At 61.0% G+C, this 51109-nt stretch carries 51 protein-coding genes; 22 read left to right on the top strand and 29 right to left on the bottom strand.

Going from position 1 to position 51109, the window contains the following annotated elements; genetic code table 11:
• Nucleotides 1–121: 121 nt before the first annotated feature.
• Both yghX and AC1Q6I_RS29480 read right to left on the bottom strand, forming a co-directional pair.
• The gene (yghX, locus tag AC1Q6I_RS29475) at nt 122–1009 is read right to left on the bottom strand and encodes a YghX family hydrolase (RefSeq protein WP_102625354.1); all 888 of its coding nucleotides are present in this window, start codon (nt 1007–1009) and stop codon (nt 122–124) included.
• A gap of 44 nt (nt 1010–1053) precedes the next feature.
• Nucleotides 1054–1548, bottom strand: coding sequence for a PaaI family thioesterase (locus AC1Q6I_RS29480; RefSeq protein ID WP_102625353.1), 495 nt, complete (start codon nt 1546–1548; stop codon nt 1054–1056).
• An 87-nt stretch (nt 1549–1635) separates the two neighbouring features.
• Here AC1Q6I_RS29480 and AC1Q6I_RS29485 point away from each other — a divergent pair, with 87 nt between their 5' ends.
• On the top strand, nt 1636–2193 hold the full coding sequence (locus AC1Q6I_RS29485; RefSeq protein WP_102625352.1) for a YceI family protein: 558 nt from the start codon (nt 1636–1638) through the stop codon (nt 2191–2193).
• Here the strand turns inward: AC1Q6I_RS29485 and AC1Q6I_RS29490 are convergent.
• A complete protein-coding gene (locus tag AC1Q6I_RS29490) occupies nt 2190–3080 on the bottom strand; it encodes a DMT family transporter (RefSeq protein WP_102625351.1) in 891 nt (296 codons plus the stop codon). The two genes, AC1Q6I_RS29485 and AC1Q6I_RS29490, sit on opposite strands and share 4 nt — an antisense overlap.
• An 89-nt stretch (nt 3081–3169) precedes the next feature.
• Here AC1Q6I_RS29490 and AC1Q6I_RS29495 point away from each other — a divergent pair, with 89 nt between their 5' ends.
• Nucleotides 3170–4495, top strand: a complete 1326-nt coding sequence (locus AC1Q6I_RS29495; RefSeq protein ID WP_102625350.1) for an aminotransferase-like domain-containing protein — start codon at nt 3170–3172, stop codon at nt 4493–4495.
• A gap of 23 nt (nt 4496–4518) precedes the next feature.
• Here AC1Q6I_RS29495 and AC1Q6I_RS29500 read toward each other — a convergent pair whose 3' ends face one another.
• Nucleotides 4519–4947 carry a nuclear transport factor 2 family protein gene (locus AC1Q6I_RS29500; RefSeq protein WP_024075865.1) on the bottom strand — a complete coding sequence of 143 codons (429 nt, stop codon included), beginning with the start codon at nt 4945–4947 and terminating at the stop codon, nt 4519–4521.
• A gap of 221 nt (nt 4948–5168) precedes the next feature.
• On the opposite strand from AC1Q6I_RS29500, the gene AC1Q6I_RS29505 reads away from it, so the two are divergent.
• From AC1Q6I_RS29505 to AC1Q6I_RS29515, 3 genes are all read left to right on the top strand, one after another.
• Nucleotides 5169–6263: an SMP-30/gluconolactonase/LRE family protein gene (locus AC1Q6I_RS29505; RefSeq protein ID WP_069076289.1), complete on the top strand. Its 1095-nt coding sequence runs from the start codon at nt 5169–5171 to the stop codon at nt 6261–6263.
• A 101-nt stretch (nt 6264–6364) separates the two neighbouring features.
• Entirely contained in the window at nt 6365–6577 is a 213-nt protein-coding gene (locus AC1Q6I_RS29510) for a DUF6434 domain-containing protein (RefSeq protein WP_024075863.1), read from the top strand.
• A gap of 43 nt (nt 6578–6620) precedes the next feature.
• Nucleotides 6621–7358, top strand: a complete 738-nt coding sequence (locus AC1Q6I_RS29515; RefSeq protein WP_102625349.1) for a CPBP family intramembrane glutamic endopeptidase — start codon at nt 6621–6623, stop codon at nt 7356–7358.
• A gap of 314 nt (nt 7359–7672) precedes the next feature.
• Here AC1Q6I_RS29515 and AC1Q6I_RS29520 read toward each other — a convergent pair whose 3' ends face one another.
• Both AC1Q6I_RS29520 and AC1Q6I_RS29525 read right to left on the bottom strand, forming a co-directional pair.
• Nucleotides 7673–9379: an amidase gene (locus tag AC1Q6I_RS29520; protein ID WP_024075861.1), complete on the bottom strand. Its 1707-nt coding sequence runs from the start codon at nt 9377–9379 to the stop codon at nt 7673–7675.
• Nucleotides 9380–9435: 56 nt separating this feature from the next.
• Complete coding sequence (locus tag AC1Q6I_RS29525) at nt 9436–10221, bottom strand: helix-turn-helix domain-containing protein (protein WP_102625348.1); 786 nt, start codon at nt 10219–10221, stop codon at nt 9436–9438.
• 83 nt (nt 10222–10304) lie between these two features.
• Between AC1Q6I_RS29525 and AC1Q6I_RS29530 the strand changes: the two genes are divergently transcribed.
• A complete protein-coding gene (locus AC1Q6I_RS29530) occupies nt 10305–10610 on the top strand; it encodes a DUF2834 domain-containing protein (RefSeq protein WP_024075859.1) in 306 nt (101 codons plus the stop codon).
• Nucleotides 10611–10622: 12 nt separating this feature from the next.
• On the opposite strand, the gene AC1Q6I_RS29535 is transcribed toward AC1Q6I_RS29530, so the two are convergent.
• Both AC1Q6I_RS29535 and AC1Q6I_RS29540 read right to left on the bottom strand, forming a co-directional pair.
• The gene (locus AC1Q6I_RS29535) at nt 10623–11789 is read right to left on the bottom strand and encodes a GGDEF domain-containing protein (protein WP_102625347.1); all 1167 of its coding nucleotides are present in this window, start codon (nt 11787–11789) and stop codon (nt 10623–10625) included.
• 109 nt (nt 11790–11898) lie between these two features.
• Nucleotides 11899–13125: an MFS transporter gene (locus AC1Q6I_RS29540; RefSeq protein ID WP_102625346.1), complete on the bottom strand. Its 1227-nt coding sequence runs from the start codon at nt 13123–13125 to the stop codon at nt 11899–11901.
• 102 nt (nt 13126–13227) lie between these two features.
• Here AC1Q6I_RS29540 and AC1Q6I_RS29545 point away from each other — a divergent pair, with 102 nt between their 5' ends.
• On the top strand, nt 13228–14049 hold the full coding sequence (locus AC1Q6I_RS29545) for an AraC family transcriptional regulator (RefSeq protein WP_024075856.1): 822 nt from the start codon (nt 13228–13230) through the stop codon (nt 14047–14049).
• Here the strand turns inward: AC1Q6I_RS29545 and AC1Q6I_RS29550 are convergent.
• Together AC1Q6I_RS29550 and AC1Q6I_RS29555 are read right to left on the bottom strand one after the other, a co-directional pair.
• The gene (locus tag AC1Q6I_RS29550; protein ID WP_102625345.1) at nt 14006–16609 is read right to left on the bottom strand and encodes a bifunctional diguanylate cyclase/phosphodiesterase; all 2604 of its coding nucleotides are present in this window, start codon (nt 16607–16609) and stop codon (nt 14006–14008) included. The two genes, AC1Q6I_RS29545 and AC1Q6I_RS29550, sit on opposite strands and share 44 nt — an antisense overlap.
• 67 nt (nt 16610–16676) lie before the next feature.
• Nucleotides 16677–17078 carry a winged helix-turn-helix transcriptional regulator gene (locus tag AC1Q6I_RS29555; RefSeq protein WP_102625344.1) on the bottom strand — a complete coding sequence of 134 codons (402 nt, stop codon included), beginning with the start codon at nt 17076–17078 and terminating at the stop codon, nt 16677–16679.
• Between the two features lie 100 nt (nt 17079–17178).
• Between AC1Q6I_RS29555 and AC1Q6I_RS29560 the strand changes: the two genes are divergently transcribed.
• Entirely contained in the window at nt 17179–17922 is a 744-nt protein-coding gene (locus AC1Q6I_RS29560; RefSeq protein WP_069081332.1) for an SDR family NAD(P)-dependent oxidoreductase, read from the top strand.
• On the opposite strand, the gene AC1Q6I_RS29565 is transcribed toward AC1Q6I_RS29560, so the two are convergent.
• Together AC1Q6I_RS29565 and AC1Q6I_RS29570 are read right to left on the bottom strand one after the other, a co-directional pair.
• Complete coding sequence (locus AC1Q6I_RS29565; RefSeq protein WP_102625343.1) at nt 17874–19079, bottom strand: MFS transporter; 1206 nt, start codon at nt 19077–19079, stop codon at nt 17874–17876. The genes AC1Q6I_RS29560 and AC1Q6I_RS29565 overlap by 49 nt on opposite strands.
• Before the next feature lie 57 nt (nt 19080–19136).
• Complete coding sequence (locus AC1Q6I_RS29570; protein WP_102625342.1) at nt 19137–20159, bottom strand: alpha/beta hydrolase; 1023 nt, start codon at nt 20157–20159, stop codon at nt 19137–19139.
• A gap of 166 nt (nt 20160–20325) precedes the next feature.
• Between AC1Q6I_RS29570 and AC1Q6I_RS29575 the strand changes: the two genes are divergently transcribed.
• Complete coding sequence (locus AC1Q6I_RS29575; RefSeq protein ID WP_102625341.1) at nt 20326–21249, top strand: AraC family transcriptional regulator; 924 nt, start codon at nt 20326–20328, stop codon at nt 21247–21249.
• On the opposite strand, the gene AC1Q6I_RS29580 is transcribed toward AC1Q6I_RS29575, so the two are convergent.
• Together AC1Q6I_RS29580 and proP are read right to left on the bottom strand one after the other, a co-directional pair.
• Entirely contained in the window at nt 21224–21730 is a 507-nt protein-coding gene (locus AC1Q6I_RS29580; protein ID WP_024075849.1) for a GAF domain-containing protein, read from the bottom strand. The genes AC1Q6I_RS29575 and AC1Q6I_RS29580 overlap by 26 nt on opposite strands.
• Before the next feature lie 56 nt (nt 21731–21786).
• Entirely contained in the window at nt 21787–23289 is a 1503-nt protein-coding gene (proP, locus tag AC1Q6I_RS29585; RefSeq protein WP_024075848.1) for a glycine betaine/L-proline transporter ProP, read from the bottom strand.
• 376 nt (nt 23290–23665) lie between these two features.
• Between proP and AC1Q6I_RS29590 the strand changes: the two genes are divergently transcribed.
• Both AC1Q6I_RS29590 and AC1Q6I_RS29595 read left to right on the top strand, forming a co-directional pair.
• Nucleotides 23666–24187, top strand: a complete 522-nt coding sequence (locus AC1Q6I_RS29590) for a GNAT family N-acetyltransferase (protein ID WP_024075847.1) — start codon at nt 23666–23668, stop codon at nt 24185–24187.
• A gap of 153 nt (nt 24188–24340) precedes the next feature.
• A complete protein-coding gene (locus AC1Q6I_RS29595; RefSeq protein ID WP_024075846.1) occupies nt 24341–25744 on the top strand; it encodes an MFS transporter in 1404 nt (467 codons plus the stop codon).
• A 35-nt stretch (nt 25745–25779) separates the two neighbouring features.
• Here the strand turns inward: AC1Q6I_RS29595 and AC1Q6I_RS29600 are convergent, their stop codons facing one another.
• Nucleotides 25780–26700 carry a bifunctional helix-turn-helix transcriptional regulator/GNAT family N-acetyltransferase gene (locus tag AC1Q6I_RS29600; RefSeq protein WP_069075823.1) on the bottom strand — a complete coding sequence of 307 codons (921 nt, stop codon included), beginning with the start codon at nt 26698–26700 and terminating at the stop codon, nt 25780–25782.
• A 209-nt stretch (nt 26701–26909) separates the two neighbouring features.
• Here AC1Q6I_RS29600 and AC1Q6I_RS29605 point away from each other — a divergent pair, with 209 nt between their 5' ends.
• The 4 genes from AC1Q6I_RS29605 to AC1Q6I_RS29620 all read left to right on the top strand — a co-directional run bounded on the left by AC1Q6I_RS29605 (nt 26910) and on the right by AC1Q6I_RS29620 (nt 29806).
• Complete coding sequence (locus AC1Q6I_RS29605; protein ID WP_024075844.1) at nt 26910–27626, top strand: helix-turn-helix transcriptional regulator; 717 nt, start codon at nt 26910–26912, stop codon at nt 27624–27626.
• A gap of 50 nt (nt 27627–27676) precedes the next feature.
• Nucleotides 27677–28018 carry a nuclear transport factor 2 family protein gene (locus tag AC1Q6I_RS29610; RefSeq protein WP_024075843.1) on the top strand — a complete coding sequence of 114 codons (342 nt, stop codon included), beginning with the start codon at nt 27677–27679 and terminating at the stop codon, nt 28016–28018.
• Between the two features lie 15 nt (nt 28019–28033).
• Entirely contained in the window at nt 28034–29140 is a 1107-nt protein-coding gene (zapE, locus tag AC1Q6I_RS29615; protein WP_102625355.1) for a cell division protein ZapE, read from the top strand.
• Between the two features lie 174 nt (nt 29141–29314).
• The gene (locus tag AC1Q6I_RS29620; protein WP_024075841.1) at nt 29315–29806 is read left to right on the top strand and encodes a GNAT family N-acetyltransferase; all 492 of its coding nucleotides are present in this window, start codon (nt 29315–29317) and stop codon (nt 29804–29806) included.
• Between the two features lie 102 nt (nt 29807–29908).
• Here AC1Q6I_RS29620 and AC1Q6I_RS29625 read toward each other — a convergent pair whose 3' ends face one another.
• The 4 genes from AC1Q6I_RS29625 to AC1Q6I_RS29640 form a co-directional block, all read right to left on the bottom strand.
• Entirely contained in the window at nt 29909–30130 is a 222-nt protein-coding gene (locus tag AC1Q6I_RS29625) for a hypothetical protein (protein ID WP_024075840.1), read from the bottom strand.
• Between the two features lie 145 nt (nt 30131–30275).
• Nucleotides 30276–32513, bottom strand: coding sequence for a TonB-dependent siderophore receptor (locus tag AC1Q6I_RS29630; protein ID WP_102625356.1), 2238 nt, complete (start codon nt 32511–32513; stop codon nt 30276–30278).
• Between the two features lie 130 nt (nt 32514–32643).
• Nucleotides 32644–34386, bottom strand: a complete 1743-nt coding sequence (locus AC1Q6I_RS29635) for a phosphoethanolamine transferase CptA (RefSeq protein WP_102625357.1) — start codon at nt 34384–34386, stop codon at nt 32644–32646.
• 471 nt (nt 34387–34857) lie between these two features.
• On the bottom strand, nt 34858–35031 hold the full coding sequence (locus tag AC1Q6I_RS29640; RefSeq protein ID WP_024075837.1) for a DUF6026 family protein: 174 nt from the start codon (nt 35029–35031) through the stop codon (nt 34858–34860).
• 269 nt (nt 35032–35300) lie between these two features.
• On the opposite strand from AC1Q6I_RS29640, the gene gnd reads away from it, so the two are divergent.
• Genes gnd through AC1Q6I_RS29655 form a run of 3 tightly spaced genes read left to right on the top strand, consistent with a single transcriptional unit; the run spans nt 35301 to nt 38655 of the window.
• On the top strand, nt 35301–36284 hold the full coding sequence (gene gnd, locus AC1Q6I_RS29645; RefSeq protein WP_024075836.1) for a phosphogluconate dehydrogenase (NAD(+)-dependent, decarboxylating): 984 nt from the start codon (nt 35301–35303) through the stop codon (nt 36282–36284).
• The gene (gene zwf, locus AC1Q6I_RS29650; RefSeq protein ID WP_024075835.1) at nt 36281–37804 is read left to right on the top strand and encodes a glucose-6-phosphate dehydrogenase; all 1524 of its coding nucleotides are present in this window, start codon (nt 36281–36283) and stop codon (nt 37802–37804) included. Before gnd ends, zwf begins: the two co-directional genes overlap by 4 nt.
• Complete coding sequence (locus AC1Q6I_RS29655) at nt 37801–38655, top strand: HAD family hydrolase (protein WP_102625358.1); 855 nt, start codon at nt 37801–37803, stop codon at nt 38653–38655. The genes zwf and AC1Q6I_RS29655 overlap by 4 nt, the downstream gene beginning before the upstream one ends.
• Before the next feature lie 59 nt (nt 38656–38714).
• Here AC1Q6I_RS29655 and AC1Q6I_RS29660 read toward each other — a convergent pair whose 3' ends face one another.
• Nucleotides 38715–38975: a hypothetical protein gene (locus AC1Q6I_RS29660; RefSeq protein WP_024075833.1), complete on the bottom strand. Its 261-nt coding sequence runs from the start codon at nt 38973–38975 to the stop codon at nt 38715–38717.
• A 343-nt stretch (nt 38976–39318) separates the two neighbouring features.
• On the opposite strand from AC1Q6I_RS29660, the gene AC1Q6I_RS29665 reads away from it, so the two are divergent.
• The gene (locus AC1Q6I_RS29665; protein WP_102625359.1) at nt 39319–40644 is read left to right on the top strand and encodes a sigma-54 dependent transcriptional regulator; all 1326 of its coding nucleotides are present in this window, start codon (nt 39319–39321) and stop codon (nt 40642–40644) included.
• A 117-nt stretch (nt 40645–40761) separates the two neighbouring features.
• On the opposite strand, the gene fapF is transcribed toward AC1Q6I_RS29665, so the two are convergent.
• From fapF to AC1Q6I_RS29700, 7 genes are all read right to left on the bottom strand, one after another.
• A complete protein-coding gene (gene fapF / locus AC1Q6I_RS29670) occupies nt 40762–42063 on the bottom strand; it encodes a fibril amyloid transporter FapF (protein ID WP_102625360.1) in 1302 nt (433 codons plus the stop codon).
• A gap of 50 nt (nt 42064–42113) precedes the next feature.
• A complete protein-coding gene (gene fapE / locus AC1Q6I_RS29675) occupies nt 42114–42860 on the bottom strand; it encodes a fibril amyloid subunit FapE (RefSeq protein WP_069075829.1) in 747 nt (248 codons plus the stop codon).
• A 38-nt stretch (nt 42861–42898) separates the two neighbouring features.
• Nucleotides 42899–43579, bottom strand: coding sequence for a fibril amyloid maturation endopeptidase FapD (gene fapD / locus AC1Q6I_RS29680; protein ID WP_069075830.1), 681 nt, complete (start codon nt 43577–43579; stop codon nt 42899–42901).
• Between the two features lie 60 nt (nt 43580–43639).
• Nucleotides 43640–44389, bottom strand: coding sequence for an amyloid-like fimbrin subunit FapC (fapC, locus tag AC1Q6I_RS29685; RefSeq protein ID WP_069075831.1), 750 nt, complete (start codon nt 44387–44389; stop codon nt 43640–43642).
• Nucleotides 44390–44455: 66 nt separating this feature from the next.
• On the bottom strand, nt 44456–45007 hold the full coding sequence (fapB, locus tag AC1Q6I_RS29690; protein WP_069075832.1) for a fibril amyloid subunit FapB: 552 nt from the start codon (nt 45005–45007) through the stop codon (nt 44456–44458).
• Nucleotides 45007–45459 carry a fibril amyloid chaperone protein FapA gene (fapA, locus tag AC1Q6I_RS29695; RefSeq protein WP_069075833.1) on the bottom strand — a complete coding sequence of 151 codons (453 nt, stop codon included), beginning with the start codon at nt 45457–45459 and terminating at the stop codon, nt 45007–45009. Before fapA ends, fapB begins: the two co-directional genes overlap by 1 nt.
• Nucleotides 45460–45790: 331 nt before the next feature.
• On the bottom strand, nt 45791–46786 hold the full coding sequence (locus AC1Q6I_RS29700; protein ID WP_102625361.1) for a FecR family protein: 996 nt from the start codon (nt 46784–46786) through the stop codon (nt 45791–45793).
• A gap of 509 nt (nt 46787–47295) precedes the next feature.
• Between AC1Q6I_RS29700 and AC1Q6I_RS29705 the strand changes: the two genes are divergently transcribed.
• Nucleotides 47296–48333, top strand: coding sequence for an Ldh family oxidoreductase (locus AC1Q6I_RS29705; RefSeq protein WP_024075824.1), 1038 nt, complete (start codon nt 47296–47298; stop codon nt 48331–48333).
• A 34-nt stretch (nt 48334–48367) separates the two neighbouring features.
• Here AC1Q6I_RS29705 and AC1Q6I_RS29710 read toward each other — a convergent pair whose 3' ends face one another.
• The gene (locus AC1Q6I_RS29710) at nt 48368–48688 is read right to left on the bottom strand and encodes an ElaB/YgaM/YqjD family protein (RefSeq protein WP_016979401.1); all 321 of its coding nucleotides are present in this window, start codon (nt 48686–48688) and stop codon (nt 48368–48370) included.
• Nucleotides 48689–48851: 163 nt separating this feature from the next.
• Between AC1Q6I_RS29710 and AC1Q6I_RS29715 the strand changes: the two genes are divergently transcribed.
• A complete protein-coding gene (locus AC1Q6I_RS29715) occupies nt 48852–49103 on the top strand; it encodes a hypothetical protein (RefSeq protein ID WP_024075823.1) in 252 nt (83 codons plus the stop codon).
• On the opposite strand, the gene AC1Q6I_RS29720 is transcribed toward AC1Q6I_RS29715, so the two are convergent.
• Nucleotides 49078–49995, bottom strand: coding sequence for a LysR family transcriptional regulator (locus AC1Q6I_RS29720; protein WP_102624564.1), 918 nt, complete (start codon nt 49993–49995; stop codon nt 49078–49080). The genes AC1Q6I_RS29715 and AC1Q6I_RS29720 overlap by 26 nt on opposite strands.
• A 92-nt stretch (nt 49996–50087) precedes the next feature.
• Here AC1Q6I_RS29720 and AC1Q6I_RS29725 point away from each other — a divergent pair, with 92 nt between their 5' ends.
• The gene (locus AC1Q6I_RS29725) at nt 50088–51014 is read left to right on the top strand and encodes a carbon-nitrogen hydrolase family protein (protein ID WP_024075821.1); all 927 of its coding nucleotides are present in this window, start codon (nt 50088–50090) and stop codon (nt 51012–51014) included.
• Nucleotides 51015–51109 lie beyond the last annotated feature (95 nt).

Below are 51109 nucleotides of genomic sequence, written 5' to 3' on the forward strand. Positions count from 1 at the left end.
CTTGAACTGCGTGGTGTACTTGCTCATGAAAACGCCCCAGAAATTGGATGGGTGTCCAACTTCTGGGGCGCACTTCACCACCGCCATCGGGGGCGAGCCCCCTCCCACATTTGGATTGCGATCAGGCCAGGTATTTACGGAACCAGCCCAGCGTCCTTTCCCACGCCAGATTCGCCGCTGCCTCGTCATAACGCGGTGTCGAATCGTTATGGAAACCATGGTTGGCGCCCTTGTAGATATACGCTTCATAGGTGGTGCCGGCGGCCTTCAGGGCCTTTTCATACGCCGGCCAACCCTCGTTGATCCGCGTATCCAGCTCGCCGTAATGCAGCATGATCGGCGCCTTGATGCGCGGCACATCCTTGGCTTCCGGTTGGCGGCCGTAGAACGACACCGCCGCGCCCAGCTCCGGGTAGGCCACCGCTGCGGCATTGGCCACGCCGCCGCCATAGCAGAAGCCGGTGATGCCGACCTTGCCGGTGCTGCTGTCGTGGTGCATCAGCCATTCGATGGCGGCGAAGAAGTCGTTCATCAGCTTGGTCGGGTCAACTTTCTGTTGCAGTTCCACGCCTTTTTCATCGTTGCCGGGATAGCCGCCCACCGAGGTCAGGCCGTCTGGCGCGAGGGCGATAAACCCGGCTTTGGCCAGGCGTCGGGCGACGTCTTCGATGTAGGGATTGAGGCCACGGTTTTCGTGGACCACCACCACCGCTGGCAGCTTGCCGGCGACCTTGGCCGGGCGCACCAGGTAGCCACGCACCGTGCCGTTGCCCTTGGGCGAGGGGTAGGTGATGTAGTCGGCGACGATGTCCGGGTCGGTGAATTTCACCTGTTCGGCCAGGGCATAGTTGGGGCTCAGGGCGGCCAGCAGGGCCGAGGCGGTGAGGCCGCCCAAGGTGAACAGCGCGGCGCGGTCGAGAAATTCGCGGCGGTTGATCTTGCCGTGCGCATAGCCGTCGTAGAGTTCCAGCAATTCGGGGGCAAAGTCTTTCGCGGTGAGACGAGTCATCGGTTCGGTCCTCGATTAGCGGTGCCAGTCAATGTAGACCAGGATCAGCTTTCACGGCCATGGGCGGCGGCGGCCAGTTGGCGTGTATCGACGCGCACGAACAGCGAATCACCGATGGCCGTGAGCACCTCGCCGGCGTACACCTCGCAGACCACGCGGCTTTTGCGCCCCACCTCACCCTCGACCCGAGCGCGCAGGATAAGGGGCACGCCCATCGGCGTGGGCTTGATAAATTTGATGCCCAGGTTGCCGGTGACGCAGTCGATGCGCGGCAGGCTGCCGGGTTCGCGCTGTTCGGCACGGTAGTGGTAAGCCATGGCGGTCCAGTTGGAATGGCAGTCCACCAACATGGCGATCAAGCCGCCGTAGACCAGGTCGGGCCAGCCGCTGTATTTTGCCTCGGGGTGATGTTCGGCGACGACATGGACACCATCGGCATCCCAGCGGCTCTTGATGTGCAAGCCATGGGGGTTACTGCCGCCGCAGCCGTAGCAGATGCCTTCCGGCGCGGTGGTGTCCTGTAGCGAAGGGGCGTGCATGCGGCGTCCTTATTGTTGTGGGTGACTATTCTGTTTAGCAGGACATGCACCTGATGGGAATACATCCATTTTTTTGCGGAGCGTGGCATGAAGCGTCGAATGCTGTCGTTGGCCGTTGTCCTTGGATTTATCGGCTGTGTCCAGGCGGCGGAGTACACGGGCGTCAACCGCACCGCCAGCCAGATCAGTTTTACCTATACGCAGTTGGGGCAGCGGGTGTATGGCACCTTCGGCGACTTTGAAGGCACGCTGAGCTTTGACACGCAAAAGCCCGAGACCGGACATGCCTTGCTCAAGATCCAACTGGCGAGTATCGATGCTGGCAGCGCCGATGCGAACAACGAGCTGCAACGGGTCTCGTGGTTCGATACCGCGGCCTATCCGGTGGGCGTGTATGAGTCCACCGGTATCACGGCCCTGGGCGATAACCGCTTCAAAATCAGTGGCAACCTGACGATCAAGGGCACTACGCGTCCGGTGCTGCTCAGCGTGGTGCTCAAGGAGCTGGATGGCATCGGCGTGTTCGACGGGGAGTTCATTCTCAAGCGCGGCGACTTCAAGATCGGCGAAGGTGAGTGGGCCGGGAACAGCGTGGTGTCCGACGATATCAACATCAAGTTCAAGATGGTCGCGCCGCAGCGTTAGCGCGCGAACCGCTTGGCCCCAGCTACGCAGCCGATCACCGCGACCGTCACCAGCAGCATGCCCAGGCTGACCTGTTCATGCAGCACGCCCGCGGCCAGCGCCAGGCCGAAGAACGGTTGCAACAGCTGCAACTGGCCGACCGCGGCAATGCCGCCCTGGGCCAAGCCGCGATACCAGAATACGAAGCCGATCAACATGCTGAACAGCGACACATAGCCCAGGCTCAACCAGGCCGGCAGGCTGATGCCGCTGAAGCCAGGCGGCGCCATGACCAGGCTCAACGGCACCACCACCGGCAACGACACCACCAGCGCCCAGCAGATCACCTGCCAGCCGCCCAGGCTGCGCGACAATGTGGCGCCTTCGGCATACCCCAGGCCGCACACCAGCACCGCCAACAGCATCAGCACATCACCCGCAGGTGCGGCGCTCAAGCCTTGGGCAAAGGCATAACCCATCACCAGCACACTGCCGAGGATCGAAAACAGCCAGAACACCGGGCGCGGGCGCTCGCCGCCGCGCAGTACGCCAAACACCGCGGTCGCCAGCGGCAGCAGGCCGATGAAGACGATGGAGTGCGCGGAGGTGACGTATTGCAGCGCCAGCGCAGTGAGCAGGGGAAAGCCGATGACCACGCCGAGGGCGACGATGACCAGGGGCCTCCATTGATGGCGCGCGGGGCGTTTCTCCTTGAACAGCCATAGCAAGGCCAGCCCCAATAGAGCGGCGATGGCGGCGCGGATCATGGTGAGGAACACCGGGTCGAATTCCATCACCGCCAGGCGCGTGGCCGGCAACGAGCCGCTGAAGATCACCACGCCGATAAAGCCGTTGATCCAGCCTTGGGTGCTGGTATCCAGGGGGCGCAGGGGAGATGTACGTTCCATGAGGGGCGTCCGAAAAGGATGAGTTGCGTGGAAGGCATCCTAGGGTCGAAGATAAAGACAATCAAAAAATTGTCATGGATACATCACTTATGCCGCGCGCGCGTTACAAGTCGTTGGTCGATCGCTTCGCCGAGGCCATTCGCTCGGGCAGCATGCCACCCGGCACGCGGCTGCCGACCCACCGCCAACTGGCCGCCGAGCATGGCCTGGCGCTGGTCACCGCCAGCCGGGTATATGCCGAGCTGGAGGCCATGGGCCTGGTCAGTGGCGAGACCGGCCGGGGCACCTTTGTGCGCGAAATTGCGCTGCCGCCGGGGCAGGGCAGCGGGCAGATGAGCGTGGCGGCGGGCATACTCGATCTGAATTTCAACTACCCGTCCTTGCCGGGCCAGGCCGACTTGCTGCGCACCGCATTGCGCCAGTTGGCGCTGTCCGGCGACCTCGAAGCGCTGCTGCGTTACCAGCCCCACGCCGGTCGCCTGCATGAGCGCGCCGCCGTCGCGCGGCATCTGTTGAACCGAGGGCTGACGGTCGAGGCCGAACAGGTGTTGGTGGTCAGCGGTGCCCAGCACGGGTTGGCCGTGACGATGATGGCCTTGCTCAAGCCCGGTGATGTGATCGCTGTCGACGCCTTGACGTATTCGGGGTTCAAAGTACTGGCCGAGACCCTGCATCTGGAGATCGTCGCCATCCCGGTCACGGCCCACGGCCCGGACCTGGACCACCTGCAAGGTTTGTGTCGTAAACGCCCGGTGCGCGCGGTTTACAGCATGCCGACCCTGCATAACCCGTTGGGCTGGGTGATGAGCCTGGCGCAGCGCGAGCAGTTGGTGGCGATTGCCCGTCAGTACAACCTGATGATCATCGAGGACGCGGCCTACGCGTTCCTCGCCGAGGACGTGCCGCTGCCCTTGGCGAGGTTGGCGCCGGAGCGCACGGTCTACGTGGGCGGGTTGTCGAAAAGTGTCGCGACCGGCCTGCGCGTGGGGTTTATCGCCGCCCCTCTGGATTGGGTGAAGGCACTGGAGCGCACCATCATGGCCACCACTTGGAACGTGCCGGGGGTGATGAGTGCGATTGCGGTTGCCTGGCTCGAGGATGGCACGGTGGCGCAACTTGAAGCACAAAAGCGCGAGGATGCGCGGGCGCGGCAAGCCTTGGCGGCGCAGGTACTGAAGGGGGTGGCCTACACCAGCCACCCGTCATCGTATTTCCTGTGGTTGCCCCTGGCGGAAGAGGCCCGCGCCGATCAAGTGGCCATGACCTTGCAGCGCGACGGCATTTCCGTCTCCACCGCCGAGCCCTTCGCCGTCTCGGTCCACGTGCCCCATGCATTGCGCCTGGCCTTGGGTTCGGTGGACATGCCGGCGCTGCGCGAGGCGTTGGTGAAGGTGCGCAAGGTGGTGCAGTGGTGAGCCCGATGGCTCACCGCTAGCCATCAGAATTTAAACGCCTGGCGACCGATCAGCAGCCAGTGGCCTTTTTGCTTCTGCCAGATCTGGAAGTTCTCGATTTCGGTCGGCACTTCCTTACCGCTGTTCACCGCCAGGGCCGAGAAGTGGTTGCGCACCAGGGCGGTATCGCCGCTCAAGGTGATGGTCTGCTTCTGCATTTCCAAGGTCTTGAAGCCACTGCGACCGGTCTCGATATCGGCGATGAACTCCTGCTTGTTCTGGATCTTGCCGCTGGAGTGGCCGTAGGTGAGGTTCTCGGCGGTCAGGCTCTGGAGCTGCTTGAGGTCTTTATGCAGCATGGCCTGGGTCAGGTGGTCGACCGCTTGGGCGACGTCTTTGTCGGCGGCAGGGGCAGCGGCCACATACCCGCTGAACAGGCAGAGAAAACCGATCAGCACTTTGACGTTTTGCATGGGTGTTTCCTTATTGTTGTGGGGAGGTGTACGGGCAACATGTCGCTAGTCATGTTGTCGTACAACATTGCAATAGTCGCAGGGCTTTTGGAAAGTAAAATTTAGACAATTTGCACATTGGCTTGGGTTGTGGAAGGTTTGCGAGGTTTTCTATCTTGTACGATGTCTCATCACAGGTTAAAACTAGTGTCCCGTCTAACAATAAAATAACGGAGATACCCATGGATTTTCCCCCTTTGCCTGCCCGCACCGACCACAGCCGCCGCGTATTTCTCAAGCGCTCCCTGGCGGTTTCGGCGTCGGTGGCGGTGTTGGGCAATCTGCCCGAGTTGGCGCAAGCGGCGGAGCCGTTGAGCCAGCGTTACCCCGACCCACTGATCAAGGTGCTCGACGACAGTTTCCTCGAGTTGCGCCTGTTCAACGCCAGCGTCGAACGGCTTGCCAGCGGTTTGCGCTGGGCCGAGGGGCCCGTTTGGATCGGCGATGGCCGCTACCTGCTGCTCAGCGATATTCCCAACAACCGCATCGTGCGCTGGGACGAAGTGACCGATAGCCTGTCGGTGTACCGCGACAATGCCAACTTCTCCAACGGCATGTGCCGGGATCGCCAGGGCCGGCTGCTGGTGTGCGAAGGCTCGACCACCTCCCGCGAGGGGCGGCGTATCACCCGCACCGAGCACAACGGCAGCATTACCGTGCTGGCGGACAGTTATGACGGCAAACCTTTCAACTCACCCAACGATATCGTGTGCAAGCGCGATGGCTCGGTGTGGTTCAGCGACCCGCCATTCCAGACCGGCAACAACTACGAAGGGCACAAGATCACACCCACCCAGCCCCATGGGGTCTATCGTATCGACGGCGAAAGCGGCAAGGTCACACGGGTGATCGAGGACCTCAATGGGCCAAACGGGCTGTGCTTTTCGCCGGATGAAAAGACCCTGTACGTGGTGGAGGGGCGGGCCAAGCCCAACCGGCTGATCTGGGCGATCGACGTCAACGCCGACGGCACCCTCGGCGCACGCCGCAAACACATCGAGGGCCTGGATTACGCCGCGCTGGACGGCATCAAGTGCGACGAGAGCGGCAACCTCTGGTGTGGCTGGGGTGGGAATGGCGACCCCAAGGCTGACCTGGAAAAGCTCGATGGCGTGCGCGTATTCAACCCGCAGGGCAAGGCGATCGGGCACATCTCGTTGCCGGAGCGTTGCCCCAACCTGTGCTTTGGCGGCCGCGAAGGCAACCGCCTGTTCATGGCCGGCAGCCATTCGATCTATGCGCTATTCGTCAACACGCGAGACGCCAGTTTCGCCTGACCGGGCGCTGAAAAAACCACTGTGGGCGTCGGTTGAGCGGCGCCCGCAGTGGCATTTTGGCGCTATGCTGCGTGCTCCCGAGGGATCAGAGGCACAGGCAAATGGATTTCAATTGGCACAGCGACCCCATCACCCGTAGCACCCCCGTCACCCCACGCTATAAAAACACTCAGAACGTGCGCCGTTTCATGCTCGAACACTGCGGCCCTGGGTTCAGGTTCGATCGGCCGTTCATGGCCTGGATCCGCAACGAGCAGCCTAAGACCCTGGGCGACGTCGTGGATGAATGGCAGCGTCGCCACAAGGGGGCATGACCATGGATCGAACTGACGGCCGTCACCCACGATTGAACCGCCGATGATCGCCCAAGGCATGGCGGTATTGCTCCACTACACCACTTACGTGGCGCCGGGCGTGCTGCTGCTCGGCCTGTGGTTCGTGCTGACGCCCAGGTCATTGCCGGCGATGCGTATCCTGATTCTGCTGGTGGCCTTTGTGCTGATGCGCGATGTCATGACGCCGCTGGGGCTGTGGGCGCTCAGTGACGCCGTGCAGATTGCGTTCACGGCCAATACGTTTGTGCTGGCGGCGCTGGGTGGTCTGTCGCTGCTGCTGATTGCGCTGCTTGCCCAAATGGCGCCGGAATGGTCGCGGTGGGTTGTCTGGTCCAGGGGGCATCGGGCGCTGGGCCTTGCGGTGGGGCTTGTCGTGGGCTGCCTGATCGGAGTGCCGTTGCGGCTGTATCAGGGCATCGAGGCGCATGGGATCCCTGGCTACTGGGTATGGCTGCCGGGCATGGTGGTGTTGGCTTATGGCGCCAACGCCTTGGAAGAAGTGCTGTTTCGCGGTTATTTGCAGGGGTATCTCGAGCAGCAACTGACGCCATTACGGGCGGCCTTGATCAGTGGCGTGGCCTTTGCGGCCTGCCATGCATTCCTGGCCCTGAGCGTCACTCAGTTGGGCTGGCCGGTGTTGCTGTTTACTCTGATCGAAGGGCTGGCCTGTGCGCTGGTGCGCATGCGTTACGGCGTGTTGGCGGCAATATTGACCCATGGCACGGCGATCCTGTTGATTGCAGTGCCGCTCACCGTGTGATGTGAGCGGTGATCAAGCTTGTGTGGGGCGCTAAATCTGTGATTTAGCGTGCAAAGCGAGTGGACTTTTGTGGCGAGCGGTCTTGCTCTAATGACATTCAGTTAAGCGTACATTGCCTTCTGTAGGAGCGAGCTTGCTCGCGAAAAACGTCAACGATAACGCGTGTTGCCTGAATGAACGCGGCGCCTGTGAGTTCTTCGCGAGCAAGCTCGCTCCTACAAAAAAGCCTTAACTGAACGGCATTAGGGCAAGCCCGGTCGTTTGAGAAGGGATGTTAATCCTTGATGATCAATGGGTTGAGTGCATTGTCTGCGTCAGTTCGTTGCCAGCGCCGGGGTGCGCGGGGGGATCAGGCGTTTGCTGCCGGTCGCTTCATACGCTGAAGCGAACCGCAGCAGCGCCGAGTCATCGTAGGCGCGGCCAGCAAACGTCAGCCCGACCGGCATGCCGATATCGGCCATCACCCCCATTGGCACCGTCACCGTGGGCACGCCCAGGTGACGAATGGCGAGGTTGCCGTTGGCCACCCACACGCCGTTGCTCCAGGCAATATCCGCCGACACCTCGTTCACATCGGCATCCGCCGGTCCCACGTCGGCCACGGTCGGAAAGATCACCGCGTCGAGCCCGAGCGTTTCCATCCACTCTTCCAGGTCGATCCGGCGTGTCTGTTCAAGGCCGCGCAGGCCATCGGGCAGGCTGCTGATCTGGTCCCAGGGCGTGATGCCGCGCTGGGCCATGCGCACATACTCGTCCATGCCGGCGGCCAGGTCGTCTTCGCGGTTGGGCAAGGTGCCGGGGTCATGGGGGAAAATCTTCGGCCCATCGACGTCCGCCAGGCGGTTCAGGTGCGGGTCGTTGTTGGCGCGGAGAAAGTCATCGAAAGCCCATGCAGAAAGCTCCCACAACTCATCGTGCAGGAACTCCTTGGACACCAGGCCGCGGGTAAACACCGTCGGCGCGCCGGGGCGATCGCCTTCACAGTTGGATACCAGCGGGAAATCCACTTCGAGCACTTCGGCACCGGCGGCTTCGAGGGCCTGGCGGGCGGCTTGCCACAACGCGATGACGCTGGCACGGGTGTGGATCTTTTGCCCGGTCGGGCCGCCGATTCCGGGCTTTTCGCTGGTGCCGGCGTCAGGGTCGGCGTTGATGTACATGCGGGGTACGCCGAAACGTTTGCCGGCGAGGGTGGCGGGCGACGCGGCCAGTGCCGAGTAGGACGCCGGGCGCACCGAGGCGACGCTGGGGATCGGCACCCAGGGTTGCAGGCGCCATAAGTCGCCACGGGTGTCGGGGTCTTCGGCGACCACCACGTCGAGCACTTCCAGCAGGTCGGCCATGGTGCGTGCGTAGGGCACCACCACGTCCATGGTCGGGGTCAGCGGCCAGTTGCCGCGCACCGAAATCACGCCACGGGAGGGTGTGTAGGCACACAAGCCATTGTTGGATGCCGGCCCGCGTCCGCTTGACCAGGTTTCTTCGGCCATACCGAAAGCCGCGAAGCTGGCGGCGGTTGCAGTACCGGCGCCGTTGGAGGAGCCGGAGGCGAACGGTGCGGTGAGGTAGGCGGCGTTATACGGGCTTTCCGCGCGGCCATACACGCCGCGTTGCATGCCGCCATTGGCCATCGGCGGCATGTTGGTCTTGCCCAGGCAGATGGCGCCACTGGCCCGCAGGCGCTCGATGGTGAAGGCGTCGCGGTGGGCGACCAGTTGGGCGAACGCCGGGCTGCCGGACGCGGCCGTCAGGCCCTTGACCAGGTAGCTGTCCTTGGCGGTGTAGGGGATGCCATCCAGTGGCCCCAACGTTTCGCCCCGTGCCCGGCGCGCATCGGACGCGGCGGCTTCCTGCAAGGCTTCGGGGTTGCGCACCACCACCGCGTTCAGCGCGGTCGGCGTCTGCGGGCCGTCATAGGCATCGATCCGTGCCAGGTAAGCCTGGACCAGTTCAACGGCCGTGGTCTGGCCGGTTTCAAGCGCCGCGCGCAATTGGGCAATGGAGACTTCGGTAACTTGCATGAGTTTTTTTCGCCGCCTTCAGGTGGGGGTATGGCGGCAGTCTACGTACAGATATTTCACAAAACCAGCGCCGAATACGCTTCATAGGCGGCACGCATGACCTGCCAGGTGGCGGCGTCTGCAGGAATCAGATGTTCGATACGCAGCGAGGCCAGGGTGATGTCCTGGGGCATGCCAAAGGTGGTGAAGATCGACAGGAAATTCAGCTCGCCCTGGGGTGAGTGGATGCGGGTCAGCACCAGGGGTGGCAGTGCCTTGGGCAGATCGGCGTTGCCTGGTTTCGGCAGGTTCGCCAGCAACGCCGCCAACGTGGGATCGCCCAGCGCTTCACGGGTTGCCCGCTGCCAGGCGAGGCTGCGGATTTCTTCGGCGTTGACCAGGTGATCGCCGAGGCCGCCGGGTTGCAGCAGGGTGGTCAGCAGGTTCAAGCCGTCTGCGCGTGGCTCGATCCCCAGCAGTTCAAACAGCACGCCGGTACTGGCATTGGCCGCCAACACGTCCCAGTGGCTGCCCAGCAGGATTGCGGGGGCCGGATTGTTGGCGTGCAGTACATGCTCGACCGCTTCACGAATCGCCGCCATGGCCGGCGAGGTGAGCGGGGTGGCGGTGTAGCGGGGCGCGAAACCAGCGGCGAGGAACACGCGGTTGCACTGCTCCAGCGGCGTCTCCAGGGCACTCAGCAAGGTGTGCAGGGTGGCCGGGCTTGGCTTGGCGCGGCCGGTTTCGAGACAGCTGAGGTGGCGCTGGGAAATGCCGGTGATCAGGGCCAGATCGAGCTGGCTCAAGCGTGCCTGTCGGCGTAGCTGGCGCAGGTGCTCGCCGGCGGTAGCGGGAGTATCCATGGCGGGTTCATGACCTCCGAGGTCATTGCGAGGGGGCCAACCCTATCACTAACCTGGGCCTCGATCACACCAAGGACGCGACCATGCATAGACCTTATATTGCCCTGGCGGGTTTGCTGGGTTTTTCGCTGTATACCCTGGCCACGATGCTGACCGCCGAACAGTCGTTGATCGCGTTCGGACGCGAATTGCTGTCACGACCGGACACGGCGCAAGTGGTGATCGACCTGTACCTGATGGCGCTGCTGGCCTGTGTGTGGATGTATAAGGATGGGCGGAGGCGAGGGCGCTCGACAGCGTCGCTGTTGCCGTATTTTTTGCTGACGGCGGTGTTCGTTTCGCTTGGGCCGTTGCTTTATCTCGTGGTGAAGGGGTTTAAGGATGAATGATCTGCTCCACCTCTAGCGGTAGGCGCCGACGCCCGTACGATCCACCAGCCGGATGCTGTCACGCCCACCCCGCTTGGATTCATACAGCGTGGTGTCGCCTTGTTCGATCAAGGCGGCCAGGCTCGGGGGCGGTTGGTCGAACAGGTTGGCGCCGATGCTCAAGGTGACGCGTTCGGGGGTGGCAAAGGTCTGTGCGGCAAGTTGCTGAAACTGCTCGCGCAGGTCGCTGCCCAGTTCGATCACCTGCTCCTTGGAGACCGGGTTCAGCAGGATGACGAATTCGTCCCCGCCCAGTCGCGCCGCCAGTGCGCCCTGGGGCACCAGGCTGCGGATCATTTCACTCAAGGCGATCAGCAAGCGGTCGCCGGAAGTATGGCCGTGGTGGTCGTTGACCCCTTTGAAGTTGTCGATATCGATCAGCAGCAACGCCCCCGGCTGCGACGGTGACACCTGGGCCAGCAGCCGTGGTGCGCGCAGGTCGAGGGCGCGGCGGTTGTAGAGGGCGGTGAGTGGGTCGCGGGCGGCCAGGCGGGCGATCTGCTGTTCGCGGCGATAGCGTTCGGAGCCGGTCATGGACAGGGCGATCAGCATGATCGCCATAGCGCCTTCCACCAGGGAGATCTGGATGATCTCGCCCTTGAACGCCGCCAGGTCGATCAACGTGCCGGGGATCAGCACAGACAGCGCCTTGGCCACGTAGAACACGCCGTGGACCAGTAGCACATAACGCAGTTGCACCGCGCCGATGCTTAACGATTTGCCATGGGGCCGCAGCAGGAAACTGGCGCGCAAGGTCGGCAGTGCCACCAGTAGCGACTGCACCCCCAGCATGGCTTTGGACCAGGGCAGGTCGGCCGGCAACATCAGCATGCCGAACCAGGCGAACAGCATCAGCAGCCATAACCGCGACAGCCGCACGTGGGTGAACCGCGCCACACCGAGCAAAAACAGAAAGTGTGCGCTCACCAGCAAGCCGTTGGCGAACCAGATACCGATCATCAGAAAGCCACTGCTGCGCAGCAGCGCCAGGGTGGAGCCGATCGTGATGATGGCGAAACCGGCGCTCCAGTACAGCAGCGATGGTTCGCGTACGCTGCGCCATTCAATGGCCAGGTACAAGGCGGCAGCGGCTGCCAGGGCAACGGTGAGTGCCAAAATCGTGGGAGGGTCGAGCGTCATTTCGTGCCGGGTCTGCCTGGGTGTGCGTTTGAACCGGGATTGTAAGCGCACACGCAGGTTTTTTCAGAGCCCTCATCGTATGGCATACAGCCATCTGATGATCGGCCAGTCAGACGCCTTTGGTCGAGGGCAGCAGTATCGTGAGGATGCCCACCAGCGGCAGGAACGAGCACAGTGTGTAGACGTACTCGATGCCATGGCTATCGGCGAGCAGGCCCAGTAGCGCCGCGCCAATCCCGCTGAAGCCGAACATCAGGCCGAAGAATATCCCGGCGATCATGCCGACATTGCCTGGCACCAGTTCCTGGGCAAACACCACGATGGCCGAGAATGCCGAGGCGAGGACAAAGCCGATGATCACGCTGAGGACAGCGGTCCAGAACAGGTCGACGTAAGGCAGGGCCAGGGTGAACGGCGCAGCGCCGAGAATCGAGAACCAGATGACTTTCTTGCGGCCGATCCTGTCGCCGATCGGGCCGCCGGCGAAGGTGCCGACGGCAACCGCGCCGAGGAACAGGAACAGGTACATCTGGGAGCTGGAGACCGACAGCTGGAATTTTTCAATCAAGTAGAACGTGAAGTAGCTGGTCAGGCTGGTCATGTAGAAGTATTTGGAGAAGACCAGGACGGCCAGCACCACCAGGGCAAAGGCCACGCGGCCTTTTGACAGGCCGTGGCTGGCCTGGCCACCTTGCTTGAGCTTGAACAGGCTGAGGTGGTTGCGGTACCAGCGGCTCAAGCCGTAGAGCACCAGGATGGCGAAGACCGCGAACAGCCCGAACCAGGCGATATGACCCTGGCCGTAGGGAATGATGATCGCCGCCGCCAGCAATGGGCCCAGGGCGCTGCCCGTATTGCCGCCCACCTGGAAGGTCGATTGCGCCAGGCCGTAGCGTCCGCCGGAGGCCAGGCGGGCGACGCGCGAGGTTTCCGGGTGGAAGGTCGACGAGCCCACGCCCACCAGGCCCGCTGCCAGCAGGATCGCCGGGAAACTGCCGACAAATGCCAGCATCAGGATGCCGATCAAGGTGCACACCATGCCCGCCGGCAGTAGCCAGGGCTTGGGGTGACGGTCGGTGTGGTAGCCGATCCACGGTTGTAGCAGCGACGCGGTCAGTTGGAAGGTCAAGGTGATCAGGCCGACCTGGGTGAAGGTCAGGCCGTAGTTGGCCTTGAGCATCGGGTATATCGACGGCAGCACGGCCTGGATCAGGTCATTGATCAGGTGGGCCAGGGCGCAGGCGCCGAGGATACGCATGACCAAGGGGCTTGTTTGCGCAGCACTGGCTTGAGGAGTGCTCGCCGTGGCGGCGGGTGACGCGGTCAGGGTGGACATACAGGTATTCCATGCAAGGCAGCGAACGGTGTGGAGCGGGCAGCGATGATGTGAAGCGCTGCTCCATTTATAGGTACGGCGTTTATGCTAGATTTGCCGAAAATGCCTGTCTCGCGAAATTCGGGCAGTAACCATTGCAAAAAGGGCGAAATCATCAAATCACTGGATCTATTTCTGCAAGAAATCGATGAGGGCGCCTGGACCGTCATCAGTTCGGCCACTGACTATCCCGAGAACTGGGTGATCCCCGAGCACAGCCATGAGAAGCATCAACTGCTCTACGCCATCGAGGGCGTGATGGTGGTGCATTCGGCGCACAACCAGTGGACGGTGCCGCCCAATCGCGGTTTCTGGATGCCCTGCGGCCATCGGCATTCCCTGCGGTGTGTGGGGCCGCTGAAGATGCGCAGTGTGTTTGTACGCCCCGACAGTTTCCCGAACCTGCCCACCGAGACCAAGGCGGTGAGCGTTTCGCCGCTGCTCAGCGAATTGATCAAGGCGTCGGTGAGCCTGAAGCCGCCGTATGCCGAAGACTCGCGCGATGCGCGGATCATGCACCTGATACTCGACGAGCTTGCGCTGTTGCCGGCCTTGCCGTTGTCGCTGCCGCAGCCCGCCGACCCGCGAATCAACCAGATCTGCGTGGCGTGGCAGGATGACCCCGGCGATGCCTCCACTGTCGCCGATTGGAGCGAGCGCCTGGACCTGGACCAGAAAACCATCCAGCGCCTGTTTCGCAAGGAAACCGGCATGACCTTTGGCCAGTGGCGCCAGCAAGCGCGGTTGCTGCTGGCACTGGAGCGCCTTGCCGTGGGGCAGAAGATTATCGACGTCGCCCTCGGGCTGGGCTACGAAAGCCCGAGTGCCTTTACCAGCATGTTCAAGAAACAGTTTGGCAAGACGCCGAGTCATTTTTTCCGATAACGCGGTCCACGCCCAGCAGGCCGTTGAATGTATCGAGGTCCAGCGGCCGGCTGAGGAAGTAGCCTTGCCCCTCGTCACAGTCCACGGCCTTGAGCATGGCCAGGTGTTCGGCGGTTTCAATGCCCTCCGCGGTGACCGTCAACGCCAGGGCACGGCCCAACCCCACGATGGCCTGGATGATTGCCTTGTCGTCGGCGCTTTCTGCCAGCCGGGTCAAGAAACTGCGGTCTATTTTCAAGCCGTCGAACGGGAAGGCGCGCAAGTAGCTCAGGGACGAATAGCCAGTACCGAAGTCATCCATGGCGATGCGGATGCCCAATTGCTTGAGCGTGTGCATCACCTCCAGCGCGCCGACGGCATCCTCGAGCATCACGCTTTCGGTCACTTCCAATTCCAGGCGCGAAGGGTCGATGCCTGAGCTGTCAAGGGCGTGTCGTACGCGCTCCACCAGGTTGCCGCGCTTGAATTCGGTGGGCGACAGGTTGACCGAGACAAACAGCGTGTCCGGCCACTGGGCCGCGCAGGTGCAGGCGTTTTCAAGCACCCAGTCGCTCAGCGACAGGATCAGCCCGGACTCTTCGGCAATCGGAATGAAGGTGTCCGGCGCGATCAAGCCGCGCTGCGGATGCTGCCAGCGAACCAGCGCTTCGGCTCCCACCATCAGCCCATCGGCAATGCGATAGCGCGGTTGGAAGTGCAGGCGTAATTCTGCGTGCTTGATCGCATAGCGCAGGTCGCTTTCCAGGCGCCGACGTTCGATGATCCGCGTGTTCATTTCGCCGGAGTAAAACCGCCAGGTGTTGCGGCCGGCCGCTTTCGCTTCGTATAACGCAATGTCGGCGTAGCGCAGCAGTTCGCTGGCTTCGTGGGCGTCGTCGGGGGCGATGGCAATGCCGATACTGGCGCTGATGAAGACCTCCTGTTCGTCGATTCGGATGGCGTGCTCGATAGACTCGATCAAGCGCTTGCAGAGGCTTTCGACTTCGTCTTGAGTGCCTGCTTCGCTCAGGATCAGCACAAATTCATCGCCGCCGACGCGGGAAACCAGGTCGCCATGGCGCACACAGTTGGTCAGGCGGCTCGACACTTCATTGAGCACCCGATCACCGGCGGCGTGCCCCAGCAGATCATTGACCGGCTTGAACCGATCCAGGTCCAGGCTGAGCATTACCAAGGGGTGTCCGGCGTGGGGCAGGGCCTTGAGTTTGCCATCCAGGAACGCTTGCAGGCGCGTGCGATTAGGCAGCCCGGTCAAGGCATCATGCTGGGACAAAAACTCGATGCGCCGACGTGATTCGACCTCTTCAGTCACGTCGGTGGCCGTACCGCGAAAACCGCCGCAGGGCATTTCCCGTGCCGATAGCCGCGTGGTGCGTTCCTGCCCCTGAGCATCGAAATAGCGGCACTGCACGCTGATATCCACGCATCGGCCCGGGGTGTTCAGCCATTGCGAAAGCAGGCCGGCTTCGGTGTCCAGCAAGTCGCTCATCGCGGCGCCGATCCAGGCTTGCCGCGCCAGGCCGGTGACACTTTCGAAACGCTCCGACAAGTAGGTGAAGCGCCATTGGGCGTCGATTTCCCAGACCCAGTCAGAACTGGCCTCCACCACATCGCGAAAGCGTGCTTCGCTGGTGGCCAAGGCATTCTGGCTGTCTTGCAGCGAAGCGTGGCTGGCATCCAGGGCGAGGGCCGCGGCAGTGGCTCGGCGCAAAATCACCCACGTCATCAGGCACACCAGCAACGCGGCCAGCCCCAACAGTGGCAAGCCTACGCCCATCAGCCGCAGGCCGGGACGGGCAGGCTCCCAGTGCAGGCTGCCGGCGGCGCCGTTATCGCCGAGGGGGAAAACCAGGGTCTGGCCGATGTCATCGGCAGTGGCGACGTGCAGTTTGCTGACGCCGAAGTCATCGCCGATCGTGGTCAGTTTGGCGTTATCGAAGATGTCGACGAATATCAGCACTGACGCTGGCCGGTCGTCCGCTATGACCGTCGGGTCGGTGCCCGGGGTGATCGCCGCAGCGGCCACGAGCGCGGGGCTGCCACGCACGTTGATAAAGGCCGTGACCGGCGTTTCATTTTCAGCGCCTGCACGCGCCTGTTCGATAATCTCGGTCAGGGGTTGGTCGAGCCATTGGCTGAGTTCAATGCTGCGCAGCTTGCCCCCAATCACGGCGTAAACGGTGTGATTGACGTCGTTGACCACAAACAGGCCCTGGAAGCCGAAGTCCTGGTACAGCGTAGCCCCGACATTGCCGCGACTATAGGCCCAGTCGCTGTCCACCGTCATATGAAGGTGCTTATAGGCATCGCTCCAGAACGCGTAGTCCTTGACGGTGACCCGCAGCGATTTCTCCAGGGATTGCACCGCTTTGCGGGTATAGAACGCGCTCTCTTGCTGCTCGGAGTGGTCCAGGTCATGGGCGAGGTAAACCAACGAATAGGCAGCGGCTGCAAATACCAACGTCAGCAAGGCGATGAAATTGAACAGCGAGGTGCGCGTCAGCGACAGGCTGGTACGGTTGGAAAGCTTGCGCACCATCGGGGTAAGAGAGTTCGGCATTGTTTCCCGCAGGGTATCGCTGCAAGTCAGGGGGGATGCCTGGTTATCGGCGGCGCGGGCAAAACAATTAGGGTTTCAGCGGTTGTCGTTCGCGCTGGAGCGCCGTGCGCCCGCGCGGGTTGGGCTTCACTGGAACACTGTCGCCGTATTCGCTCCACCACAGCATCAATGCCTGCATCGTCGGCCCCAGTGCGCGGGCTTTTTCGGTCATTTCATATTCGACCCGGGGTGGCACTTCGGCGAACACCGTGCGGGTGATCAAGCCGTCGTTTTCCAGTTCCCGCAGTTGCGCCGTGAGCATGTGCTGGGTAATGCCACCGATCGCCTTGCGCAGCTCACCAAACCGATAAACACGCTGGTTCAACAGCCACATGATTTCCAGCTTCCACTTGCCTGAAAGCAGTGAGAATGCGCGTCGCATTTCTTCGTGCATATTCGGCTTTTCAGCGCTTTTAGTCTGGTTTTCCATACTGACTGCCACTTTTTCATCCTACTTGTGTCGATTCATGTTGCCAGGGATCTTAGCGCAAACCCGCTGCAATAAACCCTGTATCCCATGGAGAAAACACATGTCCCGACTCAACGGAAAAGTAGCCATCGTGACCGGCGCCGGACGCGGTATCGGCCGTGCCACGGCGCAGTTATTTGCGGCGCAGGGCGCCAAGGTCGCGGTGGTCTCGCGTACGGCGGCAAACGTCGAGCGCGTGGTGGCCGATATCCAGGCCGCTGGCGGCACAGCGCTGGGCGTCGTGTGCGATCTGTCCGACGCCGCGCAGGTCAGCGCAGCAGTGCAGGACGTTGTGGCCACCTACGGCGGCATCGATATCCTGGTGAACAACGCATTCGACCCCAGTGTGGTGTTTTCATCGGTCCTCGACCTGCCCGTGGAGCAACTGCAACGCAATTTCGACATGGGGCCCATTGCCTACCTGCGGACCATGCAGGCGTGTTACCCGTATCTGAAGGCCAGCGGCGCAGGGCGGGTGATCAACTTCGGGTCGTTGGCGGGCATTATCGGCCTGCAAGGCTACGCGCCCTACAACATCGCCAAGGAAGCGGTGCGCGCCTTGACGCGTTCGGCGGCGCGGGAATGGGGCGTGGACAACATCACGGTGAATAACCTGTTACCGGTGGCCGACACCTGGGGCGACGCTTACGACGCGCCCGCGCCGACCAATGTACTGGGGCGCTATGGCTCGCCGGAGGAGGACATCGCGCCAGTCGCGCTTTTCCTGGCCAGCCAGGACGCGCAGTTCATTACCGGCTACAGCCTGACCCCCGATGGCGGGCAAATCATCGACAGCGCGCGATAGTGGCTGGCGCGCCCAGCCAGCCAGGCCAGCAACGCCGCGGCGCTCAGTACCGCGGCACTTGACTCGAACGTGGCCCGGTAGCCGCTGAGGTCGAATACCCAACCGCCGACGATGGCGCCCAGGGCGATCGCCAATTGGATGATCGCCACCATCAAGCCGCCGCCGGCTTCCGCATCATCCGGCAGGACCTTGGCCAGCCAGGTCCACCAGCCAACCGGTGCGGCGGTGGCCACCAGGCCCCAAACGCCCAGCAGCATTGCGGTGATGAGCGGTGAACCGCCAAAGGCGACCAAGGCCACGGCGGTCAGCGCCATCAATACAGGAATGACGGTCAACGTGGCGTACAGGTGGTTTTTCAGGAAACGCTCGATCAGGAACGTGCCCGCCAGGCCGGCCAGGCCAAGCACCAGCAACATCAGCGAGAGCGTAGAAACGCTGGCCCGGGTCACGCCTTCCAGGAACGGCCGCAGGTAGGTGAACAGCATGAACTGGCCCATGAAAAACACACTGACGGCGAGCATGCCCAAGGCCACCGGCCAATGGTTCATCAGGCGCAGGCCATTGGAGGACGCCCCTTCAGCACGCGGCTTGATTGACGGCAGGCTTATCAGCAGCCATGCCACGGCGACGATGGCGACCGGAACCACGCAGAAAAATGCGCCTCGCCAACCGATCAGTCCGCCGACAAAGCTGCCCAGCGGTGCGGCGATCACCGTTGCGAGGGCGTTGCCGCCGTTGACGATGGCCAAGGCACGCGGTACTTGGGGTGTCGGTACCAAACGCATGGCGGTGGCGGCCGACAGCGACCAGAAGCCGCCGATGGCGACGCCGATCAACGCGCGGCCCAGCATGAACACCCCGTAATTCGGGGCCAACGCCACCACCGTGCCGGACAGGATCATCAGCAGGGTCAGGGCGATCAGCAGGCGCTTGCGATCGACCCGGGCAGCGACGTTGGCGATAACCAGGCTGGTCAACAAGGCAAACAACCCGGAGACGGAAATACCTTGGCCGGCCTGGCCTTCGCTGATGTTCAGGTCGGCGGCCAAGGGGCTGAGCAGGCTTACGGGCATGAACTCGGAGGCCACCAGGGCAAAGGCGGCCAGGGACAAGGCGAGCACGGCGCCCCAGCATGGGCGAGAGGAGGAGTGGTCCATGGGGGAGTCCTTCTGTGTGAGCGTCGGCCTCGACAGTGAGGCCGCGCATCGAGGCGGTTATTTCAAGTACGTGCGGAAGAAGGTGGTGAGCTGGGCAAAGGGGATCAGGTCGACTCGGTCATAGAGATCCACGTGCCCGGCGTTGGGCACGATCAGCAGCGTCTTGGGTTGCGCGGCACGGGCGTAGGCGTCCTCGCTGAATTCACGGGAGTGGGCATTGGCGCCGGCAATCAGCAACAGCGGGCGTGGGGAGATCGTCTCGATGTCGTTGAACGGGTAGAAGTTCATGAACTTCACGTTGCTGGTCAGCGTTGGCCGGGTGGTGGTCCGTGCCGAGGCTCCGGACGGGGTGAACTCCCCACGTGGTGTGCGGTAGAAATCGTAGAACTCATCCCCCACGGCATCGCCGGTCAGCACATGCGGCGTACCACCGGTGTAGAGGGTTTCGCCACCTTGGAGCTCAACATAGCGCTGGTTGGCGGCCTGGAGCAGCACCTGCCGGCGTTGTTCCAGGGTCACGCCGTGCTTGAGCCCGTTACGGTTGGCGGCGCCCATGTCGTACATGCTGACCGTGGCGATGGCCTTGAGGCGTGGGTCGATTTTCGCCGCGCTGATGGCGAAGCTGCCACTGCCACACACGCCGATGACGCCAATGCGTTCACGGTCGACCATCGGGCGGCTGCCGAGGAAATCCACGGCGGCACTGAAATCTTCGCTATAGAGGTCGGGCAGCACCGCATTGCGCGGCGTGCCTGCGCTTTCACCCCAGAACGACAGGTCCAGGGACAGGGCGACAAAGCCCTGTTCGGCCATCTTGGTGGCGTACAGGTTGGCGCTTTGTTCTTTGACGGCTCCCATCGGGTGGCCCACGATGATTGCGGCATTCTTTGTGGTGGGTGCGAGGTGTTTGGGCACGAACAGATTGCCCGCCACCCGCATGCCGTATTGGTTGTTGAAGGTGACCTTTTCCACGCTCACCTTGTCGCTGGTGTAGAAGTTACTTGCACCGTTGGACATGTCGGCTCCCAGTGAGGAAAAAGAGGTCACCAACAAACCCAGGGCGAACAAGAGGCTTTTCATTGGCGGTTCCCTTGGCGAAGTTGGTGTGCCCATTTTCCCGATGCAGCCCGTGGTCCTGTAGTGCGTTCCACTGGATTACTTGCCTGATCCTCTGAGTTTTGAGGTTTGTCGGGGACGCCCAACGGCTGGCGCGCTACAGTTCCGAGACGAAAGCAAAGAGCCTGTCATGACGATCAATCATTCCCTCCTGGCGACGCTGGTGCAGTCCATCGGCTCGCGTATCTCGACACCCGGCGACTACGCCATGCCGATCCCGGGCCTGGGGTTTTATCGACGTGAGCATCCTTCGGCGCCAGTGGTGTGCATGGTCGAGCCCAGCGTCATCCTCGTGGCCCAGGGCGAGAAACAGCTGTGGGTCGGCGGCGAGGGGTACCCGTATGACACGTCCCGTTTCCTGCTCACTTCCCTGGACATCCCGGCCAATTCGCAAGTGCGGGTCGCCAGTCCCGCTAACCCTTGCCTGGGGCTGACGTTCCAGTTGGACCTGCGCGTATTGACCGAACTGATCGCCCAGAGTGAGCTGCCGCCGCTGCGTGAACCCGCGGTGATGAAGGGGGTTGGGATTGGCGCGATCACCGACGGGATGCTTGCATCCTTTGCGCGCCTGGTGGCGCTGCTCGATGAGCCGGAAGCGATACCGGTTCTGGCCCCGCTGATCAGCCGTGAAATTCATTACCGGCTGCTCAAGAGCGACCAGGCGGTTCGGCTGCGCCAGATCTGTGCGGTTGACGGGCAGGGCTATCGAATCACCAAGGCCGTCGACTGGCTGAAGCTCAACTACGACGCGACGCTGCGTATAGAGGAACTGGCGGCGCGGGTGCAGATGAGCGCCGCCACCTTTCACCATCACTTCCGCCAACTGACGGCGATGAGCCCGTTGCAGTACCAGAAGTGGTTGCGCTTGAACGAGGCGCGACGATTGATGTTGAACGAGCACCAGGATGTCTCCCGTGCAGCGTTCAAGGTGGGTTATGAAAGCCCGTCCCAGTTCAGCCGCGAATACAGCCGCCTGTTTGGCGCGCCACCCAAGCGAGACATTGCCGCGTTGCGCGGCAAGTCAGAGATCAATGCTCAGTCGTCGTCAAGTTAGCGTAGAAGATGCAGCCGATCAGGCGGGCGAACAGGCTGAGGGTTTCCGGCAGGTTGGGGTCATCGAACAGCATTGCCCTCGAATCCAGTGCACACAGCGCGCCGAACAGGCGGCCGTCGGGGAGGAAAATCGGTGCGCCGGCGTAGCTCTCGATGGCGTATTGCTTGACCACCGGGCGTGCGGCAAAGCGGCCGTTCTGGCTGACTTGCGGGATGAACAAGGTATGGGGGTTGATACAGAACTCACTGCACAGGGTGGTTTCCAGGTCGAGCACGTCATCGACATGGATGCCCATGTCGAGGGGGTCGTGCACGGAGCAGACGATCCATTCCAGGTCGGTGAATTTGGCGATGCCGGCGAAGCGCATGCCCGTCAGGCGGGTAACCAGTTGCAGGATGCTGGTGGTGGCTTCTATTTCGGCGATGGCAGCGCGTTCATCGGCGCTGAGTAACGCGTGTGTAGCAGTGACGCTTGGAACCATGCTCAACACTCCAATCCAATGGCGTGGCGACCCTGGTCGCCACGCGCGATAAGGTCTTAATTAATGCGCGGATGCTGCTGCACGAGGTTCTGGCGCTTGGCTTCCAGCTCGGCGATCTCGGCGTCGATGTCTTCGATTTTCTGCTCAATATTGTCGTGGTGCTCTTGCAGCAGCTCCTTGGCTTCTGCCATGTCGGAAGCCGCTGGTGCCGCGCCGCGCAGGGGTTTGTTGGCGGTTTCCTTCATGGTCAGGCCGGTGACCAGGCCCACCACGGCAAATACCATCAGGTAATAGGCGGGCATGTACAGGTCGTTGGTGCTTTCCACCAGCCAGGCCACGGCGGTCGGCGTTACGCCGGCGATCAATACCGAGACGTTGAACGCGCTGGCCAGGGCGCTGTAGCGCAGGTGGGTGGGGAACATCGCAGGCAGGGTCGAGGCCATCACGCCGATGAAGAAGTTAAGCACGATGGCCAGGATCAGCAAGCCGCTGAAGATCAGGCCGATCTTGCCGCTGGTGATCAGCATGAACGCCGGGATCGAGAGAAACAGCAGGCCGATGCTGCCCGCGATGATGAACGGCTTGCGCCCGACCTTGTCGCTGATAAAGCCAATGAACGGCTGCACGAACAGCATGCCGACCATGATCGCGATGATGATCAGCACGCCGCTGTTTTCTTTGTAATGCAGGTTATGGGACAGGTAGCTGGGCATGTAGGTGAGCAGCATGTAGTACGTCACGTTGGTCGCCGCGACGATCCCGATGCAGGTCAGCAGGCTGCGCCAATGCTGGGTGGCGATTTCCTTGAAGGACACCTTGGGGCCATGGGTCAGGCCTTCGCGGTCGCCCTGTTCGAGCTTATCGACATGTTGTTGGAAGGCGGGGGTTTCTTCCAGTGCATGGCGCAGGTATAGGCCGATGAGGCCCAGGGGCAGGGCGAGAAAGAACGGCAAGCGCCAGCCCCAGGACTCGAAGTCGGCTTCGCCCAGGACGCTGGAGATCAGTACAACCACACCGGCGCCGAGGACAAAACCGGCGATGGAACCGAAGTCCAGCCAGCTGCCGAGGAAGCCGCGCTTGCGGTCGGGCGCGTATTCGGCAACGAAAATCGAGGCGCCGGTGTATTCACCGCCTACCGAGAACCCTTGGGCCATCTTGCACAACAGCAGCAGGATCGGTGCCCAGATGCCAATCGAGGCATAACCGGGAATCAAGCCGATGGCGAAGGTGCTCAACGACATGATCACGATGGTGGCGGCGAGGACTTTTTGTCGCCCGTATTTGTCCCCCAGCGCGCCGAAGAACAGGCCACCGAGGGGGCGAATCAGGAAGGGCACGGAGAAGGTGGCCAGGGCAGCGATCATTTGGACGCTGGGGGAGGCGTCGGGGAAGAACACCTTGCCGAGCACATAGGCAACAAACCCATAGACACCAAAGTCGAACCATTCCATGGCGTTACCCAATGCCGCGGCGGTGATCGCCTTGCGCATCTTGGCATCGTCGACGATGGTGATGTCTTTCAAACCGATGGGTTTGACGCTTTTCTTACGTAATTTCATGCGGGCCACTCTAAAACAGAACAGGGGAGGTGCCATCGTTGCGATGGCACCGCTCTGTCAGTTCAGATATAAGCGGACACGAAATAATTCACCGTTATTTACGTTTTTTTGCCTGGGGCGCAATTTGCCTGCAATCGCCAGGATTTTCGGGGGAGGCGCTTCCCCAGTGCCGAGCGGACCTGTTGTGGTGAGCGCGCCTGTCGTGCCGAGCGGACCTGTTGTGGCGAGCGGGCTTGCCCCGCGTTGGGCTGCGCAGCAGCCCCCATCAGCACAACGGTTAAACATCAGGTACGCCGAGGCGCCTGGTTTTGGGGCTGCTTCACAGCCCAACGCGGGGCAAGCCCGCTCGCCACAGTTTTGAAGAGGACTGATCCCGATGCCCGCCACCACTTCCCGTCTTGTCTACCGTCAGCCACTGCCTGGGGACGTGCAGCGATTGTTTGCGATCTTCGGCGATTCCCAAACCAACCTCTTCAATCCCGCCGGGCCCATGCCCAGCCTGTCCGCTGCCCAACACCTGCTCGACCACTGGATCGCACAGTGGGCCACCCACGGCTATGGCTGGTGGGCGATTGCCCATCGGCAAGCCCCGGAGCACATCATCGGCTTCGGCGGTATTGCGCCGTTCAACTACCTCACGCAACCGCGCATCAACCTAGGCTATCGCTTCGCCGTGGAAGCCTGGGGGCAGGGCTATGCCACAGAGTTGGCACGCGATGCCCTGGCGCTGGCGTTTGACACCCTCGGTTTACCGGAGGTGTTCGGCCTGGTGCGGCCCGACCACGCGGCGTCGATCCGTGTGCTGGAGAAGGTCGGCATGCAGCCATTCGGTGTGCTCGATGATGTGCCCGGCAAAGCGACGAGCCGGGTGATGCGCGTTTGTTGTCCTACAACATAGCTGCGTTGACATTTTTCACCCCCTCGCGATAGCCCACAAAAGCCTCAATATTTCACATTGACAGCGAGTAGGCAGCCCGATATAAAAGCCACAGTTGTACGACGACATATGACGTTACATGTGTCCTACCTAACAAAAATAAAAAGTGATGCCATGAACTTGATCGAGCCCATCAACGCCCAGCGCGTTGGCCAAGCTGTAGGCAACTATCGCTGGACCATCTGCGCGATGCTGTTCTTCGCCACCACCGTCAATTACCTCGACCGCCAGGTGCTCAGCCTGTTGGCGCCGCAGTTGTCCACGCAATTCGGCTGGAGCAACACCGACTACGCCAACATTGCGGCGGTGTTTCAGTTTGTCTATGCGATTTCCATGCTGTTTGCCGGGCGGTTCGTCGACAAGATCGGCACCAAGGCGGCGTACGTGATCGCGATTGCGATCTGGTCCACCGGCGCCATCATGCATGCGTTCTCGGTACCGATGGGTGAGGGGATTGCTGCCGTGAGCGGGGCGATCGGTCTGGCGGTGATCCCGGTCTCCATCGCCGGCTTCATGCTGTCGCGCGCGGTATTGGCGATTGGCGAAGCGGGTAACTTTCCGATTGCGATCAAGGCCACTGCCGAGTATTTCCCAAAGAAAGAGCGCTCCCTGGCCACCGGTATTTTCAACTCGGGCGCCAACGTCGGCGCGATCCTGGCACCGATTTGCGTGCCGCTGATCGCCGGGATGTGGGGGTGGGAAGCGGCCTTTATGGTCATCGGCATGCTCGGCTTCGTCTGGGTCGCGGTGTGGGCAGCGGTCTACGAAAAGCCGGAGCAGCAAAAACGCCTGTCTGCCGAGGAGCTGGCGTACATTCGCAGCGACCAGACGGTGCAGCCATTCCCCCCGGCAATGGCGGGCGCGGTCGAGAAGAAAGTCTCATGGTTCAAGTTGCTCACCTACCGCCAGACCTGGGCGTTTGCCTTTGGCAAGTTCATGACCGACGGCGTGTGGTGGTTCTTCCTGTTCTGGTTGCCCACCTACCTGTCGGCGCAATACGGCATGAAAGGCGCCGATATCGTCATGCCGCTGGCGGTGCTGTACAGCATGACCATGGTCGGCAGCATCGGCGGCGGCTGGTTCCCCAGCTACTTCATGGCCCGTGGCGACGCGCCCTATGACGGGCGGATGAAAGCCATGCTGGTGATCGCGTTGTTCCCGCTGGTGGTATTGCTGGCACAGCCCCTGGGCTATATCAGCTTCTGGGTGCCGGTGTTGTTGATTGGTGTGGGCGCCTCGGCGCACCAGGCGTGGTCGTGCAATATCTTCACCACCGTGTCCGACATGTTCCCGCAGAAAACCGTGGCGTCGGTGGTCGGCATTGGCGGCATGGCCGGTGGCCTGGGCGGGGTGGTGATGACCAAGATCGGGGGCTGGGTGTTCGATTACTACAAGTCCATCGGCGATATCCACACCGGCTACATGATCATGTTCGCGATCTGCGCGCTGGCTTACCTGGTGGCCTGGAGCGTGATGAAGACGCTGGTGCCACGCCACAAGGAAATCACCGACCTGTAAAAGGGCCAGGGCCTGGGTTCTCCAGGCCCTTTTTTTTACAGTGCGCGGGCCCAGGTCTGGCTGACCAGGGCCTTGCCAAAACTGAGGGTAGGTTCTTCTTCCTCCAGCTCGAAACCGGCTTTCTGGTAGAGCCTGCGCGCATCGGTCAGCGCGCTCATGGTCCACAACATCATGCGCGTGTAGCCGGCATCGCGGGCAAAGCGCAGGCATTCATCGACCAGACGCTGGCCGATACCCAGGCCCCTGGCGCTGGCGTCGACGTAGAGCATGCGCAGTTGGGCGGTGCTGTCGTCATGACGCACCACGAATACCGAACCCACCACCGCGCCATCCTTTTCGGCGATCCAGCAGCGCTCACGCGTTGGGTCGAACTCGCGCAGGTACTTGGCGACGATCTCCGCCACCAGTGCTTCGAACTCCCAGTTCCATTGGTATTCCCGCGCATACAAGGCCGATTGCTGCTGCACCACCAGGCCCATATCGCCTGGCTGCGGGTCACGCAGCAGGTAGCTCGGCGGGGTGCCTTGCAACAAGGATTGAATGCGCTGCATGGCGGCGGTCAGTTGCTGTTGTTGTGGCTCAGGCAGGGCTTGCAGCAGGGCAATGACTTCGTCCTGGGTCCGTTGCTCCAGGGGTGCCAGCACGGAGCGGCCTTGTTCGGTGAGGTGCAATTGCACCGCGCGCGCATCGGTGGGTGAGCGGAGCTTTTGGATCAAGCCTTGCTTTTCGAAACCGCTGGTCAACCGGCTCAGGTAGCCCGCATCCAGGCTGAGCATCTGGCACAGGTCGGCGCTGGTCAGGTCGCCGCGCGACGACAGCTCATACAGCACCCGGATCTCGGTGAGGGAATAGTCGCTTTGCAGCAGGTGCTCCTGCAGTACGCCGATCTGATGGGTATAGAAACGATTGAAGCCGCGCACGATGCCGGCGCGTTCGACAAGCAAGGATGTGGACATGGCGCATGCTCTTATGGTTGCCTGAGTCAATAATATTGTTGCTTAAGGCAACTATGTCAAACACTTTAAAGAACGAAGCTCATCAGGGCGGTCACACCGGTTTCTCACGTGGGCCTGTGGTGTGATGAGGCGCTTTTTACTCCTGACATTTTCTGGCAGGACGCTCTGCTAAGCTGCTGCACATTTTTCCTTTTGCCGGCGGGATCAACGTGTCGCGTACCACTCGTCTACTGTCTTTGCTCCAGGCCCTGCGAGGCAAGAAACGCCCGGTGACCGCGGCTGTGCTCGCCGCACAGTTGGAGGTGTCCGAGCGCACCTTGTATCGCGATATCGCCGCTTTGACTGCCTTGGGCGCGCCGATCTTCGGGGAGGCGGGCGTCGGGTATGTGTTGCGCAGTGGCTTGTTTCTACCGCCCTTGATGCTGAACGCCGAGGAAACTGAAGCCATCGTGCTCGGCCTGCGTTATGTGGATCAGCGTGGCGATGATGTGCTCAGCCGCGCCGCGGCCAACGCCCTGGCAAAAATTGCCGATGTGCTGGACCCCGCCGCCCAGGAGGCGTTGCGCAACCCGACGCTGCTGCCGGGGCCGCCAGGGTTCGGCTATCCGGAAAACCGCGTACCGTTGAATGTGTTTCGCGAGGCCATTCGCAGCCAGGCCAAGCTGCATATCGATTACGCGGATGCCAGCCAGACCCAGAGTCAACGCCTGATCTGGCCTTTAGCCCTGGGTTTTCTCAATGAGGTGCGGGTGATCGTGGCCTGGTGCGAACTGCGGGGCGCGTATCGCACCTTTCGGACCGACCGTGTCGCCACCGCGCAAGCCCGTGGCGAGCGCTACCCGGGGCGACGCAGTGACTGGCTGCGCGCCTGGCGTAAATTGCTGGAACAGAATGACACCGGGCCATTCACTCCTGACAAAAACTGACACGACCCTGGCTTAGCATGGCCCCACAACCACTCAGAAGGAGCTGTGCCATGTCCGGTCACCATTCACTGCTGGCCCCGGCCATCGTTGCCTATCTCGCCGCGACCAACAGCGGTGACACCTCGACCGTCGCCGATTGTTTTGCCGACGATGCCCACGTGTTCGATGAGGGCGAGCATCAGGTCGGTCCTGCTGCCATCGCCCGCTGGATGGAAGACACCGGGCGGCGCTACGAGCCGCGGGTCGAGGTGCTCAACGTACAGCACCGCACCGGCAAGGTGCTGGTCAGCAACAGTGTCTCGGGCAATTTCCCTGGCAGCCCGCTGGCGTTGCGCTACACCTTTCGCCTGAACGAGCAGGGCAAGATTTCACGGCTGGATATCTCTGTGTAAGTCATACTGGCGCGCATGACTTTCGACTCGCCTCTCGCCGCTTATCAACATGCCATCGCCCAGCAGGGCTTCGTTGCCGATGACGCCCAGCGCCAGGCAGTGGATGCCCTGCAAGCCTGTCACGAAGCCCTGCACCGGGGCCACCCACCGATCACCGGGGTGTATCTATGGGGGCCGGTGGGCCGGGGCAAAACCTGGTTGATGGACCAGTTCTACCACAGCCTGCGTGTACCCGCGCGGCGCCAGCATTTCCATCACTTCATGGGCTGGGTGCATCAGCGCTTGTTCCAGCTCTCCGGCATTCCCGACCCGTTGCAGGCCCTGGCCCGTGAACTGGGCCGGGAGGTGCGGGTGCTGTGCTTCGACGAGTTATTCGTCAGCGACATTGGTGATGCGATCATCCTTGGCCGCCTGTTCCAGGTCATGTTCGAGGAGGGGGGGGTCATGGTCTGCACCTCAAACCAGCCGCCCGACCAACTGTATGCAGACGGTTTCAATCGTGAGCGTTTCCTGCCAGGTATCGAGGCCATCAAGCAGCATATGCGCGTGGTGGCGGTGGACGGTGGCGAGGATCATCGACTGCATCCGGGTGTGGGTGTGCAGCGTTATTGGGTCAACCAACCGGAGGCGTTGGCCACGCTGTTCAAACAACTGAGCCAGGGGCAACGGGTGAGCAGTGGGGCGGTCAGCGTTGGGCACCGCTCGATTGTGGCTGTGCAGGCCAGTGACACCGTGCTGTGGTGCCGCTATGCCGACCTGTGCGAACAACCCCTGGCCGCCATGGACTTCATGCTGCTGTGCGACCGTTTCAAAGCGATTTTGCTGGGGGAGGTGCCCAACCTCAGTGCGCAAAGGCGCCCTGGCCGGATTGCCCGTGGCACCGAGGACGCTGCCCAGCGCGTGGTGGCCGGGGATCGCGAATTGCCTGAGCTCTCGGTACACGATGACAGCGTGCGCAGATTTATCGCGCTGGTGGATGAATGCTACGACCGCAAGGTGCCGTTATTCATCGAAGCCAAGGTCCCGTTGGCAAGCCTCTACACCGAAGGCTACCTGGAGTTTCCGTTCCGTCGCACCCTGAGCCGATTGCAGGAAATGCAATTACAGCGTTTTGGCGTATGAGCGTACGAAAAAGGCCCTGGAATGACCTGGCAACCTATTTTGATCGGCATAACCTTCGCGTTTTCAGGCAGGTATTTGTAGTTAATCTCCTTCATCTATTACCGGCGCCATGCTTACAATCGTGCCCTTCGGAGGGAGCTGAATTCCCTTTTTTGTTTTTGATTGAGGAAGGAAATGGACACCCCTGACATTCTGGTGCTGCAAGCCAGCTACACCAATCCCGTGCATGCCGATGCCATTGGTCGTGTGCTCAACCACTATGCAGAAGACCCTATGGGGGGCGGGCACAGCCTGCCGTCGGACTTGCTGCGCCAACTCCCGGCGGAACTGGCGAAACGCCCCCATGCTTTTAGCGTGTTGGCGTTTGTCGGTGGCGAACCGGCCGGGTTGGTGAACTGTTTTGAAGGGTTTTCCACGTTCGCCTGCCGTCCATTGGTCAATGTTCACGACGTGGTGGTGATGAATCCATTTCGTGGCCTGGGGCTGAGCCAGAAGATGCTGCACAAGGTCGAGGAAATCGCTCGCCAGCGCGGCTGCTGCAAGATCACCCTGGAAGTGCTGGAGGGCAATGCCGTGGCCCAGTCGGCCTACCGCAAGTTCGGTTTTGACGACTCGGTGTTCGATCCGGCCCATGGGCGCATGTTGTTCTGGAACAAGCCGCTGTAATAAATAACCGGCGAAAAAAAAAGGCGCCATCAAATGGCGCCTATTAAACCTTTGCCAACGGAGCGGAATGGCACAGGGTGTTGCGGATTAAGTCAGCGTTAATTAACTCTTTGATTGTGGCTCGGCCGTTTTTTGTTCGGCAGAGTCGATTTTTAATGTCTTGCCGTCGGCGACTTCCGTTTGTTCGGCGGTGCCGTGGAGTTTTTGCTGGACGAAACTGAAGTCGTTGTAAAACGCCTTCGAACGCTCTGAGCCGCCTTCTGCGAATGCGGCGGCGGAGGTCAGGGTCATCAGGCTGGCAAGCATCAGGGTGGAGAGTTTCATGGCAGTGTTCCCGTTAAGAGTGATCGGTATCCGCTCTGTCCTTGATCAGATTCATGGGGCGAGTGTGGAGTGATCTTATTAAGTGGGAATTAACGCGGAACTGCCCCCGAAGTTAACATTTTCGTTAACTTCGGGTTAAAAAGTCTTACAGTCTCCAGTCCAATGCCAAGGTGATCGAGCGGGGTTCGCCCCAATACACACCATTATAAAAGCCGACGCGCTCGTAATATTTTTCATCAAATAAATTGTTGACGTTAACTGACGCCGAAACATGTTCGTCGAATTGATAGCGAGACATCAGATTGACCACGGTATAAGCCTGCTGTGTGATCTTCGTTGATTCGGTGATCAGGTAGCCGTCCGCGTCGCGACCGCCGATCGGACGGTCGGCAAATGCGTAGAAGTCGCTTTGCCAGTTCACCGCACCGCCCACCGTCAATCCGCGCCATTCGCCCGGCAGGCGATAGGTGCTGGACAGCTTCAACAGGTTCATCGGCTGGTCAGTGTTGCTGCGCTGTTTGTTGCCGTTGAGCGAATGGGTGTAGGTGTAGCCCGCCGTGAGGTTCCAGTCCGGCATGACCTCGCCCGACACTTCAACTTCAAAGCCTTGCACCTGGTTGCCCTTGCCGCCGGATGTGTAGAACTGCTCGCCCGTTTCCCGGTCGGGCTCGGCGCTGTTGTCCAACTCGGCCACGTTGTCCTGGGTACTCCAGAAGTAGGCGGCGGCCAGGTTCAAACGCTCGTCCAGCAGGCTGCCCTTGAGGCCCACCTCGTAATTGCTGCCCACCACCGGCTCCAGGTACTTGCGGCTGGCGTCGCGCTCATCCTGTGGGTTGAAGATATCGGTGTAGCTGGCGTAAAGCGTGTACTGCGAGGTGATGTCGTAGAGCAGCCCTGCATACGGGGTCAACATGTCGTTGTGAGTCTGACGGGTCTTGGGGGCTAGGGTCAGTTGGTTGTTGGCATCGTATTCTGGCGCGACGCTTTCGATTTCCCAACTGCCATAGCGGCTGCCCAGCACGGCGTGCAACTTGTCGGTCAGGCTCAGGCGAGTGGCCAGGTAGCCGGCTTTCTGCTGTTTGCTGGAGTGGGAGCCTTTGAGCCCGGTGGTGCGGTCGGGAAATTTGGCGATACCGCCCATGTGTTGCCAATCAGGGATGGTGACGTAATCGGCGGGAGAGCGATTGCGTTGGAAGGGCGAAGTGTCGCGCTGCTGCGACTCGCCATATCCCACCATCAATTCATGCTCGCGGCCCAGCAGCGAATAGGCGCCGGCCAGGTTGAAATCCACCACGTCCATTTTCGAGGTGCCGACCATCTGGTTGGTCCAGGCGGTCATGCCGCTGCCATCGGCATTAGGGAATCCCGCGCCACCGTAATACACCTTGCCATCGGTGTCGCTCTGGCGGTGGGTGTAGGCGGCCTTGAGGCGCCAGTCGGCGGACAGCTTGTGATCGACGGATGCAAAGGTGGTCTGGTCCTTCAGCGGCCAGGAACTCCAATCGGCGGCCATATTGGCCGAGCGTGACAGCCGAGCTTTACCACCGTCGCTGTTCCAGTAAGGCAGGGTGCCCCAGGAGGTGCCTTGCACATGCTTGTTCTGATAATCGAACCCGACCGCCACCACGGTATCGTCCGTCAAATCAGCCTCGAGGATCCCGTAGCCCACTTCCCGTTGCAGCGCGTAATTGTCGCGAAAGGATTGGCTGTCGCGGTAGGCCATGACGCTACGCCCGCGCAGGCGACCCTCAAAGCCCAGTGGGCCGCCGACGTCCAGATAGTTGTAGTAATTGTCATGGCTGGCGCCGCTGACACCGGCCCTGGCCTGCCATTGCGCGGTCGGGCGCTTGCGGATCATGTTCACGGTGGCTGAGGGATCGCCCGCGCCGGTGGTCAAGCCGGTGGCGCCGCGTACCACTTCGATACGGTCGTAAATGATGGTGTCGGCGTCGGACTTCATGCGCCCGAACGTGTTGAGCATGCCATCCACCTGGAAATTATTGATGGAATAGCCCCGGGAGGAATAACCGGCACGGTCGGAATCCAGGTGCTGCACCGTGACCCCGGTGGTCTGGCGCAGGGCGTCGGTCAGGGTATTGAGATTGAAGTCATCCATTTGCTGGCGGGTGATCACCGAAATGGATTGAGGGGTTTCCTTGATCGATAGGTTCAGCCGCGTGGCGGTGCTCATCGAACCGGTGGTGTAGGCCCCGGTGTGCTCGGTAGTGGCCCCCAGGCCTTCGGCGGTGACGCGGGTGCTGCCCAGCTCCAACGCGGTGGCGGGTGTTTGCTCGGGGTCGTTTTCAGCCAGCAGGTCGGGGCTCAGTACGATACTGAACAGGCCGAGGGTGACGGTCATGGAACGGGTGAGAGGCGCGAACATCGCGGAAGACTCCTTGTCGTCTTTGAAGCCTTCTCAGTAAGAAAAGGCCTTGGCTCAAAGACGAAAGGAGGCGTGAAACTTTAGGCTTAAACGAGAATGATTGTTATCGTCACCGGGGCGACGCTGGTGGTCACTTCGCTACGACTTCTGCCCCGTCAGCTTTCTTTGGCTTGATCAGGCTGAAGTCGATCAAGGCTTTCTGCTGGCGCTCGTAAGGGTTGCCGATCAGCAGCGGGCGCGGCTTGAAACTGTCGCTGACCAGGCTTTTGCTGCGGTCCAGCTCATCGAAACTCAGCCCGGCCAGGTCTGCCCAGGTATGAATCAACTGCGAGCTGCTATAGGGGCGTTGCAGGTCGCTGGCAAAACTCCAGTCGTGGGTTTCGCGCCACTTGGGAGAGGCGTAGGCCATGAACGGGATGGTGTACATCGGTGCGGTGGGTTTGCCTTCGTTGCGCCCCAGGGTGTTGTGGCCGGCGGAGTCGAAGACGTCTTCACCGTGGTCGGACAGGTACAGCAAGAAGCCGTTGGGGTCGGTCTTGGCGTAGCTCTTGATCAGGCTGGAGACTACGAAGTCGTTGTACAGCACGGCGTTGTCATAGCTGTTGTAGGTGGGCAGCTGGGCGTCGCTGATGCCTGCCGGAACCCCCTGGCGATCGGTGAATTTGTCGAAGGTCGGCGGATAACGGTACTGATAGCTCATGTGCGTGCCCAGCAGGTGCACCACGATGAACTTGCGCTCGGCCGGGTCGGCCATGGCCTTGGCGAATGGCTCCAGTACGTCGCCGTCATACTGGCGGGCGTTCTGGTTGCGGTTGTTGTTGAGGTACACCTGCTCGTCGGCCTGTTCGGAAAAGGTCGTGAGCATGGTGTTGCGCTTGGTCATGGTCTGCTGGTTGGTGATCCAGTAGGTCTTGTAGCCCGCCTGTTTCATCATGCTGACGATCGACGGCGTCTTGAGGTACAGGTCCGGGTTTTCTTCGTCGGCGAAGGTCAGCACCTGTTGCAGCGCTTCGATGGTGTAGGGGCGCGGGGTGATGACGTTGTCGAATACCGCCAGTTGGTCGCGCAGCTTGTCCAGCTCGGGCGTGGTGTTGCGCGGGTAGCCATAGAGGCTCATGCGCTGGCGGTTGGTGGACTCGCCGATCACCAATACCAGGGTCGACGGTTGGTTGGCCATGCTGTCCTTGAGGTTCTTCAAGGGCGGAATCTGGCTGGCGCTGGTGAGCATGCCCTGCATGTTGTCGAGCTGCTCGGTGTAGCGACGATAGGCCACGATCATCTGCCATGGCACGGCCGGTTCGACGCGGGTTTCAAAGCGGTCGATGGCCTGTTCCATGTTGTCGCTCGTGGCGATCTGCTTGACCAGCGGGTAGCCCACGACGGCCAGCACAATTGCCGTCGCCGCCAGTATCGATTGGCCACGGGGCAGGTACACCGGGCGCAGGCGCGTCCACAGGAACACGGCCAGGGCGGTATGGGCGATGAACGCCAGCACGATCCACCAGGCAAAATATTGGGTCGCGTATTCACCGGCTTCAGAGATGTTCGACTCGAACATGATGAAGATGACGCTTTGGGAGAATTCCTGCTGGTAGATGAAGAAATAACCCAGGCTGGCCATGGAACAGGCCCACAGCACCACACCGATCAACGCGGCGAGCAGGCGGGTGCGGCGCGGGAATAACAACATCGGCGCGAGCCACAGTGCGCTCATGAAGAAGGCTTGGCGAAAGCCGCTGAAACCGGAGGTGCCGGTCAGTTGTATGAGGAGTTGGGTAATACCCGAGAAGTACCAGAAAAACAGAAATAACCAGCCAAGGCCGGCCCAATCAAAGCCTTTCGCAGACTTGGTGCTGCGTTTGAACATCGCCATCCAGCGCTCCAGCAAACTTAAATTCAATCATCGGTTAGCGGTACCCGCACGGGTTTTGATCCGCAGACCGGACATTCATCCGGCGCAGTATCGACAGTCGGGTGTGAAAAGTTTGTGAGTTTAAGATGCGGTGTTTGCCTCTCTCGAGCCCGGTACTGATCCAGGCGCCGCTGGCTGATCTGCCGCGTTTCGCGGTGAGGCTCGACATTTGGGCGTGGACGGATAAGACCGCCCGCTGCAAAGGGCCGGAATTGATCGAGGGATTCGAACGGCGGGTGGAGAAGCGCTTCCACTCAGGACGCCGGGGTGTGAGGACCTTGGGCGAAGGGCATTTGAAGTTGGCGGGCCTCAGGTACGAGACCGGTTGTGACGACCAACTTCGCGAAGCGCAGAGCCGATGGCGGTTATCGCCAGCAGTGGTATCCGGGAGCGAGAGGCACAGCGGTTTTTACCCCTGTATGCCCGCTGGGCTCAGCCGTGGGCGGGGGCTGCCAGTGCGACGGCGCTGGGGCCTTGCAATTGCATCTGCAACTGCGCGACTTGCATCAGCAGTTGATCGCGTTCGTCCTTCAGTTGGCGCAACTCATCGCGGCGGATGGTGACGTAGAGGGTCTGTGCCGGGCGGTTCATCTGTGCTGTGCTCATTGCTTACCTCGCAAATAGCCGGTAGATCGCGACGCCAGAACGCTTGATTCGAGGTTCTCGGCATCAGTCGGAAGCAATTCTGAATTCTTTTTCGTATCAAGGGAACTTTTTTATTTTTGATGGTCGTGTGACTTTTGTCGGCGTGATGGTGAAACGATGGCTACTTTTTTGTCATGAAACTACCGCCATCCGCGCTGGACTAACCCTCAATAGCTTCATTGCGCTATAAACTAGGCACACATTTTTTGAGTAGTTAGGAGCATCAGCACATGCAACTGGGGATTATCGGACTAGGCCGCATGGGCGGGAATATTGCACGGCGCCTGATGCTCAATGGGCATACCACCGTTGTTTACGACCGTAACGAAGCATTTGTCAAAGGCTTGAGCGAGGAGGGCGCCACCGGCGTCGCCGACTTGAAAGCCCTGGTTGCCGGGCTGCAAAAGCCTCGCGCCGTTTGGGTCATGTTGCCGGCAGGCGACCCCACTGAAAACACCATCAATGAGTTGAGCGAACTGCTGGAAGACGGTGATGTGATCATCGACGGCGGCAACACCAACTATAAGGACGATGTTCGTCGCGCCAAGACGTTGTCGGAAAAAGGCCTGCACTATGTCGACGTCGGCACGTCCGGCGGCGTCTGGGGGCTGGAGCGCGGTTACTGCATGATGATCGGTGGCGACACCGAGACCGTGCAGCGACTCGACCCGATCTTCGCCAGCCTGGCGCCGGGCCTGGGCAATATCCCGCGCACCAAGGACCGCTCCGCTGCCGCTGACCCCCGCGCCGAGCATGGCTATATCCATGCGGGCCCTGCGGGTTCCGGGCACTTCGTCAAGATGATCCACAACGGCATCGAGTACGGGATGATGCAGGCGTTTGCCGAAGGGTTTGACATTCTCAAGACCAAGAACTCGGAAAACCTGCCGCAAGACCAGCGCTTTGACCTGAACGTTGCCGATATCGCCGAAGTCTGGCGCCGTGGCAGCGTGGTGTCGTCCTGGTTGCTGGACCTGACCGCCGATGCCCTGGCCACCGACCCGAAACTCGACGGCTACTCCGGCTCCGTTGCCGACAGTGGCGAAGGCCGCTGGACCATCGAGGCCGCCATGGAGCAAGCCGTGCCGGTGCCGGTGCTGTCCACGTCGCTGTTCGCGCGTTTCCGTTCCCGCCAGCAGAGCACCTACGGTGACAAGATGCTGTCTGCCATGCGCTTCGGCTTTGGTGGTCATGTGGAGACTTCCAAAAAATGACCGCCAACGGCAAAAAAACCAAGGCCGAACCCGCTCCTCCCACCACCCTGTTTCTGTTTGGCGCCCACGGCGACCTGGTCAAGCGCCTGCTCATGCCGGCGCTGTACAACCTCAGCCGTGACGGCCTGCTGGGCGATGGCCTGCGCATTGTCGGCGTTGATCACAACGCCATCAGCGATGCCGACTTCGCCAAGAAACTCGAGGACTTCATTCGCACCGAAGCTGCCGGGAAGGTCAGGGGTAACGCCGACAATGCCCTGGACCCAAAACTGTGGGCGCAGCTGGCCAAGGGCATCAGCTACGTCGAGGGCGACTTCCTCGACGACAGCACCTACGCCGACATCGGCAAGAAGATCGCCGACAGTGGCACCGGCAACGCGGTGTTCTACCTGGCCACCGCGCCGCGCTTCTTCAGTGAAGTGGTGCAGCGCCTGGGCAGTGCCGGCTTGTTGACGGAAACCGATGACAGCTTCCGCCGCGTGGTGATCGAAAAGCCCTTTGGCTCCGACCTGGCCACTGCCGAAGCGCTGAATGCCAGCCTGCTCAAAGTGATGAGCGAGAAGCAGATCTATCGCATCGACCATTACCTGGGCAAGGAGACGGTGCAGAACATCTTGATCAGTCGTTTCTCCAACGTGCTGTTCGAAGCGTTCTGGAACAACCATTACATCGACCACGTGCAGATCACCGCGGCGGAAACGGTGGGCGTGGAAACCCGGGGTAATTTCTTCGAAAAAACCGGCACCTTGCGCGATATGGTGCCCAACCATCTGTTCCAGTTGCTGGCGATGGTGGCCATGGAGCCACCGGCGGCGTTTGGCGCCGATGCAGTAAGGGGCGAGAAGGCCAAGGTGATCGGGGCTGTACGCCCCTGGTCCCTGGAAGATGCGCGGGCCAATTCGGTGCGCGGGCAATACACCGCCGGTGAGATCGGTGGCAAGGCGCTGCCCGGCTACCGCGAGGAAGCCAACGTGGCGCCCGACAGCAGCACCGAGACGTTTGTCGCCCTCAAGGTGATGATCGACAACTGGCGTTGGGTCGGCGTGCCGTTCTACCTGCGTACCGGCAAGCGCATGAGCATTCGCGACACCGAGATCGTGATCTGCTTCAAGCCGGCGCCGTATGCACAGTTTCGCGATACCGAGGTCGATGAGCTCAAGCCCACCTACCTGAAGATCCAGATCCAGCCCAATGAAGGCATGTGGTTCGACCTGCTGGCTAAAAGGCCCGGGCCGACATTGGACATGGCCAATATCGAGTTGGGTTTTGCCTACGAGGACTTCTTCGAGATGCAACCGTCGACCGGTTACGAAACCTTGATCTACGACTGCATGACCGGAGACCAGACCTTGTTCCAGCGCGCCGACAACATCGAAAACGGCTGGCGTGCGGTGCAGCCGTTTCTCGATGCGTGGAAAGAGGACGACGGGATCCAGGCCTACAAGGCCGGTGAAGATGGTCCGGCGGCGGCCGATGCGTTGCTGGCCCGCGATGGCCGTGCCTGGCATTCGCTCGGATGAGTGACGCAGCGATCCATCCCGTCCGGTTTGTATTGAGTGATATGGACGGCACCTTGCTGCGTCCTGATCACACCCCGACCCAGCGCACCCTCGACACGGTGCGTGCCTTGCGCGCTGCCGGGGTACTGTTCAGCCTGGCCAGCGGACGCCCGCCCAAGGCGATGTTGCAGATGATCGAAGCGTTCGGCATCGACGTGCCCGTGGCCGGCTTCAATGGCGGCACGTTGGTCAACCCTGATGGCACTGTGCTGGTGGCGCATTATTTACCCGCGGAGGCGGCGCTGGTGACGTTGGCGCTGTTTTCCGGGGTGCCGGACGTGGAAGTCTGGGTGTTTGCCGACGGTGAATGGCTGCGGCGCGATCCGTCCGGCCCCATGGTAGCGGTGGAAGCTGCTGGTTTGGGGTATGGGCCGCGAGTGGTCGAGAGTTTTGAGCCGTACCTGGATCGGGTCGACAAGATCGTCGCCGCCAGCCGCAACGCGCCATTGCTGGTGGAACTTGAAGCGCAATTGCAGCCCAAGGTGCAGGGGCTGGCCCAGGTATCGCGTTCGCAACCGATCTACCTGGATGTGACGGCGATGAAGGCCAACAAGGGTGAAGCCTTGAAGACCCTGGCGGCGCACCTCGGGGTGCCGCTGGAGCAGACGGCGGTCATCGGCGACGGCGGCAACGACCCGGCGATGTTTCAGGTGGCGGGGTTGTCGATTGCCATGGGGCAGGCTGAAGAAAGCGTCAAGCGCCAGGCCAATGTTGTCACCGGCAGTAATCTCGAAGACGGTGCAGCCGAAGCGATCGAACGGTTTATTCTTGCGGCGCAGTCAGGGCGAAAAGTTAAACCGCCTGTACTCTAACAGCGAACTTCCGATCATTGTTTTGCAATGGGGCAATGATCGGAAGTTGCCGCGCCGATTTACTTGGGCATTGCCCAGGACTGTAACTGGTAGCCATCTTTGTCGAGTTCGGCGCGGGCTTGCAACAACAAGTCTTCCAGTTGTGCCGGGTCGGTGTAGGCACTCGACGACAGCTGTTTGCGGCCGATACGTTTGTTGGTGCGGTCGACGACGCTCAGGCTGAGGGCGCCATTGCCATCGTGCCAGGCCACACACTGAAAGGGCTGGAAAGCACGGTCTGCGATCAAAAGAGCTTCGTTGATGCGGAGCGGGGCGTTCATGTGGGTCTTCTCTCTCATTGCCCATTCAATTAAGTGCCGGCGGTTGGGCAGTCCGTGCGGCGGTTACTTGTACTGATGCACGATGATGGGGTACGGGTCACATGTTAGAGCAACAATTTTCAACTTTCCCTGATTGAAGTCATGTAAGCGGCTGTTTTGAAAGCGCAATGTAAGTCTCCAGGCGAAGCAACTTTTTACCCGGAATCGCAGGCAGATGGCTTTTTGCCCGCACTTATAGCGAAATGGTACAAGCGCCGCGTCAATACCTTGCTAGTGTTATCGCCAGGCGTCACAAACTGTTGTTTCTAAATAACTTTACTATTTTTGGCGCCAAGGAATAGTCATGGTTGTTACACCTGTCCAGCGCCGTTTGCTTGTGGTCGATCCCTGCGATGACTGCCATGCGCTATTGCCTGGCCTGCGCTCTGCCGGGTGGGAGGTGGACAGCTGTACCCTGGAAGCGGTGGGAGACCGGTCCTGCGATGTGGGCTTGCTGCGTTTGCAGCCTTATCACCTGGAGCGTCCCGAGGCCGTCAAGGAGCTGATCAGCCGCAGTGGTACCGAGTGGATCGCCGTGCTCAACCAGGAAGTGTTGCGCCTGCAGAACGTCGGTGATTTTGTCTGCGAGTGGTTCTTCGACTTCCACACCCTGCCATTCGATGTCTCCCGGGTGCAGGTCACCCTGGGCCGCGCCTTTGGCATGGCGCGCCTGCGAGGCAAGGGCCATGCCCCGGTCAACGAGCCCGAACATGAATTGCTTGGCGACAGCCGGCCGATCCGCGAGTTGCGCAAACTATTGTCGAAGCTGGCGCCCACGGAGTCGCCGGTACTGATTCGCGGCGACAGCGGTACGGGTAAAGAACTGGTCGCCAAGACCCTGCATCGGCAATCCCAGCGCCATGCCAAGCCGTTTGTAGCGATCAACTGCGGGGCGATCCCCGAACACCTGATTCAGTCTGAGCTGTTCGGCCATGAAAAAGGCGCGTTTACCGGCGCCCATCAGCGTAAGGTCGGGCGGATCGAGGCGGCGAACGGCGGCACGCTGTTCCTCGATGAAATCGGCGATTTGCCGATGGAACTGCAAGCCAACCTGCTGCGCTTTCTTCAGGAAAAACAGATTGAACGGGTCGGCGGCAGCCAGCCCATCCCCGTGGATGTGCGTGTGCTGGCGGCGACCCATGTTGACTTGGAAGCGGCGGTGGCCAAGGGCACGTTTCGCGAAGACCTGTATTACCGCCTGAATGTGCTGCAAGTGGTCACCGCGCCCCTGCGCGAACGCCACGGTGATGTGGCGATGTTGGCCAATCACTTTTCACGCTTCTACAGCCAGGAAACCGGCCGGCGCCCGCGCAGTTTCAGCGAGGGCGCCCTGGTCGCCATGGGGCAACACCCGTGGCCGGGCAATGTACGTGAACTGGCCAACCGCGTACGGCGTGGCCTGGTGTTGGCTGAAGGGCGGCAGATCGAAGCCGTTGATCTGGGCCTGGAAGGCGAACAGGCAATTTCTTCGCCGATGGCTACACTGGACGATTACAAGCACCGCGCCGAACGCCAGGCGCTGTGCGATGTGCTCAACCGGCACAGTGACAACCTGAGCGTCGCGGCCCGTGTGTTGGGCGTTTCCCGGCCGACGTTCTACCGGTTGCTGCACAAACACCAGATCCGCTAGGGCGGGTAAACCGAAAAGCCCCGCAACGACCCTTATCGTTGCGGGGCTTTTCCTTTGTCAAACGTCCCCTTGCGCAGCCAAGGAACACCGGCTGGGACGCTCCGTGTCCCGATGCCGCTAGAAGTAATACGGGAATTTCAAGCTGAAGGTGAAGTCCGGCGCATCATCCGTCATGCCGATCGCCAGGTTCGGCACGATCGTCAGGTTATCCGATGCCGCAATGGTCATGCCCACGTTGAAGTAGCCCGCATTGGCGTCGCTGGAGACCACCGATTGCCAGTCGCCGCCGTTAGGCTTGAGCTTGCTTTTGCGTTGTACCAGGTCGGAGACCGAGAACGACATACTCATCTTCTCGTTCAGCGCGAAGGCAACGCCGACGCCGAGCTGGAAGCTGTCGCCCAGGCTGACTTTGCCGCCGACTTTCTGGTTGACGTCACTGCTGATGTCGTCAAACGAATCTTCGAAGTTGTGGGTGTACGAGAACGAGCCAAACAGCACCGCCGGGTCGAAGGTCTTGACCAGCGAGATGCCCGGTGTGATCGACCAGACGCCGTTACCGGTAGGCAGGCTTTCCGGCACATAGAGGTTGTCGTTGGTGGTTTGCCTGACCAGCTTGATGCCAAACGGCTCTTTACCGGTAGGCGCCTTGACGCGCAACGAAACCACCGCGTCCGGCAAAGTAGGGGTTTCGTCGAGGAATTTGTACGCCACGCCGAAGTTTACGTCGCCGATGGTTGGATCGCGGGTTACGCTTGCTTCAGAGGTGGCAGTGGCATCGTTGCCGGCGCCGCTCGACTGGTAGGTCGATTCGCGGTACACCACCGGCACGTTGACGTCGAACTGCCAGCGGTTGTCGACGTTGTAGCGCCCGGTCAAATCCAGGGTCCAGTTATCAGCCTTGATACGGTCCAGGTTGATGTTGCCCAGGAAGATCGAGTCCAGGGCCAGGAACCCGTTGAGGGTCAACTGCCGGGCATCGTAATGCGCGTAAGTGATGCCGGTTTCAAAGCTGAACTTGCCATTCCCGAAGAAGCCGCTGGCTTCGTTGTAGAGGTTGCTCACGCTTTGCGCAGGGGCCGAATCGTCCTTGAGCGACTGGCCATAAGAACTGCCGCCACCGCCCGCGCCGCCGGATGCCGCAGCGGCACCCGTTCCCGCGACGGTCTTGTTGCCTTTCTGGAAGTCTGCCGGAGACTTGGCCAGGCGCTTGGGCGCCGGCGTGGCCGGTTGATCTTCGACCTGGCGCACCCGTTGTTCCAACACTGCCAGGGCTTTTTGCTGCACCTCGTACCGCTGCTTGAGTTCCAGAAGCTCTTGTTTGAGTGTCTCAATATCTGCGTCTGGCGCGGCATACAAGATGGATGCGGGCAAGAGCGTACTTAAACAGACCACTGCACGTAGCGATAATGATCGATGCATGAAATAAGCCGTCCTTTTCTAATGCAAAAAGTGTCGAGGGTCAGCGTAGTTCAATAACCGAGAGTGCGCAGGCCTTTGAGTTGATCCAGATTGCAGTTCAACGCCGGGTTGTTCAGTCCGTTATTGCCCATTACCACGTTGAGTTGGGTCATGTTGTTGACGAAGTTGGTATTGCCGGTCAACACCGTGCCTTGCAGCACTTGGCCGCCGCCGATCTGCTGGAGGCTATTGCCTTGGTTATGGTTGGCCAGAATCGCCATCTGCAAGCCGCCGTTGTTGGCCGAGACACTCACACGGCCTGCCGCGCTGTCGCCGGTCACAGTGCCGCCGGCTACCAGCACTTGCCCGGACTGGACGATGTTGGACGGTGCAAAGCCGTTTTCAGTGACGTTGATACCGACATTGTTGTAAGCGGTGTTGCCGTCGCCGGCGGTGCGTACGCTTTGGGTCACGCCCGTGCCTGTGCCCAGGCCCGCGCCGCCGACGACATTACCGGTGCCGGTGTTCTGGTTGGTGCCGGTACCGGTGGAGCCGGTGGTCTGCACGTAGAATTGTGGGGTAATGGTCGCTGAGTCGATCTGCATGCTGGCCTTGCCGGTGATGGTGTCGCCCACGGCGTTGGTCCAGGTACTGCTCATGACAATACCGAAGCTGATGATTCGCCCCGGCATCACATAGCGGCCGCGCAGTTCGGCCATTTCCGAATCCTTGAGTTCGATGGGTTGGAACCCCGATGAAGCATAAGCGGGTATTGAGGCTGTCAGACACAGGACCGTCAGCCAACGGGAAGTGTTCATCTTCAGCTCCTGGAGCGTCCTGCCCCTTATGCGCTTCTTCAGAAGAAGTCGCTCTGGATGAAACCGAAATCCATCAGCTCGGCATCGCCTACCGGCCTGAACTCATTCAACTTGTTCTTGGCGGTCAGCGGCGTGGGCGGGTCGAGCAAGGCGTTGGCCTTGTCATAACCTTCACCCAGCACGGCGAAGACGATGCCATTCCAACCCTTGAGGAAGTCGTCACGCGAATAGCGCTTGTGGCCCAGTACCGGGTCGCCGATATAGACCCAGTCCTTGTCCGCGCGCTGCATCACCACGAAGTGCTTGTAGCCACGAATCTCCAGCAGCACCACTACGGGGATCTTCACGGTCACCAGGGTTTCTGGTCCGATCTTGTAGCCCCGGGCACGCATGCCGATGCTTTCGAGGTAGCGCTTCATGTCCAGCATGGAAAAGCCCTGGGTACGTACCAGGTCCTGGTCTGCATTGACCAGCATGCCTTTGATGACGTGGTCTTCGTCGACGTCCAGCCAGTAACCCTGGCGCAGAATGGTGGCGAGTGCCGCAGCACCGCAGCTGAAATCGGTTTTCTGTTCCACCAGGTTGGCGAACCGGCGCTCACGGATACTCTCGACCTTCTTGTAGATGACTGCACCGCCGGGCATGGCGGAGATTGCCATGGTGCCCGCCCAGGTTGGGCCGGTGAGCAACATCAAGAGGCTAAGGGTCGCGAGGCGCATGATCGTATGACCTGTCGGACACTGGAATAAAAAGGGCCTTGTTGCCAAGGCCCCGTTGGATCAGAAGCGCACGCCGCTGGCGCAGACGGTGCAACCTTGACCGATCGACAGGCTGTTGCTGCCTTGGTTGCCGGCGCCGGATTGCAGGTTCACACCTACGTTGCCGGAGTTGCGGTTAACCGAGTTGTCGAGGCTGGAGTTGTTCGACACGTACTGAGGTTTGCTGCCATAGCCATACCCGTGGCTGGTAGCGGCGGCGTTGAGGTAGTTGTTGGCGAGCGAGTTTTGCTCGGTGTTGGCGGCCGCTGCGATGTTTTTGCCATCTGCAGTGGTGATTGCCAGGTTGTTTTTACCTTGGTTACCTTGGCCGGCCTGGCCGTTGTAGCCCAGGTTGCCGGAGTTGCCGTTAACCGAGTTGTCCAGGGAGGCGTTGTTCTGGGTGCCTTTGTTGACGAAGTTGTTCAGCCCGCTGTTTTGATTGACATCGACGACAGCGAATACTGTTGCAAAGTCACCTTTGGCGCTGGAGATGGCGCCAGAGTTGTCGGCCTGGTTGCCACTGCCTGCTTGAACGTTAACCCCGGTGTTACCGCTGTTGCCATTAACCGAGTTATCGGCAGAGGCATTGTTTTCGGTTTTGGTGTCATCGAACTTGTTGCCTGCGCTGTTTTGTACATCCGTGACAACAGAGGCAACAACCCCGGTTGGTTGAGGCGCAGGGTGCCAGCCACCACCATTTGCTTGAGCAGCAGCAGCCATGAGTGCAGCCAGAGCGAAAACCAGAGGTTTCAGAGCCATTTGAGGTTTCATGGTGTTTCTCCTTGCTTCTATTAGTTGGTTAAGTGTTGGTACGGTCTAACGTGTGCTACCAAGCGTTTACTTGATAGTGATGCCCAGGGTGTTAGCCACTCGGTTCCCCACCCCAGCACTCTGGTTCACCTGAATCACTCCTCGGCTGCCGGTGAAGGCCTGGTCGCTTGTCACGACCTGGCGGCTGCCAGTGGTGGGGGTGAGCCCTGAGTCGGTTGCCAGCGTCGTCGTGTTCTGTTGCAACAGGACGCTGTCGTCGATGCTTTGCGGGCCAGGGTTGACGCTGATCCGCACGGCATTGATTAATTGGTTATTGGCCCCGGCTGACTGGTTGATGCCCAACATGCCGTTGCCATTGGTAAAAGAGGTGCCCTCGATTGCCGCCTTGGCATTCAGGGAGGGGTCGACCTTGCCGTTCAGGTTCTGGAGATTGCGGGTGGTGGCCTGGCCACCGAGTGCGACGGCGCGGTTGTTGGCGGTTTGCTGTTGGTCGCCGGCGGCCTGGTTGATCATCAGGTTGCCGTTATAGGCCTGGCCGCTATTGGTGATTACCGCCGTGTTGTCGGCCAGGGCCGAGGCGCTGCCCAGCAGGGCCAGAATCAGCAGGGAACGATTCATTATTTGCCCCCCATCATGCTGCCGATGTTGTTCAGCGGCGCCATGCCACGCTGGATCGAGTCACTGATCTGACCGCCTATGGCGGCGCCGGCACCGTGGCTGACCGCTGTCCCGGAGCCGAGTGTCGATACACTGCCTTGGGTGTTGTTGAGGCCAGGGATATTGCCGCCAGGCAGGACCACGCGGGTAATGCTCGAGCCGCTGCTGATACTGCCGATGTCCATGTCGCTGAGTTCGCCTGTGGCGCTGATGATCTCGCGGCTTGGATTGGCGTTGGCAGTGGTGGGGTAGGGGTCTTTACCGAATGAAGGTCGACCGTACATGTGGCCTTGTACGTCGCGGCCCGTCACGATCACACCGTCACCTGCAGCGAGCACTGGAGCGCTCACGCTGGCACCGAGTACGCAGCTGATCAGCAGAAGGCTCAATGAGCCCGAAGTGTGAGTGACCACGGCAGCATTCCTTTTTTCTGCGCGCTGACCCTAAACAGCGCTGTGAGGAATAGAGCAGAACGCGTGCCGCTTTTTAATATTTTTTATTATTCAATAGCTTATGAATGTTGGCGGGCAAAGTAGTGGCTGCGTTGTTTCATGGTTGAAACACCATGGCCCAGGTGCACGCTGACCCGAACCCAGCAAAAACGCTTCACCTGGTTGTATCAGTGCTGTAACACCGCACATGACAAAACGATGAAATGGCTCAGCACGGGCGGTCCAGGGACGGGAGGTGTTTCAAAAATGGACACCGCAGGCCCAAGCGAGCCTGCCTGTGCAAACGCAGGGTTCAGCCTTTGGGGGCTTTACGCGGGATGGCGTTGAGGACGGGATTGCCGTCCTGGTTCTGGGTCAGGTAGACCGGCAGTACCTTGGGCAGGGAAGGGATAAGGCTATTGACTTCACTGGTGTTGTAGATGCCACCGATGCGGATTGCCCCGGTGTTGGCATCCGCCAGCATGACCGGCTTGTTGAGGTAGCGATTGATCAGGGGCAGGGCATCGGCCAGGGCCAGGTTGTCGAGCACCAGCTTGCCCTGGCGCCAGGCCAGGGCGGAGTCGTTGGGGTTCATCGAACTGATTCGAGGGGTGGCATCGCCCTGCTGGTAGCTGGCCTGCATGCCTGGCGTCAGTGGCACGCTGCCATGCGCCTTGTCGCTGGAAATCTGCACCGAGCCTTCGAGCAGCATCACCCGTACCTGGTCGTCATATTTCCAGACATTGAACTGCGTGCCGGTGACTCGCACCTGGCCTTCGCCGGCCCGCACGATAAAAGGATGGGCGCGGTCATGGCTGACCTTGAAAAACGCCTCGCCTTTTTTCAGCGTGACCTGGCGCTGGTCCTTGTAGTGGCTGTAGACCAGTTCGGTGCCGAGGTTGAGTTCCACCTGGCTGCCATCGCCCAATGTGACCTGGCGTAAGCCGTTGGTGGCCTCGAAGCGCTCATAGGAGCTGGGCAGCCAACCCGCTTCCCAGCCGGTAAAGGCTACCAGGGGCAGGGCCGCGAGGCTGATCGCTGCGGCAACGGCATAGGTGCGCAGCCGGCTGCGTGGTTTGAGCGGCATCCCCGCCGAGGCCGCCTCATTGCGTGGCAAATGATCGGCCACGTCCCAGATTTCCAGCATCGCTGCGTATTCGAACGCATGCAGCGGATGAGCGTCGTGCCACTGCTGAAAGGCCTGCCGTTCGCCCGACGTGCAATCACTCGCATGCATACGCATGCACCAATGCGCGGCGGCGTCGGTGATGGCGTCATATTCGGCTTCTGAAAGGGACTTTTCGCTCATTAACTCATCCTGATTTCCCGCATTCTAACCTCCACAGCCGGATAGCGAGAACAGCCATGATGGCAATTGCACTTCAATTGGAATTTATTCTCGTTTGAAAGCCGAGAAAACTGGGGGTATGAGTCCGTCACTCCTACCATCCCTGTGTTGCGAGGCACCGGAACGGCCATGGCTGATCAACCTTAACGCCCGGCAGACGGGGCTGTTGTGGCGAGCAGGCTTGTTGTGGTGATCGAGCTTGTTGTGGTGAGCGGGCTTGTCCCGCGTTGGGCTGCGCAGCAGCCCCAACACCAGGCACCGCGGTGTGTCAGTTAAAAACACATCGCCTGTAATGGGGCCGCTTCGTGCCCCAACGCGGGGCAAGCCCGCTCGCCACAACAAGCCCGCTCGCCACAGGGCATATGGCGATAGATAACTGAAGCGCCCGTTGACAGCAGCCACAGGGGGCGTTGTTTAATCAACGGTCTGGATTCTTGTTGTCTCTTCCAATTACAAAATCGGAGCTACAGATGTCTGCCCAGTCCCCGATAGTTGACAGTCCTTCAGTGTTCATTGGTTTCAATGACCTGGTGGGGTTGCTGCATGCCATCTTCGTGAAGCACGGCACCTCGCCTGAGGTTGCCTCGATCCTGGCGCGCAATTGCGCCAGCGCCGAGCGCGACGGCGCGCACAGTCACGGAATCTTCCGCATTCCCGGCTACCTGAGCACGCTGGCCAGCGGTTGGGTCGATGGCAAAGCCACGCCCGTGGTCACGGATGTCGCCTCCGGCTTCGTGCGGGTGGACGCCTGCAACGGCTTCGCCCAGCCGGCCCTTGAAGCGGCCCGTGCACTGCTGGTGGACAAGGCCCGCAGCGCCGGCATTGCGCTGCTGGCCATCCATAACTCCCATCACTTCGCGGCACTGTGGCCGGACGTCGAGCCCTTTGCCGAGGAAGGGTTGGTGGCGTTGAGCGTGGTCAACAGCATGACCTGCGTGGTGCCCCATGGCGCCGATCGGCCACTGTTCGGCACCAATCCCATCGCCTTTGCCGCCCCCCGTGCCGATGGCTTGCCCATCGTGTTCGACCTGGCCACCAGTGCTATCGCCCATGGCGACGTACAGATTGCCGCGCGCAAGGGCGAGCGATTGCCGCCGGGCATGGGCGTCGATAGCCTCGGTCAGCCGACCCAGGACCCCAAGGCCATATTGGAAGGCGGCGCGCTGTTGCCCTTCGGCGGGCACAAGGGCTCGGCGTTGTCGATGATGGTCGAATTGCTGGCCGCCGCCCTGACCGGGGGCAACTTCTCCTTCGAGTTCAACTGGGCCGATCACCCAGGCGCGCGTACCCCCTGGACCGGGCAATTGCTGATTGTCATCGACCCGAGCAAAACAGCTGGGCAAAGCTTTGCCGAGCGCAGCCAGGAACTGGTGCGGCAGATGCATGCGGTGGGGTTGCGGCGTTTACCGGGGGATCGACGTCATCGCACGCGGGCGAAGTCGCAACAGCAGGGGATTGAACTGCAAGCGCAGGACCTGGCGCAGTTGCAGGCGCTGCTCGAAGACTGAAAGGGGCGGCGCCATGGGCGCAGCCCCTGGCGCATCAGTTACGGCGGCCGAGCAACAGGCCGACGACCAGGCCGAAGCCCGCCGAGATAGCCACGGTCTGCCATGGGTGGCCACCGATGTAGGTCTCGGTGGCATCGACCACCGGCTTACTGCGCTCGCGCACGTTGGACACCGAGTCCAGCGCTTGCTTGAGTTTGATGGCGACCTGCTCGCGCAGGGTTTCACCTTCTTCGCCCACCAGCGAGGCGCTGCTCTTGAGCAGTTTGTCCGATTCTTCGATCAGCGCCGTGAGTTCGCTGAAGGCTTGATCCTTGATTTGATCTTCAACAGCTTGGGCAGCGGTTTTGCGGGCCATTGTGTGACTCCTTGCAGGTAAATGTGACAGTGAACAATGGAGTGCCGGGCGATGGCAAAAGTTGCAGTTTTTTTGCCAGGCACGGGTTCTGGGCAAAATCTGAATCAGGAAATTTCGACCTACAGTGTAAGATGTCACCTATTTGTGCAGCAGGTAATTCAACATGAGCTTCAATCTCGCCAACAAGACCCTCGCCGAACGCGCCGAGCTGGAAGATGAAAAGTCCCGTCTCTACGACCTGTGGCAAAGTAACCTGGGCAAGGCCAAGGGCGAAGCCGCCCGGTTGTTCGGCGAACGTGCCAAGCGCAAGGGCAAGTGGGCTGAATGGGTACGCGCGGAACTTGACGGCATGTCGCCGCCGGAGTTCTCGAACATGGTGCGCAGTGAAGTCAACAAGCTGATGGCGGCCAAGTAAAACTGGCGCTGATCGCTTCGCGCACCTTGAGCAGCAGCGGGTCTAACTGGGCCTGTGTACGCCAGCCCAGTTCCACCGGGTAGCGGGGCAGCGCCAGCGGGCAGGGCAGTACGCAAAGCCCGGTGAGGCCGGCGATGGCCTCGGCCGCATGCCCGGGAATGGTTGCCACTGCCTGGCTGCCCTTGAGCAGGAATGGCAGTGCGGCAAAATGGCTGGTCGAGGCGCACACCTGGCGGCTCAACCCCTGTGCCGCCAGCCCCTCATCGGTGATCCCGATAAACCCGCCCGACGACACCAGGATGTGCTCACGCGCCACGAACTCCGCCAGGCTGATGCCGTGCTGGCCCGGCGCCAGGCTGTGGGCGTCCACCAGGCAGCGATAATCACCTTCCCCCAGTACTAGCCGGCTCAGCCTGCGTTCGGCAAACCCGCCGGCGGTGATCGCCAGGTCCAGGGTGCGATCGAGCAGGGCACCGGCGACGATCTGGCTGTGGGTCTGACGGAAGATCACCCTGAGTTTCGGCAGACGCTGTGCGATGACGTCCATCAGCCGACGGCCATAGGCGATCTCGAAGTCGTCGGACAGCCCCACCACGATCGATCGCCCTTGATAGTTCGGGTTATCCGGATGGGTCATCGCCAGGCTTTGTCGGCAGCGGTCCAGTGCCTCACTGATCACCGGCTTGAGTTGATTGGCGCGCAAGGTCGGCGCCAGGCCCCGGCCGGTACGCACGAACAACTGATCACCATACAGTTCGCGCAAGCGGCGCAACCCCGCGCTGATGGCCGATTGCGTCACACCCAGGCGCAACGCCGCGCGGCTGGCGCTGGACTCATCGTGCAGGGCTTCGAAGGTTTTCAGCAGGTTCAGGTCGACCTGGGCGATATTCATTTGGCTCATATCATTTAGCACTGAAGTGGGCTTTATTCATGATCGAGCCTGGCCCGAGAATGGGCAACCCCCCACTACTTGGAATGATCGTGATGCCTGTTTCTATTGTGGCTGCATTGCAAATCGGTGCCTTGCCGGGCGGCAAGGCCGAGACCCTCGCGCAAATCCTGGCTTATGAAGACGAAATCCTGCGCAGCGGCGCGCAACTGGTGGTGATGCCGGAGGCGCTCCTGGGCGGTTACCCCAAAGGTGAAGGTTTCGGCACGCAACTGGGTTATCGCCTGCCCGAGGGGCGCGAAGCCTTTGCGCGTTATTTCGCCAATGCCATCGATGTGCCGGGCACCGAGACCGAGGCGCTGGCGGGGTTGTCGGCCCGTACCGGCGCGAGCCTGGTCCTGGGTGTGATCGAGCGCAGTGGCAGCACCCTGTATTGCACCGTGCTGTATTTCGAACCGTCTGGCGGTCTGGTGGCCAAGCACCGCAAGCTGATGCCCACTGGCACCGAACGTTTGATCTGGGGCAAGGGCGATGGCTCCACCTTGCCGGTGATCGACACGGCGGTAGGGCGGGTCGGTGGCGCGGTGTGCTGGGAAAACATGATGCCGCTGCTGCGTACGGCGATGTACGCCAAGGGCGTGCAAGTGTGGTGCGCGCCGACGGTGGACGAGCGTGAGATGTGGCAGGTGAGCATGCGTCATGTGGCGCACGAAGGGCGTTGCTTTGTGGTCAGTGCGTGCCAGGTGCAGGCTTCGCCTCAGGCGCTGGGCATCGAGGTTGCCAACTGGCCTTCAGAGCGCCCGTTGATCGCAGGTGGCAGCGTGATTATCGGCCCCATGGGCGACATCCTGGCTGGGCCGTTGCTGGGGGAGGCGGGGCTGCTGACCGCGCAGATCGACACTGACGATTTAGTGCGCGCGCGGTATGACTACGATGTGGTGGGGCATTACGCCCGGCCGGATGTTTTCGAGCTGGTGGTGGATGAACGCGCCAAGCCAGGCGTGCGCTTTATCACCGACTGAAGCCTGATGCCCGTCAGCTAAGGCTTTTTTGTAGGAGCGAGGGGGACGCCTAGTTCTTGCTCGCGAAAAACTCACAGGCGCCGCGTTCATTCAGG

Source organism: Pseudomonas sp. MPR-R2A5 (assembly GCF_058793055.1).

Coding starts and splice junctions, on each gene's coding strand:
- AC1Q6I_RS29610 (WP_024075843.1), top strand. CDS start 27,677: ATGTCCGGTCACCATTCACTGCTGGCCCCGGCCATCGTTGCCTATCTC.
- AC1Q6I_RS29485 (WP_102625352.1), top strand. CDS start 1,636: ATGAAGCGTCGAATGCTGTCGTTGGCCGTTGTCCTTGGATTTATCGGC.
- AC1Q6I_RS29630 (WP_102625356.1), bottom strand. CDS start 32,513: ATGTTCGCGCCTCTCACCCGTTCCATGACCGTCACCCTCGGCCTGTTC.
- fapB (WP_069075832.1), bottom strand. CDS start 45,007: ATGAATCGTTCCCTGCTGATTCTGGCCCTGCTGGGCAGCGCCTCGGCC.
- fapE (WP_069075829.1), bottom strand. CDS start 42,860: ATGAACACTTCCCGTTGGCTGACGGTCCTGTGTCTGACAGCCTCAATA.
- zapE (WP_102625355.1), top strand. CDS start 28,034: ATGACTTTCGACTCGCCTCTCGCCGCTTATCAACATGCCATCGCCCAG.
- AC1Q6I_RS29530 (WP_024075859.1), top strand. CDS start 10,305: ATGCATAGACCTTATATTGCCCTGGCGGGTTTGCTGGGTTTTTCGCTG.
- AC1Q6I_RS29590 (WP_024075847.1), top strand. CDS start 23,666: ATGCCCGCCACCACTTCCCGTCTTGTCTACCGTCAGCCACTGCCTGGG.
- AC1Q6I_RS29660 (WP_024075833.1), bottom strand. CDS start 38,975: ATGAACGCCCCGCTCCGCATCAACGAAGCTCTTTTGATCGCAGACCGT.
- AC1Q6I_RS29520 (WP_024075861.1), bottom strand. CDS start 9,379: ATGCAAGTTACCGAAGTCTCCATTGCCCAATTGCGCGCGGCGCTTGAA.
- proP (WP_024075848.1), bottom strand. CDS start 23,289: ATGAAATTACGTAAGAAAAGCGTCAAACCCATCGGTTTGAAAGACATC.
- AC1Q6I_RS29725 (WP_024075821.1), top strand. CDS start 50,088: ATGCCTGTTTCTATTGTGGCTGCATTGCAAATCGGTGCCTTGCCGGGC.
- AC1Q6I_RS29620 (WP_024075841.1), top strand. CDS start 29,315: ATGGACACCCCTGACATTCTGGTGCTGCAAGCCAGCTACACCAATCCC.
- AC1Q6I_RS29720 (WP_102624564.1), bottom strand. CDS start 49,995: ATGAATATCGCCCAGGTCGACCTGAACCTGCTGAAAACCTTCGAAGCC.
- AC1Q6I_RS29535 (WP_102625347.1), bottom strand. CDS start 11,789: ATGACGCTCGACCCTCCCACGATTTTGGCACTCACCGTTGCCCTGGCA.
- AC1Q6I_RS29480 (WP_102625353.1), bottom strand. CDS start 1,548: ATGCACGCCCCTTCGCTACAGGACACCACCGCGCCGGAAGGCATCTGC.
- AC1Q6I_RS29710 (WP_016979401.1), bottom strand. CDS start 48,688: ATGGCCCGCAAAACCGCTGCCCAAGCTGTTGAAGATCAAATCAAGGAT.
- AC1Q6I_RS29705 (WP_024075824.1), top strand. CDS start 47,296: ATGTCTGCCCAGTCCCCGATAGTTGACAGTCCTTCAGTGTTCATTGGT.
- AC1Q6I_RS29495 (WP_102625350.1), top strand. CDS start 3,170: ATGCCGCGCGCGCGTTACAAGTCGTTGGTCGATCGCTTCGCCGAGGCC.
- AC1Q6I_RS29655 (WP_102625358.1), top strand. CDS start 37,801: ATGAGTGACGCAGCGATCCATCCCGTCCGGTTTGTATTGAGTGATATG.
- AC1Q6I_RS29575 (WP_102625341.1), top strand. CDS start 20,326: ATGACGATCAATCATTCCCTCCTGGCGACGCTGGTGCAGTCCATCGGC.
- yghX (WP_102625354.1), bottom strand. CDS start 1,009: ATGACTCGTCTCACCGCGAAAGACTTTGCCCCCGAATTGCTGGAACTC.
- AC1Q6I_RS29580 (WP_024075849.1), bottom strand. CDS start 21,730: ATGGTTCCAAGCGTCACTGCTACACACGCGTTACTCAGCGCCGATGAA.
- fapD (WP_069075830.1), bottom strand. CDS start 43,579: ATGCGCCTCGCGACCCTTAGCCTCTTGATGTTGCTCACCGGCCCAACC.
- AC1Q6I_RS29640 (WP_024075837.1), bottom strand. CDS start 35,031: ATGAGCACAGCACAGATGAACCGCCCGGCACAGACCCTCTACGTCACC.
- zwf (WP_024075835.1), top strand. CDS start 36,281: ATGACCGCCAACGGCAAAAAAACCAAGGCCGAACCCGCTCCTCCCACC.
- AC1Q6I_RS29545 (WP_024075856.1), top strand. CDS start 13,228: ATGCCTGTCTCGCGAAATTCGGGCAGTAACCATTGCAAAAAGGGCGAA.
- AC1Q6I_RS29560 (WP_069081332.1), top strand. CDS start 17,179: ATGTCCCGACTCAACGGAAAAGTAGCCATCGTGACCGGCGCCGGACGC.
- AC1Q6I_RS29550 (WP_102625345.1), bottom strand. CDS start 16,609: ATGCCGAACTCTCTTACCCCGATGGTGCGCAAGCTTTCCAACCGTACC.
- AC1Q6I_RS29515 (WP_102625349.1), top strand. CDS start 6,621: ATGATCGCCCAAGGCATGGCGGTATTGCTCCACTACACCACTTACGTG.
- AC1Q6I_RS29625 (WP_024075840.1), bottom strand. CDS start 30,130: ATGAAACTCTCCACCCTGATGCTTGCCAGCCTGATGACCCTGACCTCC.
- AC1Q6I_RS29700 (WP_102625361.1), bottom strand. CDS start 46,786: ATGAGCGAAAAGTCCCTTTCAGAAGCCGAATATGACGCCATCACCGAC.
- AC1Q6I_RS29665 (WP_102625359.1), top strand. CDS start 39,319: ATGGTTGTTACACCTGTCCAGCGCCGTTTGCTTGTGGTCGATCCCTGC.
- gnd (WP_024075836.1), top strand. CDS start 35,301: ATGCAACTGGGGATTATCGGACTAGGCCGCATGGGCGGGAATATTGCA.
- AC1Q6I_RS29565 (WP_102625343.1), bottom strand. CDS start 19,079: ATGGACCACTCCTCCTCTCGCCCATGCTGGGGCGCCGTGCTCGCCTTG.
- AC1Q6I_RS29505 (WP_069076289.1), top strand. CDS start 5,169: ATGGATTTTCCCCCTTTGCCTGCCCGCACCGACCACAGCCGCCGCGTA.
- AC1Q6I_RS29555 (WP_102625344.1), bottom strand. CDS start 17,078: ATGGAAAACCAGACTAAAAGCGCTGAAAAGCCGAATATGCACGAAGAA.
- AC1Q6I_RS29635 (WP_102625357.1), bottom strand. CDS start 34,386: ATGGCGATGTTCAAACGCAGCACCAAGTCTGCGAAAGGCTTTGATTGG.
- AC1Q6I_RS29540 (WP_102625346.1), bottom strand. CDS start 13,125: ATGTCCACCCTGACCGCGTCACCCGCCGCCACGGCGAGCACTCCTCAA.
- AC1Q6I_RS29510 (WP_024075863.1), top strand. CDS start 6,365: ATGGATTTCAATTGGCACAGCGACCCCATCACCCGTAGCACCCCCGTC.
- AC1Q6I_RS29525 (WP_102625348.1), bottom strand. CDS start 10,221: ATGGATACTCCCGCTACCGCCGGCGAGCACCTGCGCCAGCTACGCCGA.
- fapF (WP_102625360.1), bottom strand. CDS start 42,063: ATGCATCGATCATTATCGCTACGTGCAGTGGTCTGTTTAAGTACGCTC.
- AC1Q6I_RS29595 (WP_024075846.1), top strand. CDS start 24,341: ATGAACTTGATCGAGCCCATCAACGCCCAGCGCGTTGGCCAAGCTGTA.
- fapC (WP_069075831.1), bottom strand. CDS start 44,389: ATGAAACCTCAAATGGCTCTGAAACCTCTGGTTTTCGCTCTGGCTGCA.
- AC1Q6I_RS29490 (WP_102625351.1), bottom strand. CDS start 3,080: ATGGAACGTACATCTCCCCTGCGCCCCCTGGATACCAGCACCCAAGGC.
- AC1Q6I_RS29500 (WP_024075865.1), bottom strand. CDS start 4,947: ATGCAAAACGTCAAAGTGCTGATCGGTTTTCTCTGCCTGTTCAGCGGG.
- AC1Q6I_RS29570 (WP_102625342.1), bottom strand. CDS start 20,159: ATGAAAAGCCTCTTGTTCGCCCTGGGTTTGTTGGTGACCTCTTTTTCC.
- AC1Q6I_RS29715 (WP_024075823.1), top strand. CDS start 48,852: ATGAGCTTCAATCTCGCCAACAAGACCCTCGCCGAACGCGCCGAGCTG.
- AC1Q6I_RS29600 (WP_069075823.1), bottom strand. CDS start 26,700: ATGTCCACATCCTTGCTTGTCGAACGCGCCGGCATCGTGCGCGGCTTC.